The sequence below is a fragment of the Methanolobus psychrotolerans genome (assembly GCF_002243045.1).
Classification (GTDB): Archaea; Halobacteriota; Methanosarcinia; order Methanosarcinales; family Methanosarcinaceae; genus Methanolobus; species Methanolobus psychrotolerans.
Window position 1 is genome coordinate 57,392 of the sequence record NZ_MBKP01000006.1, and the last position, 57,671, is coordinate 115,062.

Genomic DNA, 57,671 nt, shown 5'->3' on the forward strand with positions numbered 1-57,671 from the left:
TCCTCTGTGGGCAGCAACACCTGTATAACCGCTCCCTTCACCACTTATTATGACCCTTGTGGAGTCCGCAAGCAAAGGGTCTCCACCTTTATGTACCAGATACAGAAAATTCTTGTCGTAGCTCACATCATTTGGCACACCCCCCTCCACATATTCCACTTCAATTAAAGCCATGGGTGCCTTAGTCAGGGATGAAACAAGACCTCCCCCGTACACAGAGGATATAGTGATCCCTGCCAGCAGGATGGTCAGGAAGAGCATCAGCACAGCTCCTAAAACCGGCGACATTGCCTCTCTGCGACTGTTAATATCCAAAATTTGTTTTTGCATAAGCTTAATTTTAGATATAACTATATAAATTAATCTTAATTTGTCTAATATATTCATCACCAGTATAATACAAAGCAAATTAAAAATACAGATATTTCAGAGAATTTTTAAGACAGTAGATTGGAACTAATAAGAGCACATGCTCCTTGATTTTAGACAGATAACGATAACTTTTTATCTCACTTGTGTTATGATAGTGTGTAGAGGTCTACTAATATATAGTAGATAAATATAAAAGCGAAAGCGCATTGTTATACAATGAAAGGAGCGTAAAACAAATGGTAGCAATTATTACTGTCGATGAATGTGTCGGTTGTGGAACATGTGTAGATGAATGCCCGGCAGAGGCAATTTCACTCAACGGAGACAACATTGCACTCATAGATTCAGGCGAATGTCTGGACTGCGGTGCATGTGTTGACGTGTGCCCGACAGACGCAATAGCAATGGAATAAAAAGAACATATTATTCCATCTTCTTACTTTTCTATTCTTTTTTTATCCCAGAGGGAAATTTATGCCAGAAGTAATCAAAGCAGGTATTTTGGGGGCAACAGGTGCTGTTGGTCAGAGATTCATACAGGCACTTGAAAAACACCCATGGTTCGAAATAACATCACTTGCAGCATCAGAAAGAAGTGCCGGAAAGGAATACGGAAAAGCGGCAAACTGGAGACTTGAAAGCAAACTCCCTGACTCTGTCAAGAACATGGAAGTTGTGCCGGTAGATCCAAAGAAGGTAGATGCCGATGTCGTGTTCTCAGCACTGCCATCAGGATATGCGAAAACTGTCGAAGCTGAGTTTGCGAAAGAAGGATTCGTTGTCGCAAGCAATGCATCTGCATACAGGATGGAAAAAGACGTGCCTCTTGTAATTCCGGAAGTCAATTCTGACCATCTCGGACTCATAGATGTACAGCAGGACAAACGCGGATGGGACGGCTACATTGTAACAAACCCCAACTGTTCCACCATTGTCATGGTGCCCACACTCAAACCACTCATGAAGTTTGGACTTGAATCAGTTACTGTTGCCACTATGCAGGCAATATCCGGTGCAGGATATGATGGGGTTGCTTCAATGGCAATACTTGACAATATAATTCCATACATCGGCGGGGAAGAAGAAAAAGTAGAAACAGAGCCATTGAAACTCCTTGGGGAATTCGATGGTGCCGAGATAATTGAGGCAGACATCAAGATAAGTGCCTCTTGTAACAGGGTGCCTGTAATGGACGGACACACTGAAAACATATGGGCAAAGATGACCGCTAACCCAACCCCTGAACAAGTAAAGGAAGCTTTCCTTAGCTTCAATCCAAACCTTGGAGATCTACCTACAGAACCTGAACAGGTCCTTATTGTAAGAGATGAACCGGACAGGCCACAGCCTCGTCTTGACAGGAATATGGGCAGAGGAATGGGCATCACAGTAGGGCGTATAAGAGAAGGCATCCGCTACACTGTAATGGGCCATAACACTATTAGAGGAGCTGCCGGTGCCAGCGTGCTCAACGCAGAGTTACTCCACAAAATGGGAAAACTCTGAACAGGTGATATAATGCTGGATGGCAGTATGATGAGAACAATATTCATGGCAATGCTGTTGCTGAGTTGTACTGCCACAAACGCATATGCAACGATGTTTGAACTTGAGGTAGTACCTATCTCCAAAATAAATGGAGATCCAACTGCCTATGACAGTACTATGGCTTATCGTAAAATAAGCGTAATCGGCAATCTATCAGAATTGGGCAAACAATCTGCAACCCTTAATGATGGCTTCGATTCATTGAAGATCGACATAAGGAAAACAGAACTTTTTGAAGGATTCAACGTTAATGATCAGGCCATCATAACCGGGGAATTCATATATGAACCAATAGCTCAGAGCACTCTTGTACCCACATACGTCCTTCATTATCCGACCGAGGATATGGGGCATGTCAACATTAGTAGCATTGTAAATAATGTATCCGCCTTAAATGGGAGATACATGACCGTTACAGGAAATCTATCCAGCCTTGAAATGAACATGGGAAGATATACTGCCACTGTTGTGGATGGGGAAAATAATGCATTGAAAGTTTATTACTATGGCTCCACAGATCTCAGGACAGGGGACGGGGTAAAAATATTCGGACTTTTTAATGGAAGGGTCCTTCATAGTGAAAGTATAGGCCTGAACAAGTCACCATTATCAATTTCAACTCTGGTGCCTGGGTTTTCTTCAATGATGGGAGCATTTGCACTCCTGTCCCTGGCGTTACTTTTAAAATCAAAACAGCGTTACGACTAGAGATTATCATGTTAATTGTATTATCAGTCGGTGGATCGATACTGGCAAAAGAAATTAAACCAGATAGTTTTCTGGGATATGCTGATGTGCTTAAAGAGCTTTCTAAAGAGCACAGGCTTGTAGTAGTAACCGGGGGCGGAGCTGCTGCAAGAGATTACATCAACGTGGCACGCAGTACGGGTGCTAACGAAGTTGTATGCGACTATATAGGCATAGATATAACCCGCCTGAATGCGAGACTTCTCATTTCTGCACTGGGAGATGCTGCATACCCTGAACCTCCGAAGGATTACAAACAAGCCCAGGAAGCTCTTTCTTCCGGAAAGATCGTAGTCATGGGAGGAGTGATCCCGGGGCAGACAACCGATGCAGTAGGTGCCATTCTTACTGAATATCTCAGAGCAGACCTTCTGGTCATACCTACGTCCGTTGACGGAGTATATTCTGCTGACCCACGTAAGGACCCAAAGGCTGTCAAATATGAGACCATGACAGCAAAACAACTTGTTAATACAGTAATGACAACAGAAATGAAAGCCGGCTCTAAATCACCTGTAGACCCGCTTGCTGCAAAAATTATAGAACGCTGCAACATTGAAACGATAGTCATGGAAGGCAGTGACCCACAGAATGTGCTGAATGTTATCCTGCAGGAAAGTAAGGCCGGAGAAAAGAAAGGCGTTTTCCTTGGAACCCGGATAGTAGGGTAATCAGTTGAAAAGATAATTTGTGGCTTTTTAAATATAAGCCACCAGATATTCGGATGTTTCACGGGGAGTATCCTTACAGGAAACAACCATTTTCAATTTCTCATTGGATCTTCTGAGCGATTCGATTGTCTGCTCAAATTTTTGCATTTGCTCTTTTGCCTTCTGGACCTTCTCGTTTTCAGCTGCAAGCTTTTCCATAAGGGCCTTGCGCTGCTCTTCAGGAATGTCAGCAGTACTTATCTGCTGTTGATAGTTTAAAGAGAGCTTTACATATTTACGAAACATCTCGTTCATGACACCAAGGTCATTTTCCAGTTCTTCAATTGTTTTTGCCATACGAGGTCACACTCCTCAGTGAAGGTCTATAGTGCTATCATTTAACTCTGTAGGCCCGGTAGCTATAAGTATACAATTATATGGTACAAATACAGCTATATAATAATATCTGTTGTTGAGAATATAATCACTATGATTATGATGAGAGAATATAGCACAAAAATAGAAAAAGGAAAAAAAGGAACTAACAGATAATATTCTCTGTTAGGTCACACAACTGGAAAGTCGTTACCTTTGGATTAGCCGCAAGCGCCGCCATCAGTTCTTCCTTACAGGAACTTGGAATGTCAACGAATCCCCTGTCCATTTCAATGTAATCTACAATAGGGACATTGTCAGGAACCTCTATTACATCGTAACCGTTTATCCTGAACATTGTTTCAAGGATGGCGATCTTTTCATCCCTCTTATCTTCATTGATAAGCTCTATTACCATACTGTCATTTGCTTTTTTGCAGTTATCATTATTATCCAATACTGACAAACCGGCTTTCATAGCATTGGATGCTGCAAAAATATGAAGGAGACATGCATTTCCCTCTTCAAACATATCCCCAACTGCTTTCATGCCTTCGAGAAATCCCTTCTCAATAAACTCATTGGTGTCCAAACCCATTTTGAGGGCTTCAATAGCTGCATTTTCTGCACCTTTCTCATCAAACTCCAGAATCGAACTCTTTGCACTTTCTATGAGCTGTTTTATAGTTTTTTCCTGAGACAATATATCATCCCTCTGATATGGAATATGTACATCCAGAATTGCATTAGTTATGTGCAATTTTGTAACAAATTTGACAATTTTCCTATTTTATATAAAACCTTCGATTCGAAGAGCCATATTTATTATGAATATACATAATAAAATAATAATATACAAAATAAATCAAGCTATTATTATTCTAGAACAAAATGATACGCTAGAGAAAATAAGTATAATTATCAATATCTGAAGCGAGCACAAAAAGAGAAAAAAGATATGGAAAATATAAGAAAATGCACCCTTATAGGATGCAAAATGAGAATTTACTTACCAAGTACTATTCTTGCAATATCGTCACCGACGTCGGAAGTTCCTGCAGAGCCGCCCATATCATAGGTCCGGACCTTTGCTTCACGTATGTTGGTCTCAATAGCAGAGACAATGGCATCTGCAGCTTCCTTTTCACCGAGCTGCTCTATCATCATGGCACCTGCCCAGATAGTTGCTATTGGATTGACCTTATTCAGTCCCTTGTACTTTGGTGCAGAACCATGGATCGGTTCGAACATACTGGTACCTTCTGGGTTGATATTTCCACCAGGGGCAAGTCCAAGTCCTCCCTGAACCATTGCGCCAAGGTCAGTGATAATGTCACCGAACATGTTCGGAGTTACAACAACATCGAACCACTCCGGATTCTTCACGAACCACATGGTCATTGCATCGACATAATTGAAGTCTGTAGTAACATCCGGGTGCTCTGATGCAATACTTGTAAATTCTTCTCTCCAAAATCCGTATATGTCGGAGAGTACATTTGCCTTGTCAACAGAAGACACATGTTTCTTACTCTTCTCTGCAAGGTCAAATGCATACCTTATAACTCTCTGTGTACCTTCCTTTGAGATCATACCGATCTGATAACCGATCTCTTCACTGTCAGTCTCGATGTCAAGACCGAACTTTGCAGAGTAAAGGGTTCTTGAGACTTCCAAAAGGTCCTTGCTGACGCCCTTCTTTGCACGCCCGCCTATACCGATATAGAAGTCCTCGGTGTTTTCCCTGACAACTGTAAAGTCAATGTCTGCAGGGGTCTTGTCCTTTATAGGTGTCCAGACACCTTCAAGCAACTTGATAGGGCGAAGGTTCACATACTGGTCAAAGTAAAATCTGGCGGCGAGAAGTACGCCCTTTTCAAGGATACCTGGTGCCACCCTCGGGTCACCTATTGAACCAAGGTAAATAGCGGAATAATTGGAAAGCTCTTTCAGGGAATCTTCTGAGATAAGTTCCCCTGTTGCAAGATAATGATCTGCACCGTGTGGGAACTCAGTCCATTCAACATCAAATCCAAATCTCTCACCTGCAGCATCGATTACCTTACGGCCTTCGGCAATGATCTCAGGTCCTATACCGTCTCCTGGAATTACAGGTATTTTATACTGTGTCATAATTACTCCTTAGATAAGATCTTCTTGATAATAACAAACATATGATCAGAATATGATCAGATAATTTGTCTTGTGTATTCGATCAGGCCACCAGCATCCATTATGCCCCTGACGAAATCCGGCAGAGGTGTTGCCTGATACTTTTCGTTCTTTGTGACATTGGTGATTTCACCTGATGCAAAATCAACAGACAGTTCATCACCATCATCTATTCTGTCAGTGTCAGGACACTCAAGAAGTGCCACACCGATATTAATAGAGTTCCTGAAAAAGATACGTGCAAATGATTTCGCGATCACACAGCTTATCTTTGTTCCTTTCAGTGCAATTGGAGCATGCTCTCTTGAAGAACCGCAACCAAAATTGTTACCGGCAACGATGATGTCGCCTTCTTTGACCTCTTTTGGGAATTCAGGCCTTACACCTTCAAAAGCATGTGCTGCGAGTTCCCGGGGAGTATTCATGATAAGATACCTTCCCGGAATTACAGCATCCGTATCAACGTCATCTCCGAATTTCCAGACTCTTCCGCTCATATTTCCACCTGATTAAGATTTTTATATAAATGCTATACTATAAGTTGAAACTATACCATAGATATCATTATACTAAATAATACTACTGGCGAATGGAGAAATCCTAAAATACATTACAAAGCAGTTGTTAAGAGCATATAGCATGCTCTAACAATAATCCATTAATAATAGCAAACCTAAGTTTAATCTGATGGTAAGTAAAAAAGATGAGATCATACTTTCTATACTTCAAAATGGAGCCAGAACACCAATATCAGAAGTTGCCAAAACCGTGGGTCTTAGCGAGAATGGGGTCAGATACAGGCTTGAAAAACTTGAGGATGAAGGGTACATCAAAAACTACACCGTGTTACTGAACCCTAAAAAGTTTGGAAAGCGTATCTTTGCAATATTCAACCTTGAAATGGAACCAAAAAAGACAAATGAAAGTATTAAGAAACTTATCCAGATAGAAGAACTTATTAAAATATACCAGACAACTGGCCAATACTCCATCAAAGCATTCGGTCTTTTCAATGATGAAGATGAACTGACCAGTTTCATAAACAATCGCCTTCTCTGTGAGATACAGGTCCGCAATTACAGTGTAGAAATAATAACAAAAAGTATCAAGGACAGCGTCTATCACGTATGATCAAATCTTTTTGTACCAGACATTCATGCTTTCGATACCACCTGAAATATTAGTATTGTTTATGAGGGTTCCCGCATAAATATAGGAATGGCGTGAAAATACTGTATTTATGCCATATGACCTTGCCCTGGCAATCGTGTATGCTGTTTTGATACCCTTGTCGCGCATGTTCTTTTCCATTTCATCCAGCAGGTAATAGGAATAACCTTTGCCTCTGGATCCCGGCATTGTTGCAAAGTCTGTCATCTCGACATTACTGTTGACTTCATCCATCTCACATGATGAAACTGCAACAAGCACCCCTTTTTCCCGTATACCGAAATAGACAAAATCTTCAGACATAGTCCTGAGCAAGTAACTGGCATCGTGTATCGGAAACGGGTAGCTTGGAAAAACCTGTCTGTACAGTTCTGCCATCTCCAAAACATCCTCTTCACAGCATACAACAAACTCTTCATCATTTGAGAGTTCCATGCCCTTAAGCTCGTTGAATTTCGAAAGGGATGTTTCCAGAACAGTAGCAATCTCATTTGGATCTTGTTCTTCCAGACGCTCCGGGGAAAGATATCTCGCCATAAAAACAGCATCTTCGCTTCCATTGAAAAAACCTGGAATGAAAGCTTCTTCAACATGACCCATGCTCAGAAAATGTTCCTTTGCAGATGCCGGAACCCTGGAAAATATCTTCGAATAATTGTTTTCCTGCGCAATGCCTTGAACAATGGATGGCAGTTCTTCTAAATTATCGGGTGCAGCCTTCATGAGATACACACGATCGTTAAACGGACCATGTTGGATCAGGGACCCTGCAATGTTTACTACCTGATCACGCAACATTCCTTCTCTCCATGCGTGCGGTATCTTCAGGTACAAGACTCAACGCATCGTCAGAATCAGATAACAGACGTGCAATTCCCACCGACCTTAATTCTTTTGCTTCATCAAGTTTTAACTGCAATTTGCAGGCATCGCATTTGCGATCACAGTAAACCGCTTCATACGACTCAGGTTCCGCATATGAAGTGATGACACCTTCATAGTTTCTCAGAATAACCTTGTTAGTAGACCACGAAATAAGATAATTGGGCATCACAGGGATCTTACCACCGCCACCGGGAGCATCTATCACATAGGAAGGCACTGCAAAGCCACTTGTATGACCAATCAGATTTTCCATGATCTCCATACCTTTACCTACAGAAGTCCTGAAATGTGAAAGACCTTCTGAAAGGTCACACTGGTACAGATAATAAGGTCGCACTCTGTTCTCTACCATTTTGTGGAAGAGTTTCTTAAGAATCCTGTAACAATCGTTAACTCCGGCAAGCAGCACAGTCTGGTTCCCAAGAGGAATTCCCGCATCAGCAAGTTTTCTCAATGCTGCCCTTGAAGAGGTAGTAACTTCACGAGGATGATTGAAATGTGTGTTGACCCATATAGGATGGTGCTTTTTCAATACATTAACAAGATTATCGGTTATGCGGTATGGGAGAACAACAGGCATTCTGCTGCCAATCCTTATGACTTCCACATGGGGAATCTTCCGAAGTTCTGTGAGTATCCAGTCCAGATACTCATCTGAAAGCATGAAAGGATCTCCGCCTGACAAAAGGACATCCCTTACCTGGGGATTGTTTGCTATGTATTCAATTCCCAGAAGGATCTCATCTTTTCCAAATATGGAACTCACATCACCGACCTTTCTTTTTCTGGTGCAGTGCCTGCAATACATCGAACATACATTGCTTATGTGAAAAAGCACCCTGTCAGGATACCTGTGAGTTATGCCCAGCACAGGGCTGTCGTAATCTTCACTTAGGGGATCTTTCATATCATCACAGGAAACGATAAGTTCCTCAGGTGAAGGGAAAGATTGCATGAATATAGGATCATTCCTGAAATCTTCCACTTCGATCAGCGAAAGATAGTAAGGAGTTATGGACAACGGAAATTTATCAAGTGTCTTTTCAAGTGCTTCCCTCTCATCCGCTTCAAATTTAATGTTGAGGAGGATTTCAAAGGTATCAATATTAGTAACCGAATGTCTTAATTGCCATTTCCAGTCACTCCATTTTGCGAGAGGTTCTTCAGAATCTATTCTATCTACAATGTCCTGTTGCCTGCTTTCATAGGATTTCATCAAATCACTTATAATATCATTTATTTCACCGAAGATCGTGGAAAACAGAATACCACTAAAAAAAGAATTCTGGTTTTATGAACAATAACTGTTCACCACAAACCATGTTCAGTGGGCGATCTTCTGTATTATGGATACATTTTACGTCTTTATAAACAACATTTTATTACTATATATAATGTATTTGAAGATACTGCAAACATATGAACATATTTTTGCAGATACAGAGAAAATAGCCAATAAAAAGATCAGGAAATAATTCCAGGATCGTTACCTCCATGCCAGCTGAGGCGTGGCCTCATCCTGATTATATGAGAAGCTTCCGTGTTATCATCAACAACAAAAGCAGCCCCTTTCTCAGAGCCCATTTTCATTATAGAATCACCAAAATTGTCCTTCATGTAAGTCGGCCTGACCGATTCAAGGACACTGATATCATCCTGTGATGTAAGACGATGACATATTACAATATCTGACTGCGAAAGTACATCGGGATGGATGGAAGAAGGACGCTGGGTTGCGAGAACCAGAGACAGACCCGGCTGACGGCCCTGCTTGAGCCACTCGTTCAGAAGGACATCAGAAGCAAGGGTCCAGCCCTGTGATGGCAGGAACTGCTGGGCTTCGTCAATGAACAGCCATACCATAGGAATACCTTTTTCAACATTTTCATCACCCATCATTGTCCTCTCATAGGAACGACGTGCTTCAAGCCTGTGGTGATAGATGTTCCGGGCAATGGAACTGACCAGTGCAGACTTTACAGTTTCGCTTTTTATAGTACTCACGTCAATGACGGAAGTAGAGCCTCCTTTGACTATTTCACCAATACCCTCGCTCTTTTCAGCGAATATACCCCATGATACAGCGGTCCTGAAATGATTTTCCACAGCACCTTTTGTCACTATATCGGAACGTTCATCATCCATTACTGAATCGATGATGTCATCAAAAGAAAAAACCGGGTCATTTTTCAGGTTTTCAATAATTCTTATGATAAGGACACCGGATGAAGAAATTGCATCTATACCGAACAATCTGCACCACTCATATCCATCCATCTGGGATATAGGGACTGACAGTGGCTTTACCGAAATATGCCGCTCTTCATAGCTTCTCAGGCTTCCGGAAGGAACAAAAACTTCGATATCAAATGCCCTGGGTTCAAGTTTCCATTCATTGATGACAGATCTTTGCATTTCATTGCTCTTACCAAGTGTCCAGAAAATTCCCATAGTATCGATAACAACAGAAGAAACATTATCTTTAATATCAACAGGAAGCATCATGAGTTCCTCCATAAGCACTGCCATTGTATACGATTTACCATATCCCCTCTTTCCTGCAATAAACACAGCATGAGGATTATTGACATCCAGAAAAACATAGGAGCCTGAAGATCTGTCACGTGCAAGATATCGCCCCAGATAAAGAAGAACATCTCTGCCATTTCCACCAAGGACATACTGCTGTTTTGAAACACCTGCATTAAAAGAGCTTTCCATAATAGATAAGAAAATAGCGTTACAGCATATATTATTTTTTATTAAACCTCAAATTGTAGAACTTACCATTATAAAAGATTGAAAATAGATTCAGAAGACGCCATAACATCAAAAATCGAACCCGACCAAATTAGCAACCTTTATATATAGCAATCCATATGTAGGTGGACGAGGAATCTCCGTCATCACATCATTCCCCTCTGATACATTAATTCTTTTGAGAGATGTATCATACCCCAAACTTCACCCAAAACCATCATTATGCGAGGTTCCTCTTTTAACCATTCTGCATACGTGAGAGTATCCCCCTTGCAGCAAGTATTCCTGTTGCTGAAGAATTGATAAGATCCCGCGAGAGACCGGCGCCATCACCTGCAACAAACAGGTTATAGATATTGGTTTGCATCGTGCTGTCAACTTCAATTTTAAGCGAGTAGAACTTCACCTCTGGAGCATACAAAAGAGTACAGTCCGAATCCACACCCGGAATTATCTTGCTCAGCACTTCCAGTCCTTCAATTATATCCATCACTATTCTGTGAGGCATTGCCATGGAAATATCACCAGGAGTAACGTCTTTGAGTGTATTTATAACCGGATTCCTGGAAATATGTTCATGTGTTGAGCGTCTGCCCCTTTTCAGATCTCCAAGTCTTTGTAAGACAGGTTTGCCACCGCCGATTGTCGTTGCAAGTTTTGCTACCGACTTCGCATATTTTATGGTATTTTCCATTGGTCGTGTCAGTTCCACATGCACAAGGAATGCAAAATTAGTATTCTCAGACTCATTACTATGCATAGAATGACCATTAGTTGCAACAAATCCCTCATACTCTTCCTTTACAACAAAACCATGTTCATTCGTACAGAATGTTCTCACGAAATCATCGTATCTGCGTGTATAGATGTGGAACTTGGGGTCATGGTTTATCCGGGTCACAGGGTCCATGATTATGGAAGATACCTCCACACGAACACCAATATCAACCCCACTGTAAGAATAATTAATTGAATGCCTGTTCACAAGACCATTCACCCACTCGTACCCAACCCTACCCGGGGCAAGCAAAGTATATCGGGAATGAATTGCCCTATTGTCCAGGAGCACACCTTTACATGCCCCCTCATCTCCAAGGATGTCCTTTACTTTCGATTCGAGAAGAAAAGAAACCCCCATAGACTCAAGATCCTTTTTCATACAGGAAATAAGAACTGTAGAATTATCCGAACCTATGTGGCGTTGTTTTATGTCTATAAAACGTGCACCTGCAGAAGCAGCCCTGCGCTTAAGCATCTCTGCATCTGCACCTGTTGCAGAATATGCCTTCTGGGGTGCGCCGTACTTCAGATAGATGCGGTCAACATAATCCACGAGTTCCCAGGCACTCTCGTTATCTCCAGTGAGATCAGCCAGGTTGCCACCAATGTCAGGTCTCAGGTTCAGCGTTCCATCAGAATAAGCACCTGCCCCCCCAACACCGCAAAGGATAGAACATGGAGTACAATGCTTACATGATAGAACAGAGGACATATAACAATGCCTCTTATCAATGTCCTTGCCTGCATCCACTACAAGTACCTTGAGATCTTTGCCTGCAAGCTCATATGCTGCAAAAAGCCCTGCTGGACCCGCACCTACAATTACAACATCATAATCATTGGTTACATCAGGAATAATAACACACCCATGGTTCCCACCTTAATCAGAGAAACATAGGTATATTGGTAGTATTAGGATAAGATTTTATCCAGTTTACCGGTGGAACTTGCGATCTTTATTTCCTGGGCTATTCTCCTGCCTGTGGAAAGGTCAGGTTCGATAAGGTCAGAATAAGGGGAACCTGAAAGATAGATGTTAGTTCCTGCAACTATGCGGGCGGATATCTCAAATACCTTGATCTCAAGCTTGTCGGTGACTACGGTTTCCAGACAGAAAGGACCGATCATACCACCAAACAGCGCAAGGGACTGCTCAACTACTTTTTCTCCAAGGCTGAATATCTTTGGCAGAAGTGACTCCCTTGCAACAAGAGGAACATTTCCAGTTACAACATAGGTCGGGATAATGTCAGCCTCTGCAAGTTCGCGAGGGGAGCCGAGTCTGAAGATCTCATCTGCGTTAGACTCAACCCTGCGGTCCATACTGAGCATTTCAAGGATACCGGTGCTTAGTTTATAGCCATCCTCGCGGAGGGGGGAATAGAAGAAATGAAGATAATATCTTGTTCCTACAATGAATTCCTGGATGGTGAATTTCTCATTAGGATCTACATGTTCCTTGAATTCCTCATAGTTCTTGGCAACAAAGAAACCACGGCCACCTTTTGCACCGTGGTATTTGACCATTACAGGACCATTTATATCCTGAGGTTTAACTACCCTTGGCATCTCAAGACCTGCGCCTTCCAGCCACTCACGTTCCATTTCCCTGTCGGATTCCCATTCAAGAACTGCCCTGTTACCAAATGTAGGAATAGCCATCTCGGAAAACGCATCGGTACCCATGTACTCCACAAAGGAGCCGTGGGGTATGACAATAGCATTCTTTGCCCTGAGCTTTTCGAGGATGTTAGGTATGTCTTTGTAACTGTCAATAACGACAAACTCATCTGGTTTTGCCAGTGGAAAAGCATCATAGAATCGTGGCGGTTCTTTTACACAGATCCCTATGGTCCTGAAGCCTTCTTTCCTTGCACCGTAAAATATCTGAAGGCTTGAATGAGAACAAACAGTGGCAATGCTCAGATCATTAAGGTCGTAGTTCTCAACAATTTCCATTATTCGTTCTTTAGTGATCATAGTGTAATAGCCCCTAGAATTTACCCCTTATTGTTCTAGCTATTCTTTAACTTTACGAGTTACGCCTGAAAATGAAGACTTCAAGCAGAACTGAAGTTAAAGGAAACAATATAAGCCAATGTTTATATACTGCACTTTATGGGAGAGAACGAAGAAAGTACAAATTCCGAAAAAATACTCATTGTACCCCTCAATGAGGACTCAAAAAAGATCACACAGATACTTTCAAATGAAAAAGCAATGAAAATGCTTGAGATCCTTGCAGATAAGCCAATGTCTGCCAGCGATGTGGCTGAAAAGCTCGATATTCCGCTTACAACGGTCAAATACAACCTTGACGGACTAATAGATGTAGACCTTATAAAGGTCAAAGAAACAAAGTGGAGCCGTAAGGGGAGAGAGGTCAAGATATATGAGCCTGTGCAAAAACTGATCGTTGTCGCACCGGGAAGTATGAAAAATGACAGGTCATCCATCATCAGCATGCTGAAAAAGTACCTTGGACTTGTTGCAGGTGCTGTTTTTGCTGCCACAGGACTTGAAGCTATTATAAAGGGCCTCAACATGGGAGCTGGGCCCGTTATGACACAGCAAGATATTGCCGTTCCAATATTTGAAAATGATGAACCTATGGCTGCCATGAGCAAGGCCATTCCTCAGGAAGAAGCCATTGATGATGCTTTTGCAGGAAATGGGGACATGAAAGAAGGGGAAATGCCGGAAACATATACTGAAAATGTAGAAGGAACCGAAATATCCGTAGATGAGACTGTAGTTGACGTTTCTGTCGACGAACAGGCAGTTGCAGCAGATGCCCCGGATTATGACGTGACAACTGAGTCATTCAGTTCAGATATTACTCCTGTGACAAGTGACATGAGCCCGGAAATGCTTGCCTCCTCTGCACCAAACGGAACCAATACGGGAGCAGACCTTTTGAGAGAAGGAATGAACACGACTGCCTGGAACCAGACCCAACCATTCCCTATGGCACAAACATTCACCGATAATATGACCGCTTCGGCAGAACCCGTATCAGGAATATTCCAGCATGGACTTTTTTCACACGTCAGTCTATGGTTCTTTTTCGGGTGCCTTTTCATTATCATTTTGCTATTTGTTAGAGAAATGTATTATAGAAAAAAGAACATATGAAACTGGAGTGAATGGTATGAGAGTTGCTCTGAAAATAGCATATGTAGGCACCGGATATCATGGATCGCAGGTTCAGCCGGATGTTGCGACGATAGAAGGTGAACTGTTCAATGCGCTCACACAGCTTGAGATTATTGAAAACCCCAAATCAGCACATTTTTCAAGTTCCGGGAGGACAGATGCAGGAGTACATGCCAGGGAACAGGTTGTGGCCTTTGACACCGACAAAACGAACCTTGCAATACCCCGGGTGATCAATTCAAAGCTCCCAAACTCAATATGGGCATGGGCATATGCAGAAGTCCCTGATGACTTTGACCCCAGAAGATGGGCAGTCAGCCGCAAGTACAGATACATTATGAGCGGTGAGCAGTACGACATCTCCCGGATCAGAGCTGCTTCGAAGATACTTGTAGGGGAACACGATTTTGCGAATTTCTGCAGCAAAGATGAGGACAAGGGCACGGTTCGAAACGTCGAAAGGATAGATGTACGTGTAAGCGGAACCCTTACTAAGATCGATGTACAGGCAAACAGTTTCCTATGGAACATGGTAAGAAAGATGGTTACTGCCCTTACAATGGTGGGAAGCGGAGCAAGGGATGAAGAGTGGCTGAACCAGATGCTTGACCCGGAATCTTATGAGGAAGGACTTGAGCCGGCAGCTGCATATGGACTCACCCTCATGGAAGTTGAATACCCGCAGCCTATTGACTGGTGTGAGGATAGTTATGCCATCCGAAGGGCTAATGAGAACGTACATGATTATCTGGTGCGCCACCGTGTCATGGCAGAAGTAATGGACCATCTGGTCCCAAAAGAATAAATCTTCCTTTCTTTTTGATCATAAATGCATTTTACGACAACTATCAAAGACATGGTCATAGACTATGAGCTTATCCGCAGGGATATAAGGAATCCAAGACTTGAGTTCTGGGAGAATCGGTTATACCTGATAGTGCCGCAAACACACAATGACCATGAAAAGATAATTCAAAGGCATCGTCGATGGATCTATAACAGGTATTCCCGGATACAGAAACTAAAATATGTGTGGGCGGATGTCGAATTGGTCACTGGCAGGTCGGTTGAGGAACTGAAGAAAGTTGTAAACTCCTTTGTCACTAAAACCGGAAAAGAAATTGGAGTTAACCCTCAGAAAATAGGGTTCAGGAGGATGAGAACTAAGTGGGGAAGCTGCAGTTCAAAAGGAAACCTTAACTTCAATAGTCATATGAGGCACCTGCCGGACAGGATGGTCGAGTATATTGTATTCCATGAGATGGTGCATCTCATCGAACTCAACCACAGCCAACGGTTCTGGAATCACATTAAAGAACGTTTTTCAGATTATAAGGAATACGAAACATTGCTTGCAGCGTACTGGTCACTTATACAAAAACAATGCATTGATCAGTCCTTATAAAGAACCGTGTAGGTTCTTGTCAGGCTCTTGTGAACCTTCTGTGTAAATTCATCAAGAACTGAAAAACCTGCGTTCTCTGCGAAGTCGACCACATTGAGCTCGGATACTACTACTGCGAGCTTTCCCTGTCTAAGTACCCTGTACATCTCTGCGAAAGAGTCAGAATACAGATGATGCAGTGACTCTGCTTTTATGGCTGCAGAGCGGCCATAAGGAGGGTCCGTTACAATTGCATCGACACATGAATCCTTGAGCGGGACACGACAGGCATCGCCTACAAGCTGGGAATAGTCTGCATTGTAAGCATCAAGATTCAGCCTGGCCCCATGGGAGATCATATGGCGCACTTCGATGCCGATGACATGAGCACCTACAAGTCCGGCTTCCACAAGAATTCCTGCCGTTCCGCTGAAGGGATCGAAAAGTGTTTCCCCGGACCGTACCTGTGAAATGTTAACTACTGCTCTTGCAACCCTGGGCATGAGCACTCCCGGATAAAAAAATGGTTTTTTATGTGGCGCTCTGTGCTCATATTCACCCCTGTCAACAGAAGCTACAACCGAACCAAATACTGCCATATCGGTCATTACAAAACGGAATGTGACATCAGGGTTGCTGAGATTGGCCCGGAAGCCTTTACGAAAAATGCTCCCGCCAAGTCGGCCTTCGATATATTCCCTGTTGATGTTACCGTACTTTTTGATCCTCTTTGCACGGACAACGTATGTCTGACCTGCAGATAAATGTCCAGAGAGGTCGGATCTATCGCACATGGATATAATGGAATCAGTGTCTACATCACATATGTCCACAACTTTAAGAATGTGGTGGGACATGGCAAGTCTGCCTGCAATAAAGACAAGTTTTTCATCAATGCTTTCACCTTCAATGTCCAGGACAAGGCACAAGTCATAGGAAGCATGTTCCCTGTACCCAAGACCTTCCATTGAAAGACATGCAAAGACTTCTTTACGTGGCAGGATAGCGTGCTCTCCGGATAACTCAAAAGCATACAGCATGATGATGGCAATAGAGAAGAGAAGTAGTATTTAAAGAGTTTCAATGAACCTCCGGGTAAAACCACGAAAATAAAGAAAAAAACAGACAGGAATAATCAGAACATTAGTTCCAGTGCTTCCTGCCCTGTCATACCTACTTTGATACCAAGATTCATTGCCGCCTGGGTGGCCCCGACAACCGGTGCCTTAAGTGCGTCATCGAATGTCCTGACACCTTTAACCTTGACTGCAACATCATTGAGGATACCTGCGGCATCCATATCGAGATAACCGCACATCAAAAAGCCCCTGTCAGCTCGGATAACAAGCAAAGGAGCATTATGCATATGGAAACTTAGGCCCATGGCAGATCCTTTCTCAAGTTCTATCTTCTCGACAAGCATCATTAATCACCGATTCCGTAGTACGTTTAGGAAACATTCGATTTGCCGGCATTTAATTTCTCAAGAAGGTGATCCGTAAGCCCCGGAAATATCCTGTCAAGCATGGAAGGCGATCCGGCCATTGAATTATTGACAGGAACAGCTTCTGTAATATTATTCTCTTTTTGCTGAACAGGAGGTTCTTCTATTGAAAATTTGAGAACAGCTTCACCCGTAAAGCCAAACTTACCATAGATACGAGTACCTTTTGAACTTTCGTTTATAGATTCATTGTCAATACCTTCTATGGAAATAACATCCATTTCATGAGGAAGGTTTATGGTCACAGATGTTCCGGGTTCACCCTGAAACCACATCGTTGACCCTGATCCTGTGAGTGGTGTTTTGAAATCATAAAAGACCAGATAACTGTTGACTATATCATTTTGCTCATCCACCGGTCCGATAAGTTCACGGGACATATCAGAGTCCACTCTCAAAAGAGTCACATTCTTTGAGGACTCATCTATTTTTACATCCATGTTGTCCTTTATGGATTTGAAAAATGATTTGCGGGTATTTACATCGGCTTTAAGTAACTCCCATGCACTGACAAATCCATCGTGATCACCAAATTCCATATCAATGAATGTTTTGAATATTAAAGATCGTTCTCCGGAATATTTTTCAGTGTATCCCCATATCATGCTGTCAGTCTTTACATTGATGTTGTTATCCCATTCATAGGCAGCACTTGCCGGAACAGATAACATTGAGAATAACACGATGAACAATAATAGATTTCCAATCCTCAATATGATCTCATCCTTTGTTTCTTTATTTAGTAGTAACTTCGCATCCGTCATCTGTGACTATGAGAGTATGCTCTGTCTGAGAAACCATCCCACCGGATACTTCCTTAAGTACCGGATATGAATGGACAATCCCGGCTTTTTCAAGCTGTATCAGGGCAAAATCAAGTTGGGGAGTATTAAGCCATCTTTTTGCAAACGGAAGGGTCCTGTAAGGTTCAAGCTCCTTGAGAAGAGCCCTCGCTGCTGGCAAACGCACAGGTTTTCGGTTTATGACCTGAAATATCTCTGTAAGGGAGCCATCCACAACTTTCCCAACACCATCTGTAGCAAAAGGTTCTATCGCTATGATGTCACCTGTATGAAGTACGACACCGTTGCTTACTCTTCTGTTGGGTACACTTGGATGTGCGTGAGGGATATACTGTGCAAGGCCATGTCCGGTAAGGTTTCCTACTGGCTTATAGTCGTGGGCAAGAATAGCATCTTCTATAGAAGCTCCGATGTCTGCCGTGTTTACACCATTTCGGACAGTATCGATCGCAGCTTGCAGCCCGTCCTCAGAAGCTTTCACAAGGTCGCTGTACTTACCAGAAAGATCGATGGTGATTGCAGAATCTGCAATGTAGCCATCCACATGGACCCCAAGATCAAGCTTAATTACATCTTCACCAAATACAGTTTGATCTCCGGCAAATGGAGTTGCATGTGCGGCTTCATCATTACGGGAAATATTACATGGGAAAGCCGATCCATCCGCCCCGAGCTCAATAGCTCTGTTCTCTACGAACTCGGCTATTTCAAGAAGGCTGACATCCACCTTTATTAGGTCTCTTGCCTCGCTTCTTACCTGCGAGAGTATCTTTCCTGCTTTGACATATTTATCTATGATCTCTTCGATCTCCTGAACTTTGTCCGCCATTTGAAATCTCCTTTATATAATTAATTTTTCAGGACTAATATACAAACCTCTTTTCCATCTCTGTCAGATTCTCAAAACCATCTGAAGTTACAAGAACCATGTCCTCCAAACGTATGCCACCAACATCGGGATAGTACAGTCCCGGCTCGATTGTGATGACATTTCCTTCCTCAAGTGCAACCTCACTGTTGCCTACAAATGGAAGTTCATGTATCTCAAGCCCGACGCCATGTCCTGTGGAATGGATGAAACCTACATTTGACCCTTCCCGAATAGTGTCGTAGCCTTTCTCTTTAAAGACATCACAGACTTTGTTGTGTATTTCGCTGCATTTGACCCCTGGTTTGACCATCTCTATGGCAATTTCCTGTGCTGCAAGGACAGCTTCGTACATGTCAGCTAGTTTTTCGGAAGGCTCGCCTTTGAGCACCGTCCGGGACATGTCGGCATAATACCTTTCTCTCTTGCTACGTGGAAAGATATCTATTACGATGGGCTCATTGGCCTTAAGAAGACCTGTGCCTACCCAGTGCGGATTTGCAGAGCCGGTACCACCGGCAACGATTGTACTCTCTGCCTCACAACCATGTTCAAGAAGAGTTATGTCTATTTCCTTGCGAATAATTTCAGATGTCAGGGCAAAGCCGTGGTAATTGAGTGTGCCTTCGACATCTTCGGACTTTCGGACCATCTCAACAGCCGCTTTCATTGCTGTGTTACAGGCATCCTGAACTTTTTTTATGGTCTTGATCTCTATAGGATCCTTTCTTGAACGAAGTTGAGCAAAGGGACTTTTGATAGCCTCTATGGAGAAACCCTCTTCCTTGAGGGTCTGAGCAATATAATATGGGAAATCCCTGGGAACTGCAACTCTTCTTGCACCTTCCTTTTGCAGTATATGCGCAAGGCAGTCGCAATAGGCAAGAAATGGATCCTGTCTTTCCTTTACTTTTGACCTATAATCACAATCCTGTAGTGTGCGAATATCAGAAACCCTTGATTCTATCTCCGCCCTTCCTTTTTCCATGTCTGAAACAAGGATCGTTTCAGCTGCGCCTTTTGTATGAAAATAAGCGAACTCATCTGATGCAAAAAAACGGGTTGCGTAATAGATGTCTGCATTGTTCGAATTCCCTACCATCAGATATACATCTGACCTGTGGCTTTCCAGCAATCCGGAAATATCAATGGGAACTGTTGTTGAGGTCATAATATTATATCTAGTAGTTACTAGTACAAAATTGTTATCAAATGCCCGGCTTGGAAAGGGCAACCTAAAATCCCGGATGATTTGCAGACCGATGTATCAGAAAGTAATATGCTCATATCTCTGCAAGTATTAGTACATAGGACCTGTTTTTATGTCCATAAACATACAAGAGATCCCCATTCTGGTTATATACAACTCCATAAATATCAGCTATTATGCACAATGCAAATCAGTACGTTTCACAATTTGCAAATATATCAGAATTCCTCATGGACATCAAATATATTATCTTGTTTTACGTACTTGGTGATTTCCTGACAACTGCCCAGGCTCTCAACTATGGGTTTGAGGAAAATCAGTTTCTTGCAATGGTATTCCAGAACTATGGAGTAGGTTCCCTTCTCATTCTGAAGGTGTTCTTCCTCGCAATAGTATACTGGAATTACAGAATGTTGAAGGATTCGGGCTCCAGATGGACATGCCTCCTATGGGAAATGTCCAGAAAAAGTATAGCGATTATTGGTTTGTTCCTGGTGGTGAACAATCTGATGGTCATTTTTATGGAATGCAGCTTAGTGCAGATAATCCATACTATGGCTCTTTAACTTCCCCCTATAAAAAACGGAAAAACGGCTTAAATAAATTAAAAACGGAAAAACTGAAAATCCACCATTTATTTTTTTTACTTGCATAGTTACCTAAATTCCAATCATAACAAGTCTTTAATTGGTTTTTGTTCAACGCCTGAAACACAAAAGAATAGCCTGTACAGTAATTATGCTGCAGGACAAAAGTTTGCAAGTCCTTCCTGCATAAGTACATCTGGCCTGAGATCATGAGATAATAGCTGAAAACAAACTAACAACCACCATCAAAGCTAGATAAACAGACACAAGAAACATAACCCTTAGCACCGTAGATCGAACTTGCTTACCAAACATAACAGTCTGCAGATTAGATGATATGATATTAATAGATTTTGTTATGTGGCAAATTTATGCACATACTGATAATAATGTATTTTATGAAGAAAATGCGCTCACCATTCGCTTGGAAGGTCCATCTACTTGTTGCAATTCAGCAGAGTATAACAGTAACAAACAGAAGGCTGATGCGAGAGTATTCTTATCTTTGTAGTTATAACTGGCAGATCTAAATCAAAACAGATATCGATAATCCATTAGTAGGTGATCTAAGGAACATTCACAAATCCCACAAATAAAACGACTGCCAGTAGCAGGACAAGATATAGAATCCCAACCATCATGACTTTGAATAGGTTTGAATTGCCAGAAATATTCATATCCGACCAACTCAAATAAATAACGTTCAAAATATCAACCGTTAGTAATATTGTGTGATATACAAAATAATAGATCATACATTGAATAATAAAAAGAATAAATCCCCGGATAAACAGGGATTTAAACGAATACGCCCGAACCGGGATTCGAACCCGGGTCGGAGCCTCGACAGGGCTCCATGATAGGCCTCTACACCATTCGGACATTGACAAGTTTTCGCTTGTGAGCACCCCTATAAAGAGGGTTTTTCTATATAAAGCTTTTCATGATTTAAAAGTCCCGCCTCCCAGACTCGAACCGGGGGCATCGCGGTGCCTGCGCGTAATGTGATCATGTCACATGAACCAAACTACAGCCGCGCACTCTACCACTGAGTTAAGGCGGGTCTAACAAATCATGCTTCCGCACAACATTGTTGTACGATGCAACACTCCAATACGCACAATCATACTTAGCTCTTTCGCCGGAAAACGCATATGAAAACATGAAGCATATAAATAAGAAAAATGAGGGCTTGTAACTCTTTAAATTTCATATTATTTAGAACTACAAATTGTGAGACGATGCTACACTACGCGGCGAACGTATCTATATCTATTTCTGGAGGTATGGGTTTTGACCTTGTCTCTATCCATAAATGTATATTCCAGTAAATTCTACATTTAAAATGGGGAATCTCAACAAACTTTCAAGGCCGGTAAGCTATATGATCCCGCAAGGCCCTCTTCGTCCACTGGGAGTGTACCCTTTACCTTATAGCACCGCATGGCCCTTTATAGCTGGAAGGCCCGAAGCTGCAGCATTCCCACCACATGACAACGGTAATTTGGCGTATCAATAAAAAGCTCCGCACAAACGGACAGACAGAATGAGGCGACATGAATGATGAAAAAGAAATCCATCATACGGGAACTTGGAGAAGATGAGCTGCTCCTTCCATATCTTGTCAATGCCGCACTTCTTGCAAATGATAGGATCAAATATTACTTAACCTTGCTTCAGACCGCAAAGGCAAAAGCTGAACATCCTACCATGGAATTCCCTGACCTGAGGGTTGAGAGGGTCACTGCCGGTGAGAAGGATGCCGAGCTGGATAATACAGTCATGTCGTCCGTAAAACTGGATAGCGGGAAATTCATGATTCCATTCTCGGACAGGATCATCGGCTACATCTGTGGCTGCATGGAAGATATGATCCGCCCTTTTGCTGTTTCAGACAAAACAAATGAAGAGGCCTTCACCCACAGATTCACAGAAATATCCAGACTCCTGCCAGGACCTGATACTAAAGTGATCACCAATGAAGATATAACTATGATAACATCCGGAGACCGCGGACGCGGTGATAGCCTGCACATGCTGGTGATGGACCTGCACAAGTCCCTCAACAGATTGCAGGAAGAGATAGCCGGGGAGATCATAGATGGTGCAAGCACGTACATGCTCACTGATAACGACAAAGTCCTCGTAAAAGCTTTCATGAAAGGACTGAACCGTACCGCACCCCTGAAGTTCGGCCATCCGGGGCTGGGGACAACGGTCACACGAAGCGGCCAGAAACTGCTGATACAGAACGATATAGGGGAAACGGATGCCCACGTTATGGTGATAAATGTCCAGGGAACAGATGCCTCAATGACCTACACCGATGTCCACATGCCCAGATTGCTGTTCTTCCAGAGCCTTTTCGATGCATACAGGGTTGAATGGGAAGACACGCTCTCCAAAAGCGCCTGTGAGCAATTAGAGGAAAGGATCTTTCATCTTTCCGTGGGGAAATACTCTGCCACGGACACGGACAAACTGGAAATATTCCTTGAACATCTGGGCTCAAGGATCGTCTTCCTTATCGACTGGAACCGAGCACGTAAAAAGTTGCGTAATTTCATGCGCAACAGGGACTGCATCCAGGTGCTCAAGTGGGCTGCGGACAATGAGAAGGGTCATAGGGGTTTCCTGGTCCTTGGTGGGGAACAGCTTATATTCGAGTCCCTGGAGGTTGCATCCAAGATACCCATGCGCTACGGAGAGCCTTTGTATCAGGTCATAGGCGGGGAAAGGACCATGGAATTCTTCAAATGGGTCCTTGAAAGATCCTCTTCGGGCCTGTTGGAGAAACAGACCCACCTCTTCATACAGGACGAGATCAAAGCAGAGCTTCTCAGATACTTCCATTCGGCACACCAGGATCTTATGGAGCTCTGTTCCGAGCATGCATCCCTGATGGTGGAGATGGCTACCACGGTCAATGACACCCTTCTGCATATCCGGTATGGAGAAGATGCCGAGCTTGTAAGGAAGAATGCGAACAGGGCAAAAAAATGGGAAAAGGATGCCGACGAGCTGGTTAACAGGATCAGGTCATTGTCCCGCAGGATAGAGGTTGCAGAGTTCTTCACAACCCTGATAATGATTGCTGATGATGTAGTCGACTACATGGAGGAAGCGGCTTTTATGACCACTATTGCAGTGGACACTGTGAGATCTGAGAACATCCGTACATGCCTGTGCTCAATAGCCGGAATGACCTTGAAAGGTTGCCAGGAGTTCTTGAAAGCCTTGTATGCTTCCCAGTACTTGACCCTCAGTTTTACCCCGGAGGAAATGCAGAACTTTCTCAAGTCCGTGAACCTTATCTTCGATGTGGAAGAGGAATGTGATGCTGCTTTGCGTACTGCAAGGACCCACATTATAACAGAAAGCGCAGATTTCAGGGAATTGCACGTTGCCATGGAGATAGCCGTAAATCTCGAAAAGTCCACCAACTCACTGATGAAAGCCTCTTTCACCATCAAGGACAACATCTTTGAGAGCCTCAACCTCTGGGGGATGCGCTGATGGCGGATACTGCAGGCAGGATGGTCACTTTCGGATATGGATACAGGACAGAAGCCCCTGTGGAGGAGTTCGGCAGAAAGGCATCTGTGCTTGCCGAGATGGCATCACTGGGCATACCTGTGCCGCCGGGATTCGTACTGAACGTTTCGGTATGCGAGGACTATTTCAAGAATTCCCGAAAACTTCCCCAGGATGTACCTGACCAGTTAAAGAATGGAATATCTTTCCTTGAAAAGGCCACAGGGCTCTCTTTTGGAAGTGAGCGTAAGCCACTGCTCGTTTCTGTGAGGTCCGGGTCGGCAATATCGATGCCAGGTGCCATGGAAACCGTACTCGACGTGGGACTGAACCATAATACGGTCAAAGGCCTCATATTTCAGACAGGAAGCCCGAGGTTTGCCTGGGATTCGTATCGCCGGATGTTTGAAAGTTTTGCAAGAACTGTATTTTCCCATGGAACTGAGCATTATTCCCCCCTGCTTGAGGAAATGATGGAGAGAGAAGGTATCTCCGAAGAAAGCGAACTTGACTCTTTCCTGTTGGAAGAACTGATAAGGGACTATGAACGCGTTTTCCAGAACAATGGCATGAAAAGGTTCCCTGTGGATAGTTATGAACAGCTCGGACTTGCGGTCACTGCGGTCCTGGATTCCTGGATGAGACCCAAGGCCCGGGAATACCGCAGGATGGAAGCCGCCCAAAAGGTCCGGGGAACGGCCGTGACGGTCCAAGCCATGGTGTTCGGGAATAGAGGACCGCACTCCGGAGCAGGTATCATTTTCACACGTAACCCCTGGTTGGGGGAGAACTGCCTTGTGATCGATTTCAAGTTCGGCGTACAGGGAGAGGACTTAGTCTCAGGCTACCGGGCAGGGACAAAGAAAATGGAATTGAAAGAGGTGCTGCCCGACGTGCATAAAGACCTTGTGAAATTCGGGAAGATCCTTGAGATGTACTACAGGGACATGCAGGACATAGAGTTCACCATCCAGGAGGGAAGATTGTACATTCTGCAGAGCAGGGAGGGCAAAAGGGCACCCTTTGCAGCCCTCCGGATTGCAGTGGATATGGTTGACGAAGGGCTCATAGATACAAAAATTGCTCTGGAGCGGATTAAAGGGATCGACTTGGATGACATCACCATGCAGGAGATCGTCTCAAAGGAGAGGGTCATCGGGAAGGGAGATCCTGCATCATCTGGAGTTACCAGCGGAAGGATCGCTCTTTCTAACAAGAAGGCGGAAAGTTTGTCAACGGAAGGCAGGGTGATACTTGTAAGGGAAATGCCCTCTTCTGAGGATATAATAGGTATCAGGGCAGCCAGCGGATATCTGACAGCCAGAGGGGCAAGGACCGCACATGCGGCTGTCGTTGCGCGCCAGATGGGGAAGGTCTGCATAGTCAACTGTATGGACTTGCACACAGAACCTGATTCAGGAAGATGCACCATAGGAACACAAGAGCTGTGTGAGGGGGACACCATAAGCATTGACGGGATTTCCGGTCATGTTTATGAGGGTGAGGTAGAGATAGAATATGAAAGACCGCTGGAGCTCCTTTCCAGGGTTGGGGAGTGGAAAGAGTTAGCCGGGAAAAAATCTATTTAAACCCGACATAAAGAAAAAAATCGGTTTTGGACCATGCCAGGATCCATGTTAGAACTTAACATGTCAGATGAAACAGCCCGATAGCCTTGCCTTCTGCTTCGTTCCATTTCTTGATCGCTTCAGAGGTTGGCATCAGTTCCACATCACACCCCTTTTTTCTGAGATATGCATCCGCCTTTTTGGAGATCTTCACCATACCTTCCTGGCCTGAACCTATTATGATCCTCTCAGCCCCTTTCTCGTAAACATATTTTGCTTCTTCCACGGATATCTTGTGGGACGTGCCATAGACTTCCCTGGATAGCTTCTTCTTGCGCTTCTTTACATCACCATCCAGACGAATGATGATGTCTTTCTCAAAAGTCTTACCTTCTACAGTAATGCTTCCAAATTCGGTTGCTTCTATGTTGGGTTTCATACTCCTGTCCCCCTTACTTCAAATGATTTATTATCTCATCAGCTTCATATAACTTTTTGCAAAGCTCCCGGGATGGAGATGGAACTAAGGGGTCTGGATCAAAATAAGAACGTCCGTTTATGAATAAAAATAAGAGAAATAGCAGAACAAAACAAAGATAAGAAAAAGAAGATGCTATCCTGTATTTGACACAGAACAGCTTTTTTGATATTTAATTGTCAAGCTCAGAAAGTATCAAGTTCGCCGTTAATGACCATCCGGGTTATCTTTGTAACATCGGAAAGCCATTCGTCCATAAGAACCTCAGTTTCTGCCCTTACAGAAGCAAAGTTTGCACCGTCTTCAGGAATTATCTGCGCACTTGCCACAAATGGCTGGTCTATTGGCTGGCCTATCTGGGAAAGCAGCTTAATGTAAACATCCTGAACACCAGGGACAGCCTTTACGATATCCCTTGCCATCTGAGTGGAAAGCAGATTGTAGATCTTACCAATGTGGTTGATCGGGTTTTTACCACTGGTTGCCTCCATACTCATAGGCCTGTTTGGAGTAATAAGTCCGTTGCAGCGGTTGCCGCGACCTACAGAACCATCATCACCCATCTCAGCAGAAGTACCGGTCACAGTAAGGAACACGGAATTGCACTTCACATTGTCTGCTGCATTAATAAAGGTCTTAACATTACGATCTGTACGTTTAAGTGCAAGATCAGTCACATAATCAGCCATTTCTTCTTTTATATTGAGGTAGTGATCCATATCATCAATGTGCCTTCCAACCATGCCACAGCATATTGTCAGGTTGATGTCATCCCCATCCCTCAAACCCATGACCTTAATATCAGTTCCAATACCTGGAACCTTCTTTTTCAGGTCAGTTATTAACATCCTCTCAGACTCGTATACAATCTGTTCAAGTTCTGAAAATGGAGCGTGTCCCACACCAAATGAAGTGTCATTTGCCATTGGGATTCTGTCTCTGTTGAAAACATCCCTGAGATCTGAGGAACCGGTACCAAGTTTGCAATCTACGATAATGTCACTTTCAAGATCAAGATCTACTATGTTAGTCCGGAGGTACTGCCTTGCTGCCCTAAGAGCAACAGCTTCTGCCGGAATTTCTATACCTTCGAATTCCTTGGTTGCCCGCCCAACAAGAAGTGTGTATATAGGCTGGATAACCTCTCCGCCACCGAACTGCGGATTTGACCTTCCTGCCACTATCTGTGTTTCGTCTGTATTGTGGTGGAGAACTACACCACATTTTGCAATATATTCCTTGCACAATGCACGGCTTACTGCCTCTGCAAGACCGTCAGAGATACTGTCAGGGTGACCGACACCCTTTCTCTCCACAAGTTCTATCTGTTGTTTTTCCACCGGCGTTTCAATCAAGTGTTCAACTTTGATGTTTCGCATCATATTAATCCTCTAGAAAATCAATTAAGTGACAAATAAAAGATAAGAATAGATAATTAAGGTTAATTATGTATCCTTCGCTATATCAAGCACGTATTAAATATATAATATTACCCATCAAAGAATATAACCTGAAATAATAACCACGTTCTTTTAAATGAATGTTTTAAATGAATGGGCAAGAATAAGAATTCAGCGTGAACTCTATATGCTATAAATGTCTTTCAAAGAACATTCAATTGATACTGATTATAATTTCACGGAAGGATCCCCATGATACGCATTGCAATACCCAATAAAGGGCGCTTACATGACCCCACTGTAAGTCTTCTCAAAGAGGCTGGGCTCCCTGTACTTGAAGGGGGGACAAGGAAACTTTTTGCCAAGACTAGTGATCCTGAGATCACCTATCTTTTTGCAAGAGCTGCAGATATTCCCGAGTATGTACAGGATGGTGCTGCAGATGTGGGAATCACCGGTCTGGACCTTATAAATGAAACTGGATCAGACGTAGAGATTCTTCTGGACCTTAAATTCGGCAGCGCAAATCTTGTTCTTGCCGTGCCTGAAGATTCCCCAATAACTTCTGCAAAAGAACTTGAAGGAATGCGTGTTGCCACTGAATTCCCCAATATCACTGCCAAGCACTTCAAGAACCTTGGAGTGAACATTGAGGTAATAAAGGTGAGCGGTGCATGTGAGATGACACCACACGTAGGGATTGCCGATGCTATTGTAGACATTTCCAGCTCCGGCACGACCCTTGTAACCAATCACCTGAAAATGATTGAAAAAGTATTCTCCTCATCTGTATACCTTATTGCAAATAAGAAGACAAAAGAGAACAACGGAAAGATCGGACAGATCAAGACCGCTGTGGAAAGTGTCCTCCGGGCAAAAGGGAAACGTTACCTGATGATGAACGTGCCTGCCGATTCACTGGAAACTGTCAAGAAAGTCCTTCCGGGACTTGCCGGTCCAACTGTGATGAAAGTTGAATCAGATGACTCAATACTTGCAGTGCATGCAGTTGTTGACGCAGACGGTATCTTTGCCACCGTGGACGAACTCAAGAAAGCAGGTGCCAAAGATATACTGGTAGTGCCCATTGAGAGAATGATGCCCTGAGGTAACATGACCTTTGAAGTAATACCTGCTGTTGACATAAGAAACGGCAAATGCGTACAACTGGTCCAGGGAATTCCCGGCAGCGAAATGATATCCATAGATGATCCAGTGGCAGTAGCCAGAGACTGGGTGTCCCAGGGTGCTAAGACATTACACCTCATAGACCTCGACGGCGCCATTGATGGAAAACGTAACAATACCCCTACCATCGAAAAAATAGTCGAGGAATGCAAACCTCTTGGAATAGAGATACAGGTTGGCGGAGGGATACGCTCTTTTGATAATGCGGCCGATTTGCTAAAAATAGGGGTTAACAGAGTCATACTCAGCACAGCAGCCATAAATAACCCCCTAATTATCAAAGAGCTGGCAGATGCATTCGGAAGCAGGCACATCAACGTTGCCCTTGACTCTAAAAACGGCAAAGTGTCTATTGAAGGATGGCAAAAACAATCCGAATTCACGGCCATTGAAATGGGGATCAGGTTTGAAAAACTGGGAGCTGGAAGTATCCTGTTTACAAATATTGATACCGAAGGATTGTTGCAGGGAGTCAATACCATACCTACCGAAGAACTGGTGAAGTCAGTCAGCATCCCGGTGATAGCATCCGGTGGCGTTACAAGCCTTGATGATCTAATTGCTTTAAAAAAGACAGGTGCTAAAGCAGTGGTTGTCGGAAGTGCACTATACACAGGGAAGTTCACACTTCCAGAAGCGATAAATATAATCAGTGAAGAATTATACAAGGAATAGAGTAACCGGGTGCACCCATGAGAAAAGCAAATATATCACGTAAAACCAGCGAAACCGATATCTTCATCAAACTGGAACTTGATGGAGAAGGCTTTGCAGATATCAGTACTGGCATTGGTTTTTTTGATCATATGCTCACTGCATTCACAAAACACGGGAACTTCAATCTTACGATCACAGCTATCGGCGATCTTGTTGTTGATGATCACCATCTTATAGAAGATACCGGCATCGTTCTGGGCCAGGCAATAGCAGAGGCGCTTACTGACAAAGCTGGCATTGCAAGATTCGGAGAAGCACGTATACCAATGGATGAAGCAATGGCAAGTGTTGCCCTTGATATTGGAGGGCGCAGCTATCTTGTAATGGACGCAGAATTCAAGGCTCCAAAAGTCGGAGAATTCAGCACTCAGATGGTAGTTCACTTTTTTGAAGCCATTGCACAGAACTCAAAGATAAACATGCATGCCCATGTTTATGGGGACAATGACCACCATAAGATAGAAGCACTTTTTAAGGCATTCGCCTATGCTTTTCGAAGAGCTGTTACCATTGAAGGAAAAGGGATTAAAAGCACAAAAGGTGTGCTTTAAGTCCAAAAATACAGTTTCATCCCAACTGAAACTTGCTCATTAATTTATTGTAGAATGCCTGTTCTTTTCCATTCGTCTTTTTGGAAAGCCTCTCAACTATAAGTTCAGGAGTACTTTTTGCAACATAATTGTAGCGTGGGCTCCTGTCAACTATCAGATTCAGATCGGCATCCAGTCCTTTTGCTTCTATCCCGTCAACCCTGATATTGCATGCCGTATTTTCCATAATCAGCCCTGAAAGATGTGACACGAATATAGATATGGTACTGCTGTTCTCATTGAGTACTTCAAGTATACCTGCCATGATTTTTGCCGATGCTCCTGGTTCTGTGATGGATTCAAGCTCATCTGCCAGCACAAATTTTGCAGATTCATCAGCCACTACCGAAAATTCAGTAAGAGTTGTTTCGAATGCACCTGCATCCAGAGTGCCTTTTGATTTGGCAAAGTAATACATCGACTCCGTGAGAGAGAGTTCCATATTCTGCGCAGGAACAGGGAATCCCATATGAGCAAGAATGATGCTCTGGGCAAGAAGTTCCAATAGAGATGTTTTCCCACCAGAATTCACACCACTTAAAAGCACAACCCTGGTGCCCTCACCTTCGGGACTGAAACTATTATCCCCTACTGAATAGTCAATGGGTACAACGTTACCATGCCTGGAAAGAAGGAACAGGTTTCGCCCATCCTTAAAACCAATACCCGTACTATTCATGATCTCCGGCATCTTCAGATCGTATGCACTCGCAAAAGAACCTATGGCAAATCCCACATCAAAATCGAGCACCTCACGAACCATTTCCCGGACAATTGTCCTGTATGAAGACAATATACGGGAAACCTCACGTTTATGATTGAATTTCCTTTTCTGGACCTTTTTGTTCAGATATTGTTTCAGAGAGCTAAGAACATCAACGTCTGCTTCCACAGGATGCATAATTCCTTCCGGGAACAAGGAATCAACCATCAATCGTTCTTTCTTTTCAAGCTGAAGTTCATTACATATCCTGTCCGCACCTTCTTTGACGATAGTATGATAACTCTTATGCAGTTTCTTCCCAAGCATCTCCTTCAACTCAATGGAACCGTTCATAACCTTCAGCATATCCTGCCCGCTAAGTGTCATCTGGCTGTTCTCAAGACAGGAATTAAGATTTTCATTGACAGAACGGACAGTTTCTGTGACAGATGAATTAAGCCTGTCCATTGCATCAGAAATCCTATCCACCTCCTCATCCGTTCCATGGGCAATGTCGCCATTCTCGTCTATCAGGGCCAGTGTGGATGCAAGCAGCTCAAGTTCATCATCGTCCGTCCTGTCAAAAAAACGAATTCCCCTAGAACGAAGCAACCTTATCACTTTAATGGAAGATTCTAATGACTTCAGATTTTTGGAGAATACCAGTATTTCCTTTTCAGGTACAACCTTGAAATCATCCAATTCTTCCAGATCAGAAAAGAATTCCGGCTCCAGGTCTTCAGGCAGATCGAATGACAGGTAATCATCACCCACTACAATAACCTGGGAAAAGCCCCTGGAAACATCAATGAATTCTGAAAGGGAGCGTGCAAGATGCACATCAACCAGCCCTGCAAAACGTTTTCTTGCAGACTCGTAACTATCCTGGTCAGATGTTATGATCACCCTGTCACGTACCTTGGGACACTGGTGTTTAAAGTTAAGCTGGGAGGTCTTTGACAGCAAGTCAACAATATTCTCATCCCCTTCCAACACAGTGGCAGTTTCCATATAATAGGATACTGACTCACGTATCTGCATTATTTTTTCAATTTTGGTTGAAGGATACGGGAAGAAGACATGCAGTTTGTCCCTGGAGTATCTTGTATGGGTAAATTCCTTCACAATATCAAGCAATTTTTCATAAACATCCATTGCCTCTCTTGTTCTCAAAAAATCAGAAACTGTAACCCCTTCAGCCCTGGAAGCTACGTCCTGTATCAGAGATATGGCATATCGCTGGCCAATACCTTCCACCTCGGAGATGCTGGCGATGTCACCCGCAAGTATAGCATCCAATGCCTGGCTCTCACTACCGAAATGTTCTACAAAACGCTTTGACATTTTGCCCCCTATACGAGGAATATCCTGTAAAGTCCTTACATCGGCTAACATTATACATCCGGGTTAGATGCGAAATTATCCAGAGTGCAGTTTGCAATCCCTCTTTCAACCTTGTACCTGTCTCTTTCTGACATCATGCTCATGGACGCTGAATCTTTGGGTTGCAGTTGCTTAGCATGGCTTTTATTTCTCCTTTTTTGTATCATCTGAGAATCGTAATACATGTCCCACATTTCATCAACCTCATCACACGCATTAGAGAAACCCAGACTCCCTGCCAATGAGGAAGGAACCTTTGTGAAATGTTCAAGCCCCACATGCCCGCCATTGCCGATCCAGGCAACATCTCCCTCTATGACAGAAACCGGAAGATCAGGGTTCTTCCTTGCAAGCCAGCGGCAGAACATGTCACCTATCCGATGCGGTGAATCCACTTTAACAGACAGCACACCATTTACTAAATATGGGCGGGCAAACATGCATAAACGATGATAAGATCGAGACACAGCACGCATATAATTATAGTATTTCTTACCCGTGATGCTCTTGCCTGAATAAAGCAGTTCAGCATTGCCCTTGCAGGAACACAGAAAACGGACCAATTCTATTGGCTTTGAACTTCCGTGCCTTAATACCATAGCAATGTATCCTTCAACATCCGGATCACGCTGGAACATCCTTGAACCCTGTTTCCCAAATATATTACGGACAAGCATTGTTGTGTCGGCCACGCATCTGAAACCAAATACTTTCACTTCATCAATACCCGTAAAATCCATTTTTTGTTTCAGCTCATCCTTATCCTTTGCAGAAATGAGATCACAATCCGGATTTTCTATAAGCTCTGCACATGCAAGCAAAATACCCTCTACATTATCTCTGAAAGCTACGATCATGCACCCACCCCTGCAAAAGAGAAAAGGTTTGTCTGCTTTTTCCCGTTAATTTCTATAAATGGACGTGCACGGGCAAGCACAACGCCCATACGTGTAAGTTCTTTTTCTGATTTTATTGGCCTTGACTGAATTATCCTGTTAGCACCGACAGGACCAATTCCCGGCACTGTGAGCAACTGTTCCCTGCTTGCAGTGTTTATGTTCACCGGGAACATATCCGGACTGCATGACGCAAGCAACATCTTTGGATCAGCATCAACAAGAAAACCATTGTCATCAAGAACACGATCCAGATCACTGGCAGTCAAACCATAATCTTTCAAAAGATAGGATGTCTGATATAGCCGTACTTCCCTCCACAAAGGAGAAGGGTCGTTGCTTTCAAGAGGAGTAAAGGGAACCGGATCAAAACTCATAAAATAAGGTCTTCTCAGTTCATACCTGTCCATGAACTTTTCAACGGTTTCGATTATCTCCCTGTCAGGTTCCTGCAACGCACCCACGACAAACTGGGTATCATTGGCACCGACAATACGACCCTGGAAACCTGCCTCACATCTTTTCTTATTTATAAGGTCCCGTGTCCACTGCAACCGCTGGAGCACATCGCTCTGGTAATCAAAATTCGGGCATATTTCCGAATAGTTCACTGAGCTTGTAGTCTCTGCATTAACACCGAACTTGTTTGCATAATCTGCAATTTCCTCAAGCAGATACTTTGGAGTACCCGGCATTACGCGAATATGAATGTAACCAGTGAATCCCTGGCCTCGCAGAAGTCTTGCAACATCCAGTTGTTTCTCTGCCGTCCTTTCGGCGTCCCCGATTACGCCTGAGGACAGGAACAAGCCTTCTATGGCATTCCTTCGGTAGAAAGACCACGTGATCTTTACAATTTCCTCAGGACTTAATGATGCACGCACAGAATCTCTTCCACACCTGTTGGGACAGTATGTGCATTCCCCAGAACACGCATTTGTCATCAATGTCTTGTAGAGCTGTATGCAACGACCGTCCGGTCCGAAAGCATGACAGACCGCGCTCTGGTTGCAGCTATCGTATTTAGTGCCTTCGGACAGTACCCTCATCCTTTCCATAAGCGTCATATGGTGCTCATTAGCAGGATTTCTTTGAATCATCAACAGATAATATGTATGACATGAATATAAACCGCTGGCAAGCGGGGTGAAAGTATTCAGGAAGAAAACAGATAGTACCGGCAAAAGTACAAAACAATAACTAATAATGATTTTTAAAGTGAATACGGAAATTATAGAAGAAAAAAAGAATTTGGTGATGAATGATGCTTTAAAGAACATCATTACTTTTTGAACTTGACCTTGACCTTTAAGATACTTATTGGCTCCAGTTTCTTCCACATTACCGTGGATTCTCTGTCAAATCTGTATTCATTGACATTCTTATCAGAAAATACCCCATCCACTTCATAGATAAAGAAACCGTCTTCACCATTCGTAGAAACAATATTGTCCTGCCCGTGCACATTCTTAACTTCCACAACAGCAGCCTTTTTAAGTGCTTCCAGAAGTGTGGCACCTTTTTCCACTTCAACGGTCCTGGAAGGCGCAAATATATCCAGAGCATTGAAAATATTCTTATTATTCAATTGCAGGACATGTGTTTTACCATAAACCTTGCGCTGTATAAGGTCCGCATCTTCAAGAATATTTGCGTGCTTTGCAGCAACAGGAACAGAAATACTCAGTTCTCTTGCAAGTTCGGAGATATGCATTTCACCCTCAGTAAGCCTTTGGAGCATCCTGAGTCTGGTTTCACTTCCAAGAGCACTGAACAGTTTCAAACGGTCCGTATGCTCAAGATTCTCGGAATCATTGTTATCGAGAGTGCTCATAATTAGCAGTTAATGTGGAGTATTATATATAGGTTTCTGCATAAACGGTTCATTAAACCGGCTATTTTAAGAGATATGGAAAAAATAATAATATTAAAATGATAAAATATCTGATAATCAGCTAGCAAGGTCAACTATGCAATGCCCTTTTCTGTGTAGATATTTTTGTATCAAGGGAACACAGATCAGTTGAAACAAATTCGTGCGTCAGAAAATCAGGAGACACAAATTCAACTATCTGTGAACACTTCTCACTAGTGAAAGGCATATGCTGATCCATCTGTTCAAGGACCTCCATTACAGACAAAAGACGATCATGGAAAGGCATATCTGCAAACCCCATCGGAAGTTTATTCCCTGATGAATTGCGCAGGTATTGGCCTGAAAGACTGCAATGGAAATGCATCCCTTCAATTCGCCTGATGAACTCTTCAGGATGATTGGAAAGCAGGTCAAGCACAAGATTAATTGAGCATTCCTCATCCTCACATCTCATCGTTGCATTCATCAGGTGTCCGGTATCCAGCACAAAAGCCCAGTTATCAAAATCAAGACGGGAAGCAAAATATTCGACATTCATAGGATCAAGGAAAGTAAGACCCGGCCACCAGAGATTCTCAAAGAATATCCTGACAGGCGGCTCCCCATTCGGATAAATGGACACTGCCTCATTCAGGAATTCGGCAGTCGTTGCAAGCACATCATAGTCTGTGCATCCAAAGCTTCGTGTAAAGACCTGCTCCAGTTCAGCATAAGAAACGTGGAATACTGCATACGATGCATTCAGAAGTGCTGCATTTTCAAGTGACATCCTGAAAGTATCAATTACATCTTCACGGCTGCTTCCACCAAATACATAAACCTTCTCAAATTCTTCCATCTCCTGGGAAAAAGCAGACGGATCGGCCCATGCCCTATGCCTTCCCATCCAGTAAGGAAGATGTACACCTTCTATAAGATCAACAGGTACATCCGGGAGCGGAGATGAATCCACAAAGAGTTCTAATCCATCAAGCTCATGCCTGACAAGAAAATTCCGTATCTTATCCCAGTCAGAATCGAACATCTTCATGTCATTCTCATAAAGAGAGAAGTTCATCAGTTCTTTCATTTCTACACTCCTGGTGAATCAGGGCCTGAAATTACAAAGACTTTCCTGGCCACAGTTCTTTGCCAGCCAGGCTGTTACACGGACCCAGTTCTCGATAATCGTATCTTTTTCATCTGTCAGTTCATCAAAAGGGATGGAAACTCCCAAGCCAAGCATTCCAGGAAGGCTTTTCATAATAGAGAGAGCTACCCTCCTGCCAGCAGCCTCCGGTACAAGACCCCATGAGATTTCGTCTTCAATATGCAGAATTGAACCTGTTGCCCCGACAAGGACAGGATTCTTTGACACTTCGCGCAATTTTTTGAAAAAAGCAGCTTTGCGATTATCCCCATCCATATGAGATGCCGCTTTCCAGTAGCTAGTTTCATCTATCTTAAACCGTTCAAGCCTCACAAGCATATCCCTTTGGGAGAGAGGACTTAAGTCAGACTGCATCTCAAGTGCCTTAAGAGTACACTCAATAATAACATTCCCAATAAGTTCACCCAATTTAGAATGCTGTCCTGCATCTGTCAGCAAAAGAGGACTAGTACCATCTGCAATCACAGCTATCATATCTGTCCCCGATCCAGTGGCAATTCCAGTGGAATAACGACTGGGGGCAATCAGCTGCTGTAAAGCTGCAGTCTTTGCTTCGGTTGCAGTAATAACAGCTCTTGCCATAGTATAGCAGGGAAGGTTTGCACCTATTAACAATATAGTGTTTATAGTTCCCTGAATGAACTGATGCAAGCCATCTTCCTGATAATAGGAGGCAGGGTCACCAACACGCCCGCCATTTACCTCAATGCCGGCGGTCATGACAGCAGTTACTTCCACACCACGAAAAGATTTTGACACAATTGAAACATTGTCCATATTAGCAGCTGTCAGCAGTCCTGAAGCAGTATCCGGGTCTGCATTCAGCTTTTTTGCAATTATGGAAAGGTAAGCAGGAATACTGCCTCCATCAAGGTCTTTTGGAGCATGCTTACTTTTTGGGACCCTGTGATTGAAAATTACTCTAAGGTCTTCCCGGTAACCACCATTTAACCATGATGTTGTGAGAGTTTTTCTCCCCTCTGGCAGGCTCAGCAAAATAGAATCTTTATACCTGTATACTTTCTCTTTGCCTGTGGTTTCAAAAAGAAGAGTACTTTTTTCTCCTGTGTTCCCTTCAAATAGTTCAGGGTCAGGGTCCTGACCTGTTACTTTCCTGGATCTTGCTGCCATGGAAATCTCCATATCAATTATTACCTGATCCTGATACAATGCCCAAAAATAGATGGACAGAATGCCACAGGACATTAATGAATATATCCCGGCGTATATTAAATATCTTTTGAGAAGTAACTAACTAATATATCATTGATCATCTGTTAAAAACGAGCAAGTATAAAATCCTTTAAAACAGGATATCAGACTTTTAACTCCTCATAATCAGGCAATTTATGGGACGTATCAACATAGACTCCTTTCTTCAATAATTCTCCTACGTAAAGCCTTGCCCACACAAAGATGAATAACGAACCCAGGACATTACCTATAACCATTCCCCACCATACACCAACAAGTCCCTGATTCAGATTTAAGGCAAAGAAGACGGCGAACACAGGCACGAATATGACAGCACGCAGAATCGTTGCAATAAGTGCATTAAAACCTTTGCCCACACCCTGGAAAAGAGAGGAGGAAAGCATTCCCAGAGAGACTGTGGGATAGAATATGCAGATGATCCTGAGGAATGTAATAAGGTCGTCCGTGATGTGAGAAGCACTTTCCGACAATGTGAATGCAGAAGCTATCTGGGGAGCGAAGATAAAAGTCAAAAGAGCTATGCCAGTCTCCACAAGAAGACCTATCTTCATTGAATAGAGATGAGAGAAGGAGACTTTGTCATATGAACCTTCACCGTATGAAAAACCAGTCATCGTCACAACAGCTGTAGAAATACCTATCAGCGGAGCTAAGGCTATCGTTGCAACACGCCATCCAACAGTGTAAACGGCTACTCCGTCAGTATTGCTGACAGCTATTATAATAACATTCATTACAAGCATCATAAGAGCCATGGATGCCTGCTGCACAGAAGCAGGAATACCAACTTTGAAGATATCCCGGAGGATTTCTTTTTCAAAACTGAAATCCTTGAAATCAAAAGACAAGTAGGTATCTTTTTTAAAGAACAGCCAGTTGGACATAAGAACAGCAGTCACCCCCATTGATAATACAGTCGCCCAGGCTGCACCTGAAACACCCATCTTGAACTGATAAATGAAGATAGGATCAAGGATTATATTCAGGACAGAACCAAATATCATAGCATTCATAGCCCGTTTGGTATCACCCTCGCTGCGCAGTATTGAATTTGCAACGTTGGTAAAGAAAAGGAGAACACTGCCTCCAAAGATGATACGGCCATAAGATGTTGCCATTGCAGTAGTCTCACCAGCACCTATGAGAACAAATATCGGTTCTGCAAATACAAAAAGAGTTATTGTGAAAACAGCAGACAATAACAACATCAGGATCATCGTATGAACTGCAACATTGTCCGCACCTTTTTTGTCCTTTGAGCCAAGCCTTCGGGATATAGCTGAACCGGCTCCAACACCCAGGCCATTGGACAATGCAATGATAACAAAGAAGAAAGGGAATACAAAACCAACTGCTGCAAGTGCATCTGCTCCCAAGCCGGAAACCCAGAAGGTGTCTACCAGATTGTAAAGGGTCTGGATAGACATACCAAACATCATTGGCAATGCCAGTTTCATGATAGCCTTTTTTGGGTCACCTAACATGGATCGAATGCCTGATGAAACTTTGTGGGACCCAACAGATGGAGCCGGATTTTCATTCGTTATTGCACTATTCATTTGAAGCCTTCTTCATATCGTTTTCAGATGAGATGTTTCTGGCAGCTTTTTCCACCATGGAAATGAACATAGCCTTTTCTTCGTCACTGAATCCATGCAAAAGCACATCATTGAGCTGTGAAATGAGACTGAACAACAGGGGTTTCATTTCACGTCCTTTGTCAGTAAGATAGACACAATAAGCACGTTTATCGCATGAATCTCTTTTTCGTACAACATAACCCATTTCTTCAAGTTTGTTCACAGAACGGGTAATAGTTGCCCTGTCATATTTCAAGGAATTTGCAAGTGTTTCCTGACTTACTCCTTCATTATGCAGTAAACGCATAAAAAAAGGGAACTGACCACTTCCTATGCCATATGGCTCCAGCTCTTTTGAAAGATATATGTTAATCGATCTGAAAAGATGAGATATACCTCTGCCTATGGATTCATGCTTGTTAATGCTGCAAATGTATTCAAGTTTTACAGTATTTACCAGGACCATCACCAGTTAGTTGCATTAGCAATTGTTGCATATGCAACTAATCTAAACTATAAAAAAGCATTCATTGAAATAATCAGAATTGGTAAAATCAATCTACGAAAAGCTCAACACCCATCAATTCAAGGAAAATCTCTTCAAGTGAGGGTACAATGGTGCGCATCTCTACTATATCCCCGCTTTTGGATGCCACCCATTTGGTAGTCCGATTAACTACATCGATCTCATTGGTAATAACTACGTAATTATTGTTAATGTTCTTGGCATCCGATATCGTGTATTCTTCAATATCATCAACCTTAAACTCAAGACGATACTGTATCTTGCCATATTGCGTTCTTATTTCCTCGGCGGTTCCCAGTGTTACCATCTTGCCCCCTTTAAGGATAAGTATCCTGTCACAGAGACTTTCCACCTGGTAGAGATTGTGAGCACTGAATATGATGGTCTTTCCAGATTGTTTCAGCGAGCGCACATAATCAGTAATATACCGGGAAGTCATCGGGTCTAATCCTGATGAGGGTTCATCATATATCAGGATGTCAGGGTCATTGATAAGAGAGCGGGCTATGGCAACTTTACGCTTCATTCCCTTTGACAGATCCCCTATCTTTTTGCCTTCTGCATTGAGGGAAAGATCAAACAGAAGTTCACGTATCTTTTTCTTTGCACGGTCCCGCGGAACACAGTATAGTTCTGAGAAGAAAAGGAGATAATCGTCAACCCCCATTCCCTCATACAAAGGAGATTCTTCAGGCAGGAATCCAAGGAACGATTTAATCTCAACAGCATCCTTAGAAATGTCCAGCCCTTTCATGTAGATGTTTCCGGAGGTCGGCCGGACAAGACTGGTGAGCATTTTTAAAGTCGTGGTCTTACCGGCGCCATTCGGACCTACTATCCCAAAAATCTGCCCTTTACCCACTGAAAAAGAAAGGTTCTCTACAGCAACGAATTCGCCGTATTCTTTCCGCAGCCCGTTAACTTCAATAATGCCAGATTCCACAACATGGTTATATGCGTTACTATATATAAACGATTTTATAAAATATTAAAAGCATAGTTTGAGAGCAACTATGCACCTGAATTCAGAGCTTGTACATATGTACATCCAGCTGCGGGAAAGGAATCTCAATATCTTCCCTGTCAAATGCTGTATGTATGGCTATGGCCAGATCATTTTTAACTGCCCAGAAATCAGATGTCTTCACCCAGGCACGCAATTGCAGATTCACAGAGGAATTAGCCAGTTCAGTAGTAACAACTGCTGGTGCCGGTTCACTTAGCACAAGAGCATGCTGCCTGATGACATCCATAGCAACTTTTACAGCGGATGGGATATCTGTGGCATAACTCACACCTACATCCACTGACACCCTACGCGTAGGCATACGGGTTGCGTTCACGATAGGACTGCCCCACACAAGCTTGTTAGGAAGTGTTATGAACTGATTGTCGGGAGTAAGGAGTTCTGTTGCCATAATGCCAACAGCATGAACTGTTCCTGAAAAACCATTAACAGTTACGAATTCCCCTTTGTCAAGAGGCCTTAAAGATGCTATCCACACACCTGCAGCCAGATTGTTCAGGGAATCCTGCATACCAAAACCAAGTATCAGGCCGATGACCGCCGAAAGACCTACAACCACCGAGCTCACATCAACTCTGAGGGCACTTACAAATGCAAGCAATACTCCAACATAAAGTAATGCACGCAGGAACCGAACAAGGAATTCAATGACAAGTTCGGGAAGTTTTGTTTTCTTCAGGCCATTTCTGAACATACCGGAGAGAACTCCTGCAACCAGAATACCTGCAACTAGTATGAAAAGTGCAAATACAACATCTGCCAGTGATATTGTCGTGTAAGGTATAGTTTGGGATAAAATATCTGCCATGTCATCACTTCGGGAAGTAATTTATAGATGTTCTTTTTATGATAAACATTTACTGGCATATAATCATTTTGAATTACAATCCGATTTATGAAATATGTATTAATATAATAAGCACATAATAAAATAATGATGGCAAGCTGGTTTACTATTGCAAAGTGGGAACTTTTAAGGTCTAAACTTAAGTTCGATACACGATCGATGATCATGCTAATATTATCTTTGATGCTGGTAATAGTTGCCTCTTACGCTGCGTCCCAGACAGGGATGAGCATGAACCAGAAAATATACCTCGTAGTTATTTCACAACCGGAAGTCCAGCCTATTATCGAAACTGATCAGAGATTTGATTATATCCTGGTTGACAGATTCGCTGCAAGCGCTTATAATGAATATGGTGCAGATATTGCAATCATAGGAAACAATGTATACCTGGGAGACACCCGTAAATCAGCAGCAGCCGGAGACTCACTTGACAATACATTTAAAACCTACCGGGAGATAGTGCTCACATCATATAATGATGTAAACAACAGCCATCCCGTATGGGTCACAGTCCATGACCTGGAAAGACCGCAGAACTTCCAGCTAGCTGGGACTGAGGAAACTGTTGATAGTCTTAGCAGAGGAGCAAACCGATCCGCAGGATACGGGACAGGGACCAACGGTGCAACCGGCTTAGGAAGTAGTGGAGCTATCAGAACCGGTTCTTCAACCATATCCCCTGAGGATATTGCAGCTCTTGATACTATGGAAGGAAAGACTTTCTTTGAGAGGCAGACCCTTTCCACACCTTCTAATTTTTCGCCACCAATTCCATTCACAGCTATACTATACGCATTCCTCTTCATATTCCCCATATATTTCGTCTCACAGTTTTACTCTACCAGCCTGATGGATGAGCGTACCAACAAGAAAGGAGAACTTGTACTTGTTGCACCTTTGCGTGGAATTGATGTTGTGATCGGGAAAACTATCCCATACATTTTCATCACAATGGCCATACAGGCAGCTATCACTCTATACATACTCGGCATACCATCAACGTTTGCAGGTGTCGAAAGAGCATTACTTGTACTTGCAGCCATATTCCCCGTGGTCCTGCTTTTCTTTGCACTCTCATTTTACAGTGCGATTCTTTCAAGAAGTTTCAAAGAACTTACATTTGCAAGCGTTTTCTTGTCGGTAATCATATCAGGGTACCTTTTTTTTCCTGCCATGTTTGCAAATATCCATGCCATCAGTTCCATTTCCCCGATAACGCTAATCGTGAGACTTATTGAGAACGAAACAGTCCTTGCAAATACGTATCTTTTCTCAACCCTTCCATTTTACTTTGTGGCAATTTCAGTATATGCTTTTGGAACCTTTATTTTCAGGGAAGAGGACCTGTTCACACAGAAATCCATAACCGGAAAAATAGTTGACTGCTTTGAGATGTTCCTTTCATACCCATATGGATCCGTATTCCTGCTAAGCATCGTATTCATTCCTTTTGTATATATGACACAGTTGATGCTCATAGTCATGCTCTTCAATTTGCCTGTACCATATTCGATAATTGCAATGATCCTGCTGTCCGCAATGGCAGAAGAACTTGTAAAATCAATCGGTATTTATGCACTGTTCAAAAGGAAGATAGTAGATATCACATTGAGGAATGCAATCAAATATTCCATACTATCCGGTGCAGGCTTTTTCGTGGGTGAAAAAGCCGTCGCTGTTCTTACACTGGCACCAATTGCAAGCTCGGCCTTCGGTTCGGTGATGACAATGGGTACTCTACTATTGATACCGTTGTTCCTCCACATTACAACAGTACTCATCAGCTCACTGGTAATGTACATGAAAGGACCACGCTATTACGTGGCAGCTGTTATACTGGCAACCATTTTTCACAGTATATATAATATAATGATCCTGAGGGAGTTGTTCTTTTGAGTAAAAATGGAAATTCATGCAGGAAAATGAAGACCATCGCTAAAAAAGAATTCAAAGAACTGATGAGGGAAAAAACATTCATACTTGCCATTATAATTCAGCTTTTTATAGCATCATTCTCAACGTTCCTTGTTATCGGACTTACATCATTCTATGACCCAACCACACTAGGAAATATAGAAATGCAAGGAAGTTCCATTGCGGTTGTTGGAACTGAAGAAAACGAATTTTATAAACTACTGCAGGAGAGCAATCTCCACACACAACTATATACAGATTTTCAGATGGCATACACAGACTTCTATAATCACAAGGTCGATGCAATAATCATGACTCCCCTTGGGTCTTCCGGTGGGACTGATTTACTTAACGTGGATATATACCTGCCAAAATCAGAGATCAGAGCAACCATTGTTTCTCTTCAACTAAAAGAACCCCTGGAAAAATATGAGCAAAGTGTAAGAGATATAAGAACGCAGAGATTACCCGGATACACCCCTATCGAATTCAACATAATCAAAAGAGGACTCAGAACAACCTCCACGTACTTTGAGTTTATATATGTAGCACTTCTTCCTTTGCTGATATTTACTCCTGCATTTATATCAGGAGGACTCATAATTGATTTTATTACCGAGGAATATGAACGCAAAACAATGGAAATGCTCCTTGTATCGCCTGCATCTATGATTGAGATCATAAGTGGAAAAGCGTTCATGGCAATAATGATAGTTCCATTGCAATCCTCTGTCTGGATGCTGCTGCTCTCTATGAACAGGGTATCCATAGACAATTCACTACAGATATTACTTGTAGTGACAATTATTGCTGCCGTACTTGTGCTGGCAAGCACTACAATTGCAGTGCTTTTAAAAGAAAGAGGAGTTGCTCAACTGCTTTACTCACTGATCCTCATCTTCCTGTTTATGTCCTCTTACCTATTCACAAACTCTCCTCTAAACCTGGTGACCCGTCTTTCAATAGAAAGCATAGGTTCACTTGAAGCCTGGACATGGATAGGTATCTACATGCTTGTTGCAATTATCCTTTACTTATTAATGATGATAGTTGTGAAGCGGGACCCAAATAACATTTAAAACATACAAATATATAGATGATATTGATGCCAACAAAAAAGCTTCTGCCCTTACTATCTCTAATATGTATCCTGCTGATACTCATAGCTCCTGCAAGTGCATATGGTATCCGTGAAGAAGATATATGGATATTCCAGGGTTCCTACGAACTGGGGATTGGTGAAAGAGCATACCTTGAAGGAGCTACTATCAAAGTACACGAAATAAGCACCGATAATGAACCCTCTGCTACCCTCCTTATATACACTAACGCAATTTTTAAAGAAGCTTTCCAGGTAGATGCCGGATTGAACAACGAATATATCTATGGCGGGGAACTCAGGATCTATGCAATTGCCATCAGCCAGGACAAAGTTTTCCTGGAAATATACAAGCAAAAGACTGAGCTTGTCTGGATCACCGATATTCCCAAGACATCATTCAAAATTGGTGACACACTAACGGGGAATGACTATAAGATAAGTTTTACAGCCATCAACGAGGATGGTGCTGTTATAGCGGTTGAACATAATGGCAATAATATCGAAGGGACCTATAAAACAGGTGACCACCAGAAACTATCCGATGAACTCATGATCAATGTTGTATATTTGAATACAAATACAAAAGAAGTGTTTATAGAAACTTTGAGACCCGGCTCCCCTGACATCAAAATAGAGGTAGCGAACATACATAACAGTTATGATCCAGATGAATCCATAGAATATGAACTTATGGTCACAAATAATGGCACAATACCATTGCACGGGATAATAATAACTACAGAATGTGATGACGGGAAAGTAGAAGAGACGACCCAGCAACATTCAATACTGGAACCTGGAAAACAGAAAAAGTTCCAGATACGCGTTAAACCTGATATAGAACCCGTTGACAGAAATACAAGGATGATATCAAAAGTGCAAGGTTATGATTACAGAGGAAATGAATACACCGGTGAAGCTACAGCTCAGGCAAATGTAAAACCTTACATTTCCATCGAAAAGGAAGTTTATTCCATAGAAAAAACATCGGAAAAACCTGAATTTGGAACGCAGCAGTACTTCCATATAATAATTACACTTAAGAATAAGGCAAGTTTCCAGACAGCTGTTACTGTCACAGACGAATTGCATGCATCCTTTATTCCTAAAGACCTTGAAAATACAGAATGGACAGTGGTACTTGATGCAGGCGCCACAAAGACAATAGAGTACTTTGCATCCCCCGCAGAACCGGGAGATTTTACATTTATGCCTGCAGAGGTAGTATGGAAAGATGGAGGAGAAACCTACTCACTGGAATCTGAAGAAATAATTCAGACTTTCCGCGTAAGCGGTTCAAAGGTAATTGTGGAAAAGGAAGTAAGTTCCAGTTATATGCTTGTAGGAGAAGAAATAGTAATCAATATAAGAATCATCAATGAAGGTGACAAAAGCCTTGAAGCATCGTTTATGGAAAGCATCCCTGATGAACTGACTTATGTTGAGGGGAAGGATTCATGGAAAGGAACATTGGAAACGTATCAGGTCAGGGAATTCAGTTACGTTGTCAGGGCAGAAAGAGCAGGTGAGTACTACTTGCCTGAAACCGAGCTGAGTATTACGGATGAGAATGGAATAAAAAAGAATTCCGTTTCAGGTACACCTTTCCTATACATTGATGATGCCCTTGTGGTAGATGATTCTTACTTTGAAGATAACAGCTACATTGAGGCAAATGACGTTTTTTATGAAACGTATGATGAAAACCCAACAACGCAATCCCAAATTACAAGATTTGAGGCAGCGGGGTTCCTGGCATCTTCATTTACCACCCTGTTTCTGCTTATAGCTATTGTACCTGCATTCATATATTTATATATAATCAGAGTATATAAGAAAGAGACATAACCGGACAGGAGGAACATACTATGGAAATTCTGGCATTTATCGGATCTGCAATGCTTTTTACATTATTCGCCGCATTCGTGCTCTTTGTCCTTATCAATATGTCATCCAGACTTGCACTCTTTATTCTGTTCCTGACACCTCTTTTTTTTATATTCTTACTACCTGGGACCTCAATCGCTTTCCTTTCATACAGGCAGATGCTACTTGCAAACGGGCTTGTACCCATTAATAATTTCCACATCTTACTAATGCTTTGGTCCTCCCTTATAGGAATAATCCTGTATACTGACTTTCTTACATGGTATCTTGCAAAGGGAGCTAAAATGAAAACAGGAACGGCGAATAAAGGTAAAAGCACAGAACCCTTTGCAGATCACCTAAAGAATGCATCTTCTGCAATTAAAAAAGCAAAGAATACCCTTCTGAAACGTAATTGATGTCCGGAAAGCTTGTTATGTAAAGGAAGATCATTTACATACGGGGGATTCATCCTGACAGATGAGGAAGAGAAGTATACCATAGAAATAAAGAAAAATGAAGAATATAAACCTGTACCGTGGAAATCTGCACTCTATTCCCTGATATTTCCAGGACTCGGGCAGATATACAATGGAGAGATAGGCCGGGGATCTTACTATTTTGTAATTGCTTTTATGCTCATAGTTGCTGCATATCTTGTTATTCCGATAGTGATATACATTATTTTCTGGCTATACAGTATATATCAGGCATTCAATTATGCAAGAGACATTCACTAAAAAAGTAAGGACCACTAAAAATAAAAATAAAGGAGCAAAATGCCCCATTTTATGCAGAATTATTGTTATAAGGTGCAGCCGTCAGCGATGAAACACCACCCATGGCAATAGAATAGTAAACAGGCTGTGTTGGCGTAAGCCATACAGTACCGGTTCCTTCAAAGGTCTGAAGGAGACCTTCACCAGAGGTTAGTTTACCTGCAATACCCTTCCCGGATCTCTCTACGGTGAACTTCACAGAATCAGACCTTAACAGAGCAATACTTCTGTCAACCTGAAGTTTCTCGTTATCAAGATTAAATTTCAATATCTCTACCATTGGAACCGGACTTTCAAGAATACATATGCCTTTACCACTGATCTTTGTCTGGAACCATCCTTCTCCGCCTAATAATCCTCCGGTAAGGCTCTTCTGGGTTGCCACCCCAACCTCAAGTGTTGATTCTGCACAGTAGAATATACCTTTATCGACAACAATAGAACCACCATCCAGTGTCACTATAAGATAATGACCAAAACTCGGTTCCAGGAATACCTCACCTGTTCCCCTGTAGAGAGGATTGAAAGTGGATTCGTTTGTAAGCTTGTTCTTTATCATCTTCTTTGCAAGACCGCCAACACCACCGATATTGGCATCGCATACGATGTTTCCCTTATGGAAATAGAGAGCTCCTGGTTCTACTATGACACCACTATCATTGAGGGTGAGTTTTACTTGTTTCAGGGCCATGCCTGATTTCTGTATATGGTACAGAGTCTTTGCAAGGGCAGGGTCCTTACTGCCAGTTAAAGAATTGTACTGGAGGACCTCTGCTTTAAAGTTCCCTTTATCAATACTGTCAAGGACAGTTATATTGTTATAGAATTTTGTTTCTGTGATAATACCACATCCAAATGAAAAACAGAATCAAGGTACATTAACCTTTACAGTTTTCACTATTATATTTAATAATATATAATATATAAGTATATCTACATTTTATAGAGGAAAGAGATATAAAGTATATAGGGTCCTTGTATATTCATCACTCTGTAATGATTTTTAAATTATTTTGTCTTAATACCAAGTTTTACAGTCATCCTCACTAAAAGTATACCTAACGAACAGTAATTTTGAACAGCTCCCTTTATACCGGTATAAATTATTTAGGGAGTATGCTTTCTTCGCCAATTTGAATTTAAGACTAAATAAAAAGTACTTTTTCTTGGGAAACTCCTATTAACTTATGCTTCTAAAAAAGATGGTAATTATTGCTGTAGTATGTGGATAATATCAGATGACCTTAAAAGTATAGAATACCGGATAAATCCCGGAGTAAAAAATGAACCAGAACCTCAGAAAATACGGAACAGCACCATACAATATAGCAGTCATTCATGGAGGTCCCGGAGCACCTGGAACAGTGGCAGAGCTGGCGATGGGACTCTCAGACAGAACCGAAGCAGGAATATTGGAGCCACTGCAGACATCAATGAGCATCGAAGGACAGATAGTGGAATTAAGAAGAATGCTAAAAAAACACGGGAAACTGCCTCTCTCGTTGGTCGGGCACTCCTGGGGAGCATGGCTGGCCTTTATGTTTGCCGCGCGCTACCCCTCCTATGTAAGGAAACTGATACTTATCTCAAGCGGACCATTTGAAGAGAGATATGCTTCCACAATTATGCAGACACGGCTGGATCGTATGACTGAAAACGAGAGAGAAAAGTACCTGCATCTTAGTTCAAGGATGAGCGACCCTTCTGTAACAAATAAGAACCACGTGTTTGCAAAATTTGGAAAACTTATCTCAACTGCTGATTCTTTTGATCTTGTGCCTTATGAAGAAGTGAATGCGGGATTTATGCATGATGTCAATAAAAGCATATGGAGTGAAGCCAGCTATTTAAGAAGAAGCGGAAAACTGCTCCGGATGGGCATGGATATACAATGTCCTGCGGTTGCAATCCATGGCAACTATGACCCGCATCCTTTTGAAGGAGTGGAAGAACCACTTTCAAGAGCAATCAGTGACTTCAAGTTTATCCTGCTGGAAAAATGCGGACATTATCCATGGCTGGAAAAGCAGGCTTCAAATGAATTTTACATGGTTCTGGAAAAAGAGCTTGCCTGAAAAAGTTAAAAGAAAAGAGAAATCACTCATCCAGAATATTGTGGTAGTAATACTCTCCCTTGCTTTTTTGCTCCCTGTCAAGCCTTGAATTCGGTTTATTGACTCTTGGACGAGAAGTATCCTCATCACGCCTGAATGTAATTCCAAGGTTTGCCAGGAATTTGTTCATACCATCCTGCATGCTTAAAGGCTGATGGGCTTTTCCGTAAACTGCCGGCTCACCCTCAAAAACTATAAGGCGCTCGCTCAGCAGGTCTATCAGATATATATCGTGGTCAACTACCATTGCAGTCTTGCGATTGTTCTCTGCGAACCTCTTAATAACTTTTGTTGCCATTGAACGCTGTTCCACGTCAAGGTGGGCACTTGGCTCATCAAGTATGTACATGTCAGCATCCTGACAAAGGCAGGCTGCGATGGCTACTCTTTGGAGTTCTCCGCCACTGAGCTCTGTGAGCAGGTGGTCGTAGAGTCTTTCAAGCTGCAAGGGTTTTACTACTTCTGACTGGAAATAACTGCTGTCAAATTTATTGGAAATACCACGCAGGAAATACTGTACCGGAATCACCGTATCGGCTTTGATATATTGTGGTTTGTATGCAATTTTGATATTAAGATCAAGTTTGCCCTCATCCGGCTCTACCTCTCCTGCAAGTATCTTGACAAATGTGGATTTACCGATACCATTAGGCCCTACTATACCGAGAACTTCACCTTCTTTTAGTGAGCCGGCAACGGTTGAAAGAGTAAATTCATTGCCATATTTCTTTGAGAATGCTTCATAGTTCACAAGTGTGTTGATATCTGTCCCTACCCTTGGAGGGTGGACCTCGAACTTGATGGTTTCCGGACGTATACGCACGTTCTCTTCAGCAAGGTAACCTTTAAGATACTGGTTGATCGCAATGCGCACACCCTTGGGATGGGTTATCACGCCATATCCTCCAGGTTCTCCGTATGCCACATGTACAACATCGGCAAGCATGTCAAGTATTGCAAGGTCGTGCTCAACAACAAGTACGGCTTTTTCCTCTGCTATCTCCTGGATGAGCTGTGCCGAATTGATACGCTGGTAGATATCAAGATAAGGACTTATTTCGTCAAAAAAGTAGAAATCAGCATCTTTTGCAGCACATGCGGCAATAGCCACCCTCTGGAGTTCACCGCCACTGAGCTCTGTTATCTTGCGGTCAAGAACATGCGAAAGGTTGAGACGCTCGATCAGTTCCGGGAGTTTTCCTCTTTCATCTGTCTTATCGAGAAGCTCGCTGGTCTTACCCTTGAAAGCTTTGGGTATCAGATCTACGTACTGGGGTTTCTGGGATACTTTGACGTTACCGTCTGCCACATCACTGAAATAGTCAAAGAGTGCTGTCCCGGCATAATGTTCAAGTACTGTGTCCCAGCTGCCACTTTCCTGTGAGAAATTTGGAAGGAGGTTACCTGAAAGGATCTGCACTGCCGTACTTTTACCAATACCATTGGGTCCGAGAATACCTGTAACTCTTCCAACCTGCGGGACTGGCAGGCCATAGAGGGCAAACCCATTAGGACCGTACCTGTGGGTCGGTTCTGTGAGGGCCTCTGGAAGACCGATGATCATTATGGCTTCAAAAGGACATTTGTGAACACATATTCCGCATCCAACACAAAGTTCTTCGGATATCAGTGGCTTACCATCATCTGCAAAAATGATAGTTTCATCCCCGGTCCTTACACGAGGACAGTATTTTTCGCACTCATGACTGCAACGTCTTGGCTGGCATCTATCTCTGTTCAATATTGCGATTCGCATGTAAAATCCCTGTCAGTGAAATAAAATAAATGGATAATGCTAAAAAGAAAAGATCAATTAAGGAGCAACGTCCATGTTACAAGACAGAAATCTATAACGATGAACTCAACATAGAACCAGTCCTTAAAACCGAATTCCTTTGTCCTGATCTTGAAAAGCGGGAATACAAGTTTCATGGCATAGTAGGAAAGCGCAGCAATGATTATCATTATTGCATACCACTTCATGGCAGGGTCGTCACTTATCCCAAGCTGTATGTAGGCAAGTATGCCGGCTATTATACCAATAATAGCTGCAACTGCCGTTTTGACGATACCCTCCTTGTGAGCTTTCTTCCTTTCTTCCGGAGTCTTCACTTTAAATGAAATCTTGCCGGAGCCTGATGAAGTAGGAACTGGTTGCGCAATATCTGTGGATTCCTGTGTAGAAGTGGCCACTGATTGCTTTTTCTTGGATGATTTTGACAATTGATCTGATCTCCTGGTACAACTTGGATAGTGTGGGTATAAAAACCAATACTTATATAAATGTTTATCCTGCCAGAAAGGACTTCACACAAATTCATTGCTTAAAACATTATTTATCCGGTCAATAGAAAGCGCATTAAAACCAATGCATTCAAGATGTTTTGCAAATCTTCCAGGACGGTGACCACTGGGATGATAGACAACTGTAAATTCAGGACCAATATCCTTTACCATTGTTACAAGTCCCCTGGCATCCAGATGATCGCTGATCTGGATTGCAGGATATCGATAATCACTGCGTCCCGTCATTACAAATTTAGACATGCGGGAAGGCAGTTTCTCCAGATCCCATGGGGGGACTATACTTATGCAATCTCCACAGCCTTCTCCAAGACACGCCAGTTCCCCGGCACCTTCAAGAAGGCCCCTTGTAAGTGAAAGAGATTGATCTTCCATCTCTATTGTACCATCATAACCAAGTCCCCGGAGAAGCTCCACGGCTCTTTGTGCCTTACCGAAGGCATAGGCTCCAAAAGCAATAGATGGATGATCCCTGAAAGCATTCTCAAAACCTGATATATCGTCGTCAAAATAACAGGTCGCATCCCCCGGGTCCCCATAATTAGCTTCGGTTATCAGCAGGTCACACTCAGGAAGCATAGAAGCATCCTTTACATCACCTGTCACAAGGATCCTTGTGCCAAGTTCATTCTCCCACATAAACGAGGTTGAACCTACCGTGTGAAAATTTGGGAAGGTCTGCACCTTTACGCCGCAGGTCTCTATTATATCTCCTACTTTAAAAGTCCTGCCGGCATATTTACGCTCATGGCGTATCTCAAGGGCAATGGCAGTCTTATCGGAGCACACTGCGCGCTCAGACAGCATTGCAGATTTACCATAGTGGTCAGAATGGGCATGAGTAATAAGATAAGCATCTGGCTGCTGGTATTTTGCAGGAGTCCGGGTAGTATCTATTGAAAATGTGACAAGTTTGCCTTCGACAGACCTGAACTTCACAGAAAGATGAGGCTTAAAAGAACCCCGGGAGTTCTTCTCCCTGAAAACCATTACACCAAGATCAACCAGTTCCTTCAATTTACGTAACCTCGGAACTGGATTGACCTGAAGGTATTTACACTTTTTCAAAAATACGGAGGAAAACAATTTGAAAAAAGAATATCAGGCGCCTAAAGCACCTTTTTCAGTTCTTCGATGAGGACACCTGCGGTGGTAAGCCCGGTAAAACGCTTTACTGGCTTTCCGTCCTTCACTATAATAAGGGTAGGTACCGCCTGGATACCATACTGAGATGCCAGACTCTGGTTCTGATCCACATCTATAACCTTTACATCAACCTTGTCACCAAATTCTGCTGTTACCTTTTCAAGATGAGGTTTCTGCATCTTACAAGGTCCACACCAGGTTGCACTGAAATCCAAAAGTTCCGGTTTGCTCATATAAACACCTCTGTATAATATATCCCATGAATTGATTATTTTTACTTTTATCGATGTAGCACATTACCAGAGCGGAAAGAGATTGCCTGCAACCTGAGTCCCCAAAACCCAGTGCCTCTTTGCAACGGTGATGTGCATTACACACACAACCATGTTCACAATTGTATATAATGTTTTCGTTTACGTTATATACTGACGTTATACTCACATACGCCTTATCCGAGAAGTTAGATCAAGCGGCTTAGCGTAATAAGGCGCAGTGGTCACAATGACATCCACAAGCTTTGCATATTCTGGTATCATACCAATATCTATCCCGCCAACTGCGATTTCCAGATGTGGATTAAGAGCGCGCAGCTCCGGCACCAATGATCCCAGTTCCTGGGGACTGTAATGGTCCAGTAGAAGCAGATCAGCCACAGGTGCAGATTCATAAGCCTCTTCCCTGGTCCTTGGTTCGATCTCTATCTTACGCATGGCCCTGAGCTTTACCTGTTTTTCCATTACATCCAGATGGTTCTGTGTAATGAGAATAGAATCGCTCAAGGAGTTTCGGTGATGGTCACCGCCTCCTATCTTTACAGCCTTAAGCTCATACTTGCGAAATCCCGGATGAGTTTTACGGCTTGTTGCTACCATAATATCAGGATTTGATTTTTTTGCAAGCTCCACAGCAAAACGGGTACTTGAGGCAATAGAGCACACCAGTGAAAGGAAGGTCTGCGATATACGCCACAGTTTAAAAAGTTCCGGAAGATCGCCCTGTGCCTCAAATATCACATCGTTAGGATTGAACTCAGCACCATTTTTCACCATGCTCACAACTTCAAGGCCTTTCTTTTTGTAGAAAGCCGCAAGGTCATCCATACATGCGGCAACCCCATGCTCCCTTGATTTTATACGAAGTCTTCCATTACCTTCTATACCAAGGAACTCTGTGGTCTCATCCCCGTAAGGACAATCCTCTGAAAGATAAAGATCAAAAAAGTCTATCATAGTAATCTCCTGCGCTACTTAATAGGAGAGTATATTTCATAACTGTTTCTATTTTTAAAGAAAAAAGGAGGACATCAGTCCTCCAGTGTTGAGATGTCTCCAGGGTCCTGGCCAAGTTCCCGTGCCTTTAGCAGGCGCCTCATTATTTTGCCGCTGCGGGTCTTTGGCAAAGATTCCACAAACTCGATCTCCGATGGCATAGCTATCGGACCTATGTTCATCCTTACATGATAGATAAGGTCCAGTTTCAACTTGTCGCTGGCCTTGAATCCCATGCGCAGTATGATGAAAGCCTTAATGGAATCTCCCTTGAGAGGATCAGGTTTTCCGATAACTGCCGCCTCTGCTACAGCCTCATGTGACACAAGGGCACTTTCAACCTCGGCACTGCCAATGTTATGGCCTGCAACTATCAGGACATCGTCAGAGCGACCAAGGATCATGATGTATCCATCCTCATCCTTTACTGCCAGGTCACCTGCGGTGTAATATTGCCCAATAGTGCTCCAATACTGGCGATATCGCTCATCGTTACCGTAGACAGTCCTCATCATGGAAGGCCATGGTTCCTTTATAACAAGCAAACCACCGGTTCCGGGAGGAACAGGTTCACCATTCTCATCAACGACATCGGCAATAACACCAGGGACTGGCTTTCCTGCAAACCCGGGCTTCATGGGTTCACCAATCGTTGTTGTAAGCATATGCATACCGGTTTCGGTTTGCCACCACGTATCCAGAATGGGACATGTCTCCTTGCCAATAACACGATAATACCACTCAAAAGCCTCAGGATTGAGAGGTTCCCCAACTGAACCCAGTATACGCAGTGAGCTCAGATTGTACTTTTCGGGCCACTGCGCACCCATCCTCATGAACATGCGAATTGCTGTTGGTGCTGTGTAGAAAATAGTTACATCGAACTCTTCTACCATACTCCACCATACACCAGGATCTGGATAGTCCGGTGTTGTTTCGGAAATAAGGACCGTCGCACCCATTGATAGCGGGCCGTAGACAATGTAACTGTGACCTGTGATCCATCCTGGGTCTGCAGTGCACCACATGACATCGCTCTCTTTCAGGTCGAAGATATTCTTTGTGGTGTAATAGGTACCGACCATGTAGCCACCACAGACATGAACTATTCCTTTTGCCGGACCAGTCGTTCCGCTGGTATAGAGAATAAACAATGGATCCTCAGCGTCCATGACCTCCGGTTGGCACTCTTTTTCCACACCTTCCATGATCTCGTAGAAATCAACTTCAATCTCCGAGAAAAGCTCCAGTTGCGGAGTCATTCTCCTGAGAACAACTATCTTCTCCACACATGAAGCATTAACAACAGCCTCATCTACCAGGGTCTTGAGGTCTATACGCTTTCCGCGCCTCAGAGTTGCGTCTGCAGTGATAACTATCTTAGCCTGTGCATCTTTTATCCTAGAGTGTAATGCGTTGGCACCGAAACCACCGAATACTACACTGTGTACCGCACCTATACGGGCACATGCCAGCATTGCAATTATCTGCTCAGGGACAAGTGGCATGTAAATACATACCCGGTCACCTTTTTCCACTCCAAGTGACTTCAGGCCGTTTGCAAATCTCATAACCTCACGGTAAAGCTGGCGATATGTTATGACCTGCTCTTCACCGTTATCACCAACCCAGATCAGGGCTACTTTGTTCCTTTTCCCATTGAGGACATGACGGTCCAGGCAGTTATAAGTAATGTTCAGCTTTGCATTGGTGAACCATTTTGCATATGGATGATCCCACTCCATTACCCTGTCCCATTTTTTGAACCACTCGAGTTCTTCTGCAACATTTTCCCAGTGTTTTTCAGGGTCTTTCAGAAAATTGCCATAAGCAGTTTCATAGTCCTGTATCCAGGATCTTTCCCTGACAGATGGATCGGGAAGGTAGCTTTTGCTATTCAGCTTGACATCGAAATTCTCAGACATGCTCGCTCCTTTTTGCATTAATAATCGTGATGTTTGCTCCATGACCTCAGGTCACTTCAAGGCCAATCGAACCAGTCTTTACAGGCAACCACATCATGTCATTTTGAAGAACAAACAAAGGTTCATGCATAAACCCCGGGACATGAAAGGAACCGCGTTGAAGAAGTGTATATCATAAATCACCAACAACTATCACGTATAATCATGATATTGATATATACCTATTTTGGTCTCAGCAATATATATCCCAGAACAAATAAGTTAATGCTCCAGAAGCAAACTTTGGCAATGATTAGAATAAAGCTATGAAACCGATAGCTGAAAACGCAAGAACAAAAAAAGAATTATGATGAGAGTGACAGAATAGCCTCTGCCAGATCACCATTTGCATTTTTCAATGCGTCCCTGGCTTTATCTTCGGACACTCCGGTCTGCTCTGCAACGAGCCTCACGTCATCATCGGGTATTTGTACATCCCTGGCGACCTCTTCCGGAGTACCGACTATCTGATAGGTATCCACACCCTGAGCATTCATTATGGAGACGTTGGCATCGTTAAATACGATATCCCTTGAAGCTGTCCGTATAATGACCTGTTCAACCTCATCTATGTCAGTGATGTTAATACCCATCTGTTTCATCATCTGTTTGACCTTTGCAGGATTCATTCCCCTGCCACCTATTCCCGGAAACATGTAATCACCTTTGTATATGAATGAATTACCCAAATATTCAATTATATGTTATTAAAAAGTTGCTTAACAGCATCCGCCACCACATGATGAGGAGCTGCATCCACCACCGGACGAGGGATTGTCGATGACAAAGCCCTTTCCTGAAGGACCATCTACGTAGTCGATCTTTGCATTGGACAGGCCATCTGCATCATCTTTATTCATTACGATCTTAAGACCTTTGTTCTCAACTATAAGGTCATGATCTTCGCTGATCTCATCCTCAAGTGACATTCCATACTGCACACCGCAGCAGCTCATGCCTGCAATGAAAACTCTGAGAGCGACATCCTGTTTGTTCTGTTCCTCAAGCAGTGATTTTAATTCAGCTGCTGCTTTGTCAGTTACTTCTACCATTATTGATTCCTCATTGTTTTGTTTGAAATTACTACAAGGTGACTACCGGGTAATCCCTTATATGTGTTTTTGATATATAAACAATTCGTATTGTTACGAACTGGTTTGATCGTCCCGACATAACCTTTACACAAATTCAACGTCATCGTCTACCGGATTTTTCAAGACCTCACCGCTTGAAGCATTTATCTCCACAGAGTTCCTCTGCCCCTTTATTTCCCATATAGGAACATAAACGAGTTCCACCTGCAAGCTAATATCTGACTCGACTGGCTTAAATCTTTTGTGTTCGGAGATTATAGCTTCACCCTGAGTATCATCAAAACGCAGATCACGCGTATAATCATCTACGATCATATTAAGAAGCTGCTTCCGTGCATCCTCTTCACATGTAACAGGCGTTTTCACGTCATACTCGACAGCTGGAACCACAACACTTTCACGTATATCATTGAGGTTCATGTTCTCTGAGTGACCATTGAGTGCATTAAGACAGCCAGAACCATCGCC

At 42.9% G+C, this 57,671-nt stretch carries 57 protein-coding genes and 2 tRNA genes (2 of these 59 running past the window's edge); 20 read left to right on the forward strand and 39 right to left on the reverse strand.

Going from position 1 to position 57,671, the window contains the following annotated elements; genetic code table 11:
* On the reverse strand, positions 1-330 hold the 5' portion of the coding sequence (locus tag BB781_RS03385) for a type IV pilin N-terminal domain-containing protein (RefSeq protein WP_164997764.1). The gene continues 312 nt to the left of window position 1, outside the view; 330 of the gene's 642 nt are visible here — the first part of the coding sequence; it begins with the start codon at positions 328-330; its stop codon lies beyond the left edge, outside the window.
* Positions 331-608: 278 nt separating this feature from the next.
* On the opposite strand from BB781_RS03385, the gene BB781_RS03390 reads away from it, so the two are divergent.
* From BB781_RS03390 to pyrH, 4 genes are all read left to right on the forward strand, one after another.
* Positions 609-785 (forward strand): 4Fe-4S binding protein, encoded by a 177-nt coding sequence (locus tag BB781_RS03390; protein ID WP_094227097.1) that lies wholly within the window; start codon positions 609-611, stop codon positions 783-785.
* Positions 786-846: 61 nt separating this feature from the next.
* Complete coding sequence (gene asd / locus BB781_RS03395; RefSeq protein ID WP_094227098.1) at positions 847-1,878, forward strand: aspartate-semialdehyde dehydrogenase; 1,032 nt, start codon at positions 847-849, stop codon at positions 1,876-1,878.
* Between the two features lie 12 nt (positions 1,879-1,890).
* On the forward strand, positions 1,891-2,628 hold the full coding sequence (locus BB781_RS03400; protein WP_094227099.1) for a hypothetical protein: 738 nt from the start codon (positions 1,891-1,893) through the stop codon (positions 2,626-2,628).
* 8 nt (positions 2,629-2,636) lie between these two features.
* The gene (gene pyrH / locus BB781_RS03405) at positions 2,637-3,338 is read left to right on the forward strand and encodes a UMP kinase (RefSeq protein WP_094227100.1); all 702 of its coding nucleotides are present in this window, start codon (positions 2,637-2,639) and stop codon (positions 3,336-3,338) included.
* 27 nt (positions 3,339-3,365) lie between these two features.
* Here the strand turns inward: pyrH and BB781_RS03410 are convergent, their stop codons facing one another.
* From BB781_RS03410 to BB781_RS03430, 4 genes are all read right to left on the reverse strand, one after another.
* Positions 3,366-3,674 carry a hypothetical protein gene (locus BB781_RS03410; RefSeq protein ID WP_094227101.1) on the reverse strand — a complete coding sequence of 103 codons (309 nt, stop codon included), beginning with the start codon at positions 3,672-3,674 and terminating at the stop codon, positions 3,366-3,368.
* A gap of 184 nt (positions 3,675-3,858) precedes the next feature.
* Positions 3,859-4,395 carry a B12-binding domain-containing protein gene (locus BB781_RS03415; protein WP_164997765.1) on the reverse strand — a complete coding sequence of 179 codons (537 nt, stop codon included), beginning with the start codon at positions 4,393-4,395 and terminating at the stop codon, positions 3,859-3,861.
* Between the two features lie 302 nt (positions 4,396-4,697).
* Positions 4,698-5,825, reverse strand: coding sequence for an isocitrate/isopropylmalate dehydrogenase family protein (locus tag BB781_RS03425; protein ID WP_094227104.1), 1,128 nt, complete (start codon positions 5,823-5,825; stop codon positions 4,698-4,700).
* 56 nt (positions 5,826-5,881) lie between these two features.
* The gene (locus BB781_RS03430; protein ID WP_094227105.1) at positions 5,882-6,361 is read right to left on the reverse strand and encodes a 3-isopropylmalate dehydratase small subunit; all 480 of its coding nucleotides are present in this window, start codon (positions 6,359-6,361) and stop codon (positions 5,882-5,884) included.
* A 190-nt stretch (positions 6,362-6,551) separates the two neighbouring features.
* On the opposite strand from BB781_RS03430, the gene BB781_RS03435 reads away from it, so the two are divergent.
* Positions 6,552-6,995: an Lrp/AsnC family transcriptional regulator gene (locus BB781_RS03435; protein ID WP_094227106.1), complete on the forward strand. Its 444-nt coding sequence runs from the start codon at positions 6,552-6,554 to the stop codon at positions 6,993-6,995.
* Here BB781_RS03435 and ablB read toward each other — a convergent pair whose 3' ends face one another.
* The 5 genes from ablB to BB781_RS03460 all read right to left on the reverse strand — a co-directional run bounded on the left by ablB (position 6,996) and on the right by BB781_RS03460 (position 13,439).
* On the reverse strand, positions 6,996-7,832 hold the full coding sequence (ablB, locus tag BB781_RS03440; RefSeq protein WP_094227107.1) for a putative beta-lysine N-acetyltransferase: 837 nt from the start codon (positions 7,830-7,832) through the stop codon (positions 6,996-6,998).
* On the reverse strand, positions 7,822-9,135 hold the full coding sequence (gene kamA / locus BB781_RS03445) for a lysine 2,3-aminomutase (protein WP_094227108.1): 1,314 nt from the start codon (positions 9,133-9,135) through the stop codon (positions 7,822-7,824). Before kamA ends, ablB begins: the two co-directional genes overlap by 11 nt.
* 248 nt (positions 9,136-9,383) lie before the next feature.
* Entirely contained in the window at positions 9,384-10,640 is a 1,257-nt protein-coding gene (locus BB781_RS03450; protein ID WP_094227109.1) for an ATP-binding protein, read from the reverse strand.
* Between the two features lie 277 nt (positions 10,641-10,917).
* Complete coding sequence (locus tag BB781_RS03455; RefSeq protein ID WP_094227110.1) at positions 10,918-12,318, reverse strand: NAD(P)/FAD-dependent oxidoreductase; 1,401 nt, start codon at positions 12,316-12,318, stop codon at positions 10,918-10,920.
* 53 nt (positions 12,319-12,371) lie between these two features.
* Complete coding sequence (locus BB781_RS03460; protein WP_094227111.1) at positions 12,372-13,439, reverse strand: formate--phosphoribosylaminoimidazolecarboxamide ligase; 1,068 nt, start codon at positions 13,437-13,439, stop codon at positions 12,372-12,374.
* A 138-nt stretch (positions 13,440-13,577) separates the two neighbouring features.
* Here BB781_RS03460 and BB781_RS03465 point away from each other — a divergent pair, with 138 nt between their 5' ends.
* The 3 genes from BB781_RS03465 to BB781_RS03475 are packed head-to-tail and all read left to right on the forward strand — an operon-like array spanning position 13,578 to position 16,020.
* On the forward strand, positions 13,578-14,594 hold the full coding sequence (locus BB781_RS03465; RefSeq protein WP_094227112.1) for an ArsR/SmtB family transcription factor: 1,017 nt from the start codon (positions 13,578-13,580) through the stop codon (positions 14,592-14,594).
* 16 nt (positions 14,595-14,610) lie between these two features.
* On the forward strand, positions 14,611-15,420 hold the full coding sequence (truA, locus tag BB781_RS03470; RefSeq protein ID WP_094227113.1) for a tRNA pseudouridine(38-40) synthase TruA: 810 nt from the start codon (positions 14,611-14,613) through the stop codon (positions 15,418-15,420).
* Between the two features lie 24 nt (positions 15,421-15,444).
* Positions 15,445-16,020, forward strand: a complete 576-nt coding sequence (locus tag BB781_RS03475; protein WP_094227114.1) for a M48 family metallopeptidase — start codon at positions 15,445-15,447, stop codon at positions 16,018-16,020.
* Here BB781_RS03475 and BB781_RS03480 read toward each other — a convergent pair.
* From BB781_RS03480 to BB781_RS03500, 5 genes are all read right to left on the reverse strand, one after another.
* Positions 16,008-17,039 carry a TRM11 family SAM-dependent methyltransferase gene (locus BB781_RS03480; protein WP_094227115.1) on the reverse strand — a complete coding sequence of 344 codons (1,032 nt, stop codon included), beginning with the start codon at positions 17,037-17,039 and terminating at the stop codon, positions 16,008-16,010. The genes BB781_RS03475 and BB781_RS03480 overlap by 13 nt on opposite strands.
* Positions 17,040-17,134: 95 nt before the next feature.
* Entirely contained in the window at positions 17,135-17,422 is a 288-nt protein-coding gene (locus BB781_RS03485; RefSeq protein ID WP_094227116.1) for a YunC family protein, read from the reverse strand.
* Between the two features lie 26 nt (positions 17,423-17,448).
* A complete protein-coding gene (locus BB781_RS03490; protein ID WP_164997759.1) occupies positions 17,449-18,267 on the reverse strand; it encodes a hypothetical protein in 819 nt (272 codons plus the stop codon).
* Positions 18,239-19,135, reverse strand: a complete 897-nt coding sequence (map, locus tag BB781_RS03495; protein WP_094227118.1) for a type II methionyl aminopeptidase — start codon at positions 19,133-19,135, stop codon at positions 18,239-18,241. Before map ends, BB781_RS03490 begins: the two co-directional genes overlap by 29 nt.
* Positions 19,136-19,169: 34 nt before the next feature.
* Positions 19,170-20,345 carry a M24 family metallopeptidase gene (locus BB781_RS03500; RefSeq protein ID WP_094227119.1) on the reverse strand — a complete coding sequence of 392 codons (1,176 nt, stop codon included), beginning with the start codon at positions 20,343-20,345 and terminating at the stop codon, positions 19,170-19,172.
* Positions 20,346-20,560: 215 nt separating this feature from the next.
* Between BB781_RS03500 and BB781_RS03505 the strand changes: the two genes are divergently transcribed.
* Positions 20,561-20,950: a hypothetical protein gene (locus tag BB781_RS03505; protein WP_094227120.1), complete on the forward strand. Its 390-nt coding sequence runs from the start codon at positions 20,561-20,563 to the stop codon at positions 20,948-20,950.
* Positions 20,951-21,780: 830 nt separating this feature from the next.
* On the opposite strand, the gene BB781_RS03510 is transcribed toward BB781_RS03505, so the two are convergent.
* Positions 21,781-21,853: transfer RNA gene (locus BB781_RS03510), tRNA-Asp, on the reverse strand.
* 73 nt (positions 21,854-21,926) lie between these two features.
* Positions 21,927-22,034, reverse strand: a tRNA-Tyr gene (locus tag BB781_RS03515).
* A 497-nt stretch (positions 22,035-22,531) separates the two neighbouring features.
* Between BB781_RS03515 and BB781_RS03525 the strand changes: the two genes are divergently transcribed.
* The gene (locus tag BB781_RS03525) at positions 22,532-24,487 is read left to right on the forward strand and encodes a hypothetical protein (RefSeq protein ID WP_094227122.1); all 1,956 of its coding nucleotides are present in this window, start codon (positions 22,532-22,534) and stop codon (positions 24,485-24,487) included.
* Positions 24,487-26,094, forward strand: a complete 1,608-nt coding sequence (locus BB781_RS03530; protein WP_094227123.1) for a PEP/pyruvate-binding domain-containing protein — start codon at positions 24,487-24,489, stop codon at positions 26,092-26,094. The genes BB781_RS03525 and BB781_RS03530 overlap by 1 nt, the downstream gene beginning before the upstream one ends.
* Before the next feature lie 55 nt (positions 26,095-26,149).
* Here BB781_RS03530 and BB781_RS03535 read toward each other — a convergent pair whose 3' ends face one another.
* Together BB781_RS03535 and BB781_RS03540 are read right to left on the reverse strand one after the other, a co-directional pair.
* Positions 26,150-26,512, reverse strand: coding sequence for an Mth938-like domain-containing protein (locus BB781_RS03535; RefSeq protein ID WP_094227124.1), 363 nt, complete (start codon positions 26,510-26,512; stop codon positions 26,150-26,152).
* A gap of 224 nt (positions 26,513-26,736) precedes the next feature.
* Complete coding sequence (locus BB781_RS03540) at positions 26,737-27,933, reverse strand: methionine adenosyltransferase (RefSeq protein WP_094227125.1); 1,197 nt, start codon at positions 27,931-27,933, stop codon at positions 26,737-26,739.
* Between the two features lie 270 nt (positions 27,934-28,203).
* On the opposite strand from BB781_RS03540, the gene hisG reads away from it, so the two are divergent.
* Genes hisG through hisB form a run of 3 tightly spaced genes read left to right on the forward strand, consistent with a single transcriptional unit; the run spans position 28,204 to position 30,407 of the window.
* Positions 28,204-29,058: an ATP phosphoribosyltransferase gene (gene hisG / locus BB781_RS03545; protein ID WP_094227126.1), complete on the forward strand. Its 855-nt coding sequence runs from the start codon at positions 28,204-28,206 to the stop codon at positions 29,056-29,058.
* A 6-nt stretch (positions 29,059-29,064) separates the two neighbouring features.
* Positions 29,065-29,814, forward strand: coding sequence for a 1-(5-phosphoribosyl)-5-[(5-phosphoribosylamino)methylideneamino]imidazole-4-carboxamide isomerase (hisA, locus tag BB781_RS03550; protein ID WP_094227127.1), 750 nt, complete (start codon positions 29,065-29,067; stop codon positions 29,812-29,814).
* Between the two features lie 17 nt (positions 29,815-29,831).
* Positions 29,832-30,407 (forward strand): imidazoleglycerol-phosphate dehydratase HisB, encoded by a 576-nt coding sequence (gene hisB, locus BB781_RS03555; protein WP_094227128.1) that lies wholly within the window; start codon positions 29,832-29,834, stop codon positions 30,405-30,407.
* A 16-nt stretch (positions 30,408-30,423) separates the two neighbouring features.
* Here the strand turns inward: hisB and BB781_RS03560 are convergent, their stop codons facing one another.
* The 10 genes from BB781_RS03560 to BB781_RS03605 form a co-directional block, all read right to left on the reverse strand.
* On the reverse strand, positions 30,424-32,544 hold the full coding sequence (locus BB781_RS03560; RefSeq protein WP_094227129.1) for a MutS-related protein: 2,121 nt from the start codon (positions 32,542-32,544) through the stop codon (positions 30,424-30,426).
* The gene (locus tag BB781_RS03565) at positions 32,544-33,389 is read right to left on the reverse strand and encodes a DUF4130 domain-containing protein (RefSeq protein ID WP_242492511.1); all 846 of its coding nucleotides are present in this window, start codon (positions 33,387-33,389) and stop codon (positions 32,544-32,546) included. Before BB781_RS03565 ends, BB781_RS03560 begins: the two co-directional genes overlap by 1 nt.
* Positions 33,386-34,528, reverse strand: coding sequence for a radical SAM protein (locus BB781_RS03570; RefSeq protein ID WP_242492512.1), 1,143 nt, complete (start codon positions 34,526-34,528; stop codon positions 33,386-33,388). Before BB781_RS03570 ends, BB781_RS03565 begins: the two co-directional genes overlap by 4 nt.
* Positions 34,529-34,710: 182 nt before the next feature.
* Positions 34,711-35,262, reverse strand: coding sequence for an ArsR/SmtB family transcription factor (locus BB781_RS03575; RefSeq protein ID WP_094227130.1), 552 nt, complete (start codon positions 35,260-35,262; stop codon positions 34,711-34,713).
* A gap of 130 nt (positions 35,263-35,392) precedes the next feature.
* Complete coding sequence (locus BB781_RS03580) at positions 35,393-36,373, reverse strand: TIM barrel protein (protein ID WP_094227131.1); 981 nt, start codon at positions 36,371-36,373, stop codon at positions 35,393-35,395.
* Between the two features lie 18 nt (positions 36,374-36,391).
* Positions 36,392-37,660, reverse strand: coding sequence for an adenosylcobinamide amidohydrolase (locus tag BB781_RS03585; protein ID WP_242492513.1), 1,269 nt, complete (start codon positions 37,658-37,660; stop codon positions 36,392-36,394).
* A 110-nt stretch (positions 37,661-37,770) separates the two neighbouring features.
* The gene (locus tag BB781_RS03590) at positions 37,771-39,228 is read right to left on the reverse strand and encodes an MATE family efflux transporter (RefSeq protein ID WP_094227132.1); all 1,458 of its coding nucleotides are present in this window, start codon (positions 39,226-39,228) and stop codon (positions 37,771-37,773) included.
* The gene (locus BB781_RS03595) at positions 39,221-39,715 is read right to left on the reverse strand and encodes a MarR family winged helix-turn-helix transcriptional regulator (protein ID WP_094227133.1); all 495 of its coding nucleotides are present in this window, start codon (positions 39,713-39,715) and stop codon (positions 39,221-39,223) included. Before BB781_RS03595 ends, BB781_RS03590 begins: the two co-directional genes overlap by 8 nt.
* A gap of 88 nt (positions 39,716-39,803) precedes the next feature.
* Entirely contained in the window at positions 39,804-40,718 is a 915-nt protein-coding gene (locus BB781_RS03600; RefSeq protein WP_242492514.1) for an ABC transporter ATP-binding protein, read from the reverse strand.
* A gap of 82 nt (positions 40,719-40,800) precedes the next feature.
* Positions 40,801-41,610 (reverse strand): mechanosensitive ion channel family protein, encoded by an 810-nt coding sequence (locus tag BB781_RS03605; RefSeq protein ID WP_094227134.1) that lies wholly within the window; start codon positions 41,608-41,610, stop codon positions 40,801-40,803.
* A gap of 129 nt (positions 41,611-41,739) precedes the next feature.
* On the opposite strand from BB781_RS03605, the gene BB781_RS03610 reads away from it, so the two are divergent.
* Genes BB781_RS03610 through BB781_RS03630 form a run of 5 tightly spaced genes read left to right on the forward strand, consistent with a single transcriptional unit; the run spans position 41,740 to position 47,274 of the window.
* Positions 41,740-43,548 carry an ABC transporter gene (locus BB781_RS03610; RefSeq protein ID WP_094227176.1) on the forward strand — a complete coding sequence of 603 codons (1,809 nt, stop codon included), beginning with the start codon at positions 41,740-41,742 and terminating at the stop codon, positions 43,546-43,548.
* Positions 43,545-44,645, forward strand: coding sequence for an ABC transporter permease subunit (locus BB781_RS03615; RefSeq protein ID WP_242492515.1), 1,101 nt, complete (start codon positions 43,545-43,547; stop codon positions 44,643-44,645). Before BB781_RS03610 ends, BB781_RS03615 begins: the two co-directional genes overlap by 4 nt.
* Positions 44,646-44,671: 26 nt before the next feature.
* Positions 44,672-46,516, forward strand: coding sequence for a hypothetical protein (locus BB781_RS03620; RefSeq protein WP_094227135.1), 1,845 nt, complete (start codon positions 44,672-44,674; stop codon positions 46,514-46,516).
* A gap of 20 nt (positions 46,517-46,536) precedes the next feature.
* Positions 46,537-46,953 (forward strand): hypothetical protein, encoded by a 417-nt coding sequence (locus BB781_RS03625; RefSeq protein ID WP_207205231.1) that lies wholly within the window; start codon positions 46,537-46,539, stop codon positions 46,951-46,953.
* 12 nt (positions 46,954-46,965) lie between these two features.
* Entirely contained in the window at positions 46,966-47,274 is a 309-nt protein-coding gene (locus BB781_RS03630; RefSeq protein WP_242492516.1) for a DUF5683 domain-containing protein, read from the forward strand.
* Between the two features lie 49 nt (positions 47,275-47,323).
* On the opposite strand, the gene BB781_RS03635 is transcribed toward BB781_RS03630, so the two are convergent.
* Positions 47,324-48,004 (reverse strand): AIM24 family protein, encoded by a 681-nt coding sequence (locus tag BB781_RS03635; RefSeq protein ID WP_094227136.1) that lies wholly within the window; start codon positions 48,002-48,004, stop codon positions 47,324-47,326.
* 592 nt (positions 48,005-48,596) lie between these two features.
* On the opposite strand from BB781_RS03635, the gene BB781_RS03640 reads away from it, so the two are divergent.
* Positions 48,597-49,388 (forward strand): alpha/beta fold hydrolase, encoded by a 792-nt coding sequence (locus tag BB781_RS03640; protein WP_094227137.1) that lies wholly within the window; start codon positions 48,597-48,599, stop codon positions 49,386-49,388.
* Positions 49,389-49,410: 22 nt separating this feature from the next.
* Here the strand turns inward: BB781_RS03640 and BB781_RS03645 are convergent, their stop codons facing one another.
* The 9 genes from BB781_RS03645 to BB781_RS03685 form a co-directional block, all read right to left on the reverse strand.
* Positions 49,411-51,183 carry a ribosome biogenesis/translation initiation ATPase RLI gene (locus BB781_RS03645; RefSeq protein WP_094227138.1) on the reverse strand — a complete coding sequence of 591 codons (1,773 nt, stop codon included), beginning with the start codon at positions 51,181-51,183 and terminating at the stop codon, positions 49,411-49,413.
* A 53-nt stretch (positions 51,184-51,236) separates the two neighbouring features.
* Positions 51,237-51,650, reverse strand: coding sequence for an EMC6-like membrane protein (locus BB781_RS03650; protein WP_094227139.1), 414 nt, complete (start codon positions 51,648-51,650; stop codon positions 51,237-51,239).
* An 84-nt stretch (positions 51,651-51,734) separates the two neighbouring features.
* A complete protein-coding gene (locus BB781_RS03655; RefSeq protein WP_394335324.1) occupies positions 51,735-52,748 on the reverse strand; it encodes an MBL fold metallo-hydrolase in 1,014 nt (337 codons plus the stop codon).
* Positions 52,749-52,840: 92 nt separating this feature from the next.
* Positions 52,841-53,110, reverse strand: a complete 270-nt coding sequence (locus tag BB781_RS03660) for a thioredoxin family protein (protein WP_094227140.1) — start codon at positions 53,108-53,110, stop codon at positions 52,841-52,843.
* 204 nt (positions 53,111-53,314) lie between these two features.
* Positions 53,315-54,106, reverse strand: coding sequence for a nicotinate-nucleotide pyrophosphorylase (locus tag BB781_RS03665; protein WP_094227141.1), 792 nt, complete (start codon positions 54,104-54,106; stop codon positions 53,315-53,317).
* Between the two features lie 74 nt (positions 54,107-54,180).
* On the reverse strand, positions 54,181-56,070 hold the full coding sequence (acs, locus tag BB781_RS03670; RefSeq protein ID WP_094227142.1) for an acetate--CoA ligase: 1,890 nt from the start codon (positions 56,068-56,070) through the stop codon (positions 54,181-54,183).
* Between the two features lie 344 nt (positions 56,071-56,414).
* On the reverse strand, positions 56,415-56,765 hold the full coding sequence (locus BB781_RS03675) for a nascent polypeptide-associated complex protein (RefSeq protein ID WP_094227143.1): 351 nt from the start codon (positions 56,763-56,765) through the stop codon (positions 56,415-56,417).
* Positions 56,766-56,828: 63 nt separating this feature from the next.
* Positions 56,829-57,161 (reverse strand): HesB/IscA family protein, encoded by a 333-nt coding sequence (locus BB781_RS03680; RefSeq protein ID WP_094227144.1) that lies wholly within the window; start codon positions 57,159-57,161, stop codon positions 56,829-56,831.
* Between the two features lie 126 nt (positions 57,162-57,287).
* Positions 57,288-57,671 carry the 3' end of a hypothetical protein gene (locus tag BB781_RS03685; protein ID WP_094227145.1) on the reverse strand. Its footprint extends 792 nt past the window's final position, so the window shows 384 of its 1,176 coding nt (coding positions 793-1,176); its start codon lies off the right edge, out of view; it ends in the stop codon at positions 57,288-57,290.

Coding starts and splice junctions, on each gene's coding strand:
- BB781_RS03390 (WP_094227097.1), top strand. CDS start 609: ATGGTAGCAATTATTACTGTCGATGAATGTGTCGGTTGTGGAACATGT.
- asd (WP_094227098.1), top strand. CDS start 847: ATGCCAGAAGTAATCAAAGCAGGTATTTTGGGGGCAACAGGTGCTGTT.
- BB781_RS03400 (WP_094227099.1), top strand. CDS start 1,891: ATGCTGGATGGCAGTATGATGAGAACAATATTCATGGCAATGCTGTTG.
- pyrH (WP_094227100.1), top strand. CDS start 2,637: ATGTTAATTGTATTATCAGTCGGTGGATCGATACTGGCAAAAGAAATT.
- BB781_RS03410 (WP_094227101.1), bottom strand. CDS start 3,674: ATGGCAAAAACAATTGAAGAACTGGAAAATGACCTTGGTGTCATGAAC.
- BB781_RS03425 (WP_094227104.1), bottom strand. CDS start 5,825: ATGACACAGTATAAAATACCTGTAATTCCAGGAGACGGTATAGGACCT.
- BB781_RS03430 (WP_094227105.1), bottom strand. CDS start 6,361: ATGAGCGGAAGAGTCTGGAAATTCGGAGATGACGTTGATACGGATGCT.
- BB781_RS03435 (WP_094227106.1), top strand. CDS start 6,552: ATGGTAAGTAAAAAAGATGAGATCATACTTTCTATACTTCAAAATGGA.
- ablB (WP_094227107.1), bottom strand. CDS start 7,832: ATGTTGCGTGATCAGGTAGTAAACATTGCAGGGTCCCTGATCCAACAT.
- kamA (WP_094227108.1), bottom strand. CDS start 9,135: ATGAAATCCTATGAAAGCAGGCAACAGGACATTGTAGATAGAATAGAT.
- BB781_RS03450 (WP_094227109.1), bottom strand. CDS start 10,640: ATGGAAAGCTCTTTTAATGCAGGTGTTTCAAAACAGCAGTATGTCCTT.
- BB781_RS03460 (WP_094227111.1), bottom strand. CDS start 13,439: ATGATCACTAAAGAACGAATAATGGAAATTGTTGAGAACTACGACCTT.
- BB781_RS03465 (WP_094227112.1), top strand. CDS start 13,578: ATGGGAGAGAACGAAGAAAGTACAAATTCCGAAAAAATACTCATTGTA.
- truA (WP_094227113.1), top strand. CDS start 14,611: ATGAGAGTTGCTCTGAAAATAGCATATGTAGGCACCGGATATCATGGA.
- BB781_RS03475 (WP_094227114.1), top strand. CDS start 15,445: ATGCATTTTACGACAACTATCAAAGACATGGTCATAGACTATGAGCTT.
- BB781_RS03480 (WP_094227115.1), bottom strand. CDS start 17,039: ATGCTGTATGCTTTTGAGTTATCCGGAGAGCACGCTATCCTGCCACGT.
- BB781_RS03485 (WP_094227116.1), bottom strand. CDS start 17,422: ATGCTTGTCGAGAAGATAGAACTTGAGAAAGGATCTGCCATGGGCCTA.
- BB781_RS03490 (WP_164997759.1), bottom strand. CDS start 18,267: ATGACGGATGCGAAGTTACTACTAAATAAAGAAACAAAGGATGAGATC.
- map (WP_094227118.1), bottom strand. CDS start 19,135: ATGGCGGACAAAGTTCAGGAGATCGAAGAGATCATAGATAAATATGTC.
- BB781_RS03500 (WP_094227119.1), bottom strand. CDS start 20,345: ATGACCTCAACAACAGTTCCCATTGATATTTCCGGATTGCTGGAAAGC.
- BB781_RS03505 (WP_094227120.1), top strand. CDS start 20,561: ATGCACAATGCAAATCAGTACGTTTCACAATTTGCAAATATATCAGAA.
- BB781_RS03525 (WP_094227122.1), top strand. CDS start 22,532: ATGATGAAAAAGAAATCCATCATACGGGAACTTGGAGAAGATGAGCTG.
- BB781_RS03530 (WP_094227123.1), top strand. CDS start 24,487: ATGGCGGATACTGCAGGCAGGATGGTCACTTTCGGATATGGATACAGG.
- BB781_RS03535 (WP_094227124.1), bottom strand. CDS start 26,512: ATGAAACCCAACATAGAAGCAACCGAATTTGGAAGCATTACTGTAGAA.
- BB781_RS03540 (WP_094227125.1), bottom strand. CDS start 27,933: ATGATGCGAAACATCAAAGTTGAACACTTGATTGAAACGCCGGTGGAA.
- hisG (WP_094227126.1), top strand. CDS start 28,204: ATGATACGCATTGCAATACCCAATAAAGGGCGCTTACATGACCCCACT.
- hisA (WP_094227127.1), top strand. CDS start 29,065: ATGACCTTTGAAGTAATACCTGCTGTTGACATAAGAAACGGCAAATGC.
- hisB (WP_094227128.1), top strand. CDS start 29,832: ATGAGAAAAGCAAATATATCACGTAAAACCAGCGAAACCGATATCTTC.
- BB781_RS03560 (WP_094227129.1), bottom strand. CDS start 32,544: ATGTTAGCCGATGTAAGGACTTTACAGGATATTCCTCGTATAGGGGGC.
- BB781_RS03565 (WP_242492511.1), bottom strand. CDS start 33,389: ATGATCGTAGCTTTCAGAGATAATGTAGAGGGTATTTTGCTTGCATGT.
- BB781_RS03570 (WP_242492512.1), bottom strand. CDS start 34,528: ATGATTCAAAGAAATCCTGCTAATGAGCACCATATGACGCTTATGGAA.
- BB781_RS03575 (WP_094227130.1), bottom strand. CDS start 35,262: ATGAGCACTCTCGATAACAATGATTCCGAGAATCTTGAGCATACGGAC.
- BB781_RS03580 (WP_094227131.1), bottom strand. CDS start 36,373: ATGAAAGAACTGATGAACTTCTCTCTTTATGAGAATGACATGAAGATG.
- BB781_RS03585 (WP_242492513.1), bottom strand. CDS start 37,660: ATGTCCTGTGGCATTCTGTCCATCTATTTTTGGGCATTGTATCAGGAT.
- BB781_RS03590 (WP_094227132.1), bottom strand. CDS start 39,228: ATGAATAGTGCAATAACGAATGAAAATCCGGCTCCATCTGTTGGGTCC.
- BB781_RS03595 (WP_094227133.1), bottom strand. CDS start 39,715: ATGGTCCTGGTAAATACTGTAAAACTTGAATACATTTGCAGCATTAAC.
- BB781_RS03605 (WP_094227134.1), bottom strand. CDS start 41,610: ATGGCAGATATTTTATCCCAAACTATACCTTACACGACAATATCACTG.
- BB781_RS03610 (WP_094227176.1), top strand. CDS start 41,740: ATGGCAAGCTGGTTTACTATTGCAAAGTGGGAACTTTTAAGGTCTAAA.
- BB781_RS03620 (WP_094227135.1), top strand. CDS start 44,672: ATGCCAACAAAAAAGCTTCTGCCCTTACTATCTCTAATATGTATCCTG.
- BB781_RS03625 (WP_207205231.1), top strand. CDS start 46,537: ATGGAAATTCTGGCATTTATCGGATCTGCAATGCTTTTTACATTATTC.
- BB781_RS03635 (WP_094227136.1), bottom strand. CDS start 48,004: ATGGCCCTGAAACAAGTAAAACTCACCCTCAATGATAGTGGTGTCATA.
- BB781_RS03640 (WP_094227137.1), top strand. CDS start 48,597: ATGAACCAGAACCTCAGAAAATACGGAACAGCACCATACAATATAGCA.
- BB781_RS03645 (WP_094227138.1), bottom strand. CDS start 51,183: ATGCGAATCGCAATATTGAACAGAGATAGATGCCAGCCAAGACGTTGC.
- BB781_RS03660 (WP_094227140.1), bottom strand. CDS start 53,110: ATGAGCAAACCGGAACTTTTGGATTTCAGTGCAACCTGGTGTGGACCT.
- BB781_RS03665 (WP_094227141.1), bottom strand. CDS start 54,106: ATGATAGACTTTTTTGATCTTTATCTTTCAGAGGATTGTCCTTACGGG.
- acs (WP_094227142.1), bottom strand. CDS start 56,070: ATGTCTGAGAATTTCGATGTCAAGCTGAATAGCAAAAGCTACCTTCCC.
- BB781_RS03675 (WP_094227143.1), bottom strand. CDS start 56,765: ATGTTTCCGGGAATAGGTGGCAGGGGAATGAATCCTGCAAAGGTCAAA.
- BB781_RS03680 (WP_094227144.1), bottom strand. CDS start 57,161: ATGGTAGAAGTAACTGACAAAGCAGCAGCTGAATTAAAATCACTGCTT.